This window comes from Metapseudomonas resinovorans DSM 21078, from assembly GCF_000423545.1.
Classification (GTDB): Bacteria; Pseudomonadota; Gammaproteobacteria; order Pseudomonadales; family Pseudomonadaceae; genus Metapseudomonas; species Metapseudomonas resinovorans.
Window position 1 is genome coordinate 170,805 of sequence record NZ_AUIE01000002.1, and the last position, 55,310, is coordinate 226,114.

Annotated in this window: 57 protein-coding genes (2 of these 57 cut by a window edge); 28 read left to right on the forward strand and 29 right to left on the reverse strand. The window is 64.8% G+C overall.

Annotated elements, in window-relative coordinates; all coding sequences use genetic code 11:
* The 5 genes in view from coaBC to G559_RS0103355 are tightly spaced (at most 60 nt apart) and all read left to right on the forward strand, a layout consistent with a single transcriptional unit that may run on beyond the window.
* Positions 1-892: the 3' portion of a bifunctional phosphopantothenoylcysteine decarboxylase/phosphopantothenate--cysteine ligase CoaBC gene (coaBC, locus tag G559_RS0103335; protein WP_028626890.1), read on the forward strand. 317 nt of this gene lie to the left of the window's left edge; the window shows 892 of its 1,209 coding nt (coding positions 318-1,209); its start codon lies off the left edge, out of view; its stop codon occupies positions 890-892.
* A gap of 6 nt (positions 893-898) precedes the next feature.
* Positions 899-1,354: a dUTP diphosphatase gene (gene dut / locus G559_RS0103340; protein WP_028626891.1), complete on the forward strand. Its 456-nt coding sequence runs from the start codon at positions 899-901 to the stop codon at positions 1,352-1,354.
* Between the two features lie 38 nt (positions 1,355-1,392).
* Complete coding sequence (locus tag G559_RS0103345) at positions 1,393-3,987, forward strand: phosphomannomutase/phosphoglucomutase (RefSeq protein ID WP_028626892.1); 2,595 nt, start codon at positions 1,393-1,395, stop codon at positions 3,985-3,987.
* Positions 3,988-4,008: 21 nt separating this feature from the next.
* Positions 4,009-4,914, forward strand: a complete 906-nt coding sequence (argB, locus tag G559_RS0103350; protein ID WP_028626893.1) for an acetylglutamate kinase — start codon at positions 4,009-4,011, stop codon at positions 4,912-4,914.
* A gap of 60 nt (positions 4,915-4,974) precedes the next feature.
* Entirely contained in the window at positions 4,975-5,418 is a 444-nt protein-coding gene (locus G559_RS0103355; protein ID WP_028626894.1) for an acyl-CoA thioesterase, read from the forward strand.
* A gap of 6 nt (positions 5,419-5,424) precedes the next feature.
* Here the strand turns inward: G559_RS0103355 and G559_RS0103360 are convergent, their stop codons facing one another.
* Together G559_RS0103360 and pyrE are read right to left on the reverse strand one after the other, a co-directional pair.
* On the reverse strand, positions 5,425-6,018 hold the full coding sequence (locus tag G559_RS0103360) for a DUF4124 domain-containing protein (RefSeq protein WP_137823058.1): 594 nt from the start codon (positions 6,016-6,018) through the stop codon (positions 5,425-5,427).
* A gap of 22 nt (positions 6,019-6,040) precedes the next feature.
* Positions 6,041-6,682: an orotate phosphoribosyltransferase gene (gene pyrE / locus G559_RS0103365; protein ID WP_028626896.1), complete on the reverse strand. Its 642-nt coding sequence runs from the start codon at positions 6,680-6,682 to the stop codon at positions 6,041-6,043.
* 80 nt (positions 6,683-6,762) lie between these two features.
* Between pyrE and G559_RS0103370 the strand changes: the two genes are divergently transcribed.
* Positions 6,763-7,542, forward strand: a complete 780-nt coding sequence (locus tag G559_RS0103370; RefSeq protein ID WP_028626897.1) for an exodeoxyribonuclease III — start codon at positions 6,763-6,765, stop codon at positions 7,540-7,542.
* A 55-nt stretch (positions 7,543-7,597) separates the two neighbouring features.
* Here G559_RS0103370 and G559_RS0103375 read toward each other — a convergent pair whose 3' ends face one another.
* A complete protein-coding gene (locus tag G559_RS0103375; protein ID WP_028626898.1) occupies positions 7,598-7,963 on the reverse strand; it encodes a DUF4870 domain-containing protein in 366 nt (121 codons plus the stop codon).
* A gap of 28 nt (positions 7,964-7,991) precedes the next feature.
* Positions 7,992-8,711 carry a ribonuclease PH gene (gene rph, locus G559_RS0103380; RefSeq protein WP_028626899.1) on the reverse strand — a complete coding sequence of 240 codons (720 nt, stop codon included), beginning with the start codon at positions 8,709-8,711 and terminating at the stop codon, positions 7,992-7,994.
* 136 nt (positions 8,712-8,847) lie between these two features.
* Between rph and G559_RS0103385 the strand changes: the two genes are divergently transcribed.
* The 6 genes from G559_RS0103385 to G559_RS0103410 all read left to right on the forward strand — a co-directional run bounded on the left by G559_RS0103385 (position 8,848) and on the right by G559_RS0103410 (position 14,150).
* On the forward strand, positions 8,848-9,711 hold the full coding sequence (locus tag G559_RS0103385; RefSeq protein WP_028626900.1) for a YicC/YloC family endoribonuclease: 864 nt from the start codon (positions 8,848-8,850) through the stop codon (positions 9,709-9,711).
* 12 nt (positions 9,712-9,723) lie between these two features.
* Positions 9,724-10,344: a guanylate kinase gene (gene gmk / locus G559_RS0103390; protein ID WP_028626901.1), complete on the forward strand. Its 621-nt coding sequence runs from the start codon at positions 9,724-9,726 to the stop codon at positions 10,342-10,344.
* A 174-nt stretch (positions 10,345-10,518) separates the two neighbouring features.
* The gene (gene rpoZ, locus G559_RS0103395) at positions 10,519-10,782 is read left to right on the forward strand and encodes a DNA-directed RNA polymerase subunit omega (protein ID WP_016495387.1); all 264 of its coding nucleotides are present in this window, start codon (positions 10,519-10,521) and stop codon (positions 10,780-10,782) included.
* 60 nt (positions 10,783-10,842) lie between these two features.
* Positions 10,843-12,951, forward strand: a complete 2,109-nt coding sequence (spoT, locus tag G559_RS0103400; RefSeq protein WP_028626902.1) for a bifunctional GTP diphosphokinase/guanosine-3',5'-bis pyrophosphate 3'-pyrophosphohydrolase — start codon at positions 10,843-10,845, stop codon at positions 12,949-12,951.
* Between the two features lie 28 nt (positions 12,952-12,979).
* On the forward strand, positions 12,980-13,360 hold the full coding sequence (locus G559_RS0103405; protein WP_028626903.1) for a RidA family protein: 381 nt from the start codon (positions 12,980-12,982) through the stop codon (positions 13,358-13,360).
* Between the two features lie 55 nt (positions 13,361-13,415).
* Positions 13,416-14,150 carry a hypothetical protein gene (locus G559_RS0103410; protein ID WP_028626904.1) on the forward strand — a complete coding sequence of 245 codons (735 nt, stop codon included), beginning with the start codon at positions 13,416-13,418 and terminating at the stop codon, positions 14,148-14,150.
* A 48-nt stretch (positions 14,151-14,198) separates the two neighbouring features.
* Here the strand turns inward: G559_RS0103410 and G559_RS0103415 are convergent, their stop codons facing one another.
* The 3 genes from G559_RS0103415 to G559_RS0103425 form a co-directional block, all read right to left on the reverse strand.
* Positions 14,199-14,825 (reverse strand): LysE family translocator, encoded by a 627-nt coding sequence (locus tag G559_RS0103415; RefSeq protein WP_028626905.1) that lies wholly within the window; start codon positions 14,823-14,825, stop codon positions 14,199-14,201.
* A gap of 69 nt (positions 14,826-14,894) precedes the next feature.
* Complete coding sequence (locus G559_RS0103420) at positions 14,895-15,695, reverse strand: helix-turn-helix transcriptional regulator (RefSeq protein ID WP_028626906.1); 801 nt, start codon at positions 15,693-15,695, stop codon at positions 14,895-14,897.
* A gap of 2 nt (positions 15,696-15,697) precedes the next feature.
* Positions 15,698-16,549: an SDR family oxidoreductase gene (locus G559_RS0103425; protein WP_028626907.1), complete on the reverse strand. Its 852-nt coding sequence runs from the start codon at positions 16,547-16,549 to the stop codon at positions 15,698-15,700.
* Between the two features lie 211 nt (positions 16,550-16,760).
* Between G559_RS0103425 and exbB the strand changes: the two genes are divergently transcribed.
* The 6 genes from exbB to G559_RS0103455 all read left to right on the forward strand — a co-directional run bounded on the left by exbB (position 16,761) and on the right by G559_RS0103455 (position 23,550).
* Complete coding sequence (gene exbB, locus G559_RS0103430; protein ID WP_028626908.1) at positions 16,761-17,786, forward strand: tonB-system energizer ExbB; 1,026 nt, start codon at positions 16,761-16,763, stop codon at positions 17,784-17,786.
* 3 nt (positions 17,787-17,789) lie between these two features.
* The gene (gene exbD / locus G559_RS0103435; protein ID WP_028626909.1) at positions 17,790-18,215 is read left to right on the forward strand and encodes a TonB system transport protein ExbD; all 426 of its coding nucleotides are present in this window, start codon (positions 17,790-17,792) and stop codon (positions 18,213-18,215) included.
* Positions 18,212-18,955 (forward strand): energy transducer TonB, encoded by a 744-nt coding sequence (locus G559_RS0103440; RefSeq protein WP_028626910.1) that lies wholly within the window; start codon positions 18,212-18,214, stop codon positions 18,953-18,955. Before exbD ends, G559_RS0103440 begins: the two co-directional genes overlap by 4 nt.
* An 87-nt stretch (positions 18,956-19,042) precedes the next feature.
* Positions 19,043-19,981 carry a hydrogen peroxide-inducible genes activator gene (locus tag G559_RS0103445; RefSeq protein ID WP_028626911.1) on the forward strand — a complete coding sequence of 313 codons (939 nt, stop codon included), beginning with the start codon at positions 19,043-19,045 and terminating at the stop codon, positions 19,979-19,981.
* Positions 19,978-22,053, forward strand: a complete 2,076-nt coding sequence (gene recG, locus G559_RS0103450) for an ATP-dependent DNA helicase RecG (protein WP_028626912.1) — start codon at positions 19,978-19,980, stop codon at positions 22,051-22,053. The genes G559_RS0103445 and recG overlap by 4 nt, the downstream gene beginning before the upstream one ends.
* A gap of 90 nt (positions 22,054-22,143) precedes the next feature.
* Positions 22,144-23,550 carry an HDOD domain-containing protein gene (locus G559_RS0103455; protein WP_028626913.1) on the forward strand — a complete coding sequence of 469 codons (1,407 nt, stop codon included), beginning with the start codon at positions 22,144-22,146 and terminating at the stop codon, positions 23,548-23,550.
* Between the two features lie 111 nt (positions 23,551-23,661).
* Here G559_RS0103455 and G559_RS0103460 read toward each other — a convergent pair whose 3' ends face one another.
* The 5 genes from G559_RS0103460 to G559_RS0103480 all read right to left on the reverse strand — a co-directional run bounded on the left by G559_RS0103460 (position 23,662) and on the right by G559_RS0103480 (position 26,361).
* Positions 23,662-24,054, reverse strand: coding sequence for a hypothetical protein (locus G559_RS0103460; RefSeq protein ID WP_028626914.1), 393 nt, complete (start codon positions 24,052-24,054; stop codon positions 23,662-23,664).
* 136 nt (positions 24,055-24,190) lie between these two features.
* On the reverse strand, positions 24,191-24,463 hold the full coding sequence (locus G559_RS0103465) for an HU family DNA-binding protein (protein WP_016495401.1): 273 nt from the start codon (positions 24,461-24,463) through the stop codon (positions 24,191-24,193).
* 188 nt (positions 24,464-24,651) lie between these two features.
* A complete protein-coding gene (locus tag G559_RS0103470) occupies positions 24,652-25,800 on the reverse strand; it encodes an NAD(P)/FAD-dependent oxidoreductase (protein WP_028626915.1) in 1,149 nt (382 codons plus the stop codon).
* A 71-nt stretch (positions 25,801-25,871) separates the two neighbouring features.
* Positions 25,872-26,039: a rubredoxin gene (locus tag G559_RS0103475; protein ID WP_028626916.1), complete on the reverse strand. Its 168-nt coding sequence runs from the start codon at positions 26,037-26,039 to the stop codon at positions 25,872-25,874.
* Positions 26,040-26,193: 154 nt separating this feature from the next.
* On the reverse strand, positions 26,194-26,361 hold the full coding sequence (locus tag G559_RS0103480; RefSeq protein ID WP_028626917.1) for a rubredoxin: 168 nt from the start codon (positions 26,359-26,361) through the stop codon (positions 26,194-26,196).
* Positions 26,362-26,526: 165 nt separating this feature from the next.
* Here G559_RS0103480 and G559_RS0103485 point away from each other — a divergent pair, with 165 nt between their 5' ends.
* Both G559_RS0103485 and ubiA read left to right on the forward strand, forming a co-directional pair.
* Positions 26,527-27,081, forward strand: a complete 555-nt coding sequence (locus G559_RS0103485) for a chorismate--pyruvate lyase family protein (RefSeq protein ID WP_028626918.1) — start codon at positions 26,527-26,529, stop codon at positions 27,079-27,081.
* 169 nt (positions 27,082-27,250) lie between these two features.
* A complete protein-coding gene (gene ubiA, locus G559_RS0103490) occupies positions 27,251-28,141 on the forward strand; it encodes a 4-hydroxybenzoate octaprenyltransferase (RefSeq protein WP_028626919.1) in 891 nt (296 codons plus the stop codon).
* Between the two features lie 28 nt (positions 28,142-28,169).
* Here the strand turns inward: ubiA and G559_RS0103495 are convergent, their stop codons facing one another.
* Positions 28,170-28,556, reverse strand: coding sequence for a COG4315 family predicted lipoprotein (locus G559_RS0103495; RefSeq protein ID WP_028626920.1), 387 nt, complete (start codon positions 28,554-28,556; stop codon positions 28,170-28,172).
* 320 nt (positions 28,557-28,876) lie between these two features.
* Here G559_RS0103495 and phoB point away from each other — a divergent pair, with 320 nt between their 5' ends.
* The 3 genes from phoB to G559_RS0103510 all read left to right on the forward strand — a co-directional run bounded on the left by phoB (position 28,877) and on the right by G559_RS0103510 (position 32,325).
* A complete protein-coding gene (gene phoB / locus G559_RS0103500; RefSeq protein WP_028626921.1) occupies positions 28,877-29,566 on the forward strand; it encodes a phosphate regulon transcriptional regulator PhoB in 690 nt (229 codons plus the stop codon).
* Between the two features lie 36 nt (positions 29,567-29,602).
* Positions 29,603-30,907, forward strand: coding sequence for a phosphate regulon sensor histidine kinase PhoR (gene phoR, locus G559_RS0103505; protein ID WP_028626922.1), 1,305 nt, complete (start codon positions 29,603-29,605; stop codon positions 30,905-30,907).
* Positions 30,908-30,984: 77 nt separating this feature from the next.
* Positions 30,985-32,325 (forward strand): hemolysin family protein, encoded by a 1,341-nt coding sequence (locus G559_RS0103510; RefSeq protein WP_028626923.1) that lies wholly within the window; start codon positions 30,985-30,987, stop codon positions 32,323-32,325.
* A gap of 171 nt (positions 32,326-32,496) precedes the next feature.
* Here the strand turns inward: G559_RS0103510 and G559_RS0103515 are convergent, their stop codons facing one another.
* From G559_RS0103515 to G559_RS0103550, 7 genes are all read right to left on the reverse strand, one after another.
* Positions 32,497-33,393, reverse strand: a complete 897-nt coding sequence (locus tag G559_RS0103515) for a peptidoglycan DD-metalloendopeptidase family protein (RefSeq protein WP_028626924.1) — start codon at positions 33,391-33,393, stop codon at positions 32,497-32,499.
* A 104-nt stretch (positions 33,394-33,497) separates the two neighbouring features.
* Entirely contained in the window at positions 33,498-34,409 is a 912-nt protein-coding gene (locus G559_RS0103520; RefSeq protein WP_028626925.1) for a response regulator, read from the reverse strand.
* A gap of 168 nt (positions 34,410-34,577) precedes the next feature.
* Positions 34,578-35,321 carry a phosphate signaling complex protein PhoU gene (gene phoU / locus G559_RS0103525; protein ID WP_028626926.1) on the reverse strand — a complete coding sequence of 248 codons (744 nt, stop codon included), beginning with the start codon at positions 35,319-35,321 and terminating at the stop codon, positions 34,578-34,580.
* Between the two features lie 142 nt (positions 35,322-35,463).
* The gene (pstB, locus tag G559_RS0103530; protein WP_028626927.1) at positions 35,464-36,297 is read right to left on the reverse strand and encodes a phosphate ABC transporter ATP-binding protein PstB; all 834 of its coding nucleotides are present in this window, start codon (positions 36,295-36,297) and stop codon (positions 35,464-35,466) included.
* Between the two features lie 69 nt (positions 36,298-36,366).
* A complete protein-coding gene (pstA, locus tag G559_RS0103535) occupies positions 36,367-37,983 on the reverse strand; it encodes a phosphate ABC transporter permease PstA (protein WP_137822311.1) in 1,617 nt (538 codons plus the stop codon).
* A gap of 224 nt (positions 37,984-38,207) precedes the next feature.
* Positions 38,208-40,499, reverse strand: a complete 2,292-nt coding sequence (locus G559_RS0103540; RefSeq protein WP_028626929.1) for an ABC transporter permease subunit — start codon at positions 40,497-40,499, stop codon at positions 38,208-38,210.
* Positions 40,500-40,713: 214 nt separating this feature from the next.
* Positions 40,714-41,685, reverse strand: a complete 972-nt coding sequence (locus G559_RS0103550) for a phosphate ABC transporter substrate-binding protein PstS family protein (RefSeq protein ID WP_028626930.1) — start codon at positions 41,683-41,685, stop codon at positions 40,714-40,716.
* Between the two features lie 159 nt (positions 41,686-41,844).
* On the opposite strand from G559_RS0103550, the gene G559_RS0103555 reads away from it, so the two are divergent.
* A complete protein-coding gene (locus G559_RS0103555) occupies positions 41,845-43,149 on the forward strand; it encodes a PQQ-dependent sugar dehydrogenase (protein ID WP_051246379.1) in 1,305 nt (434 codons plus the stop codon).
* A gap of 95 nt (positions 43,150-43,244) precedes the next feature.
* Here G559_RS0103555 and G559_RS0103560 read toward each other — a convergent pair whose 3' ends face one another.
* Positions 43,245-44,534, reverse strand: a complete 1,290-nt coding sequence (locus tag G559_RS0103560; RefSeq protein ID WP_028626932.1) for an MFS transporter — start codon at positions 44,532-44,534, stop codon at positions 43,245-43,247.
* A gap of 274 nt (positions 44,535-44,808) precedes the next feature.
* On the opposite strand from G559_RS0103560, the gene G559_RS0103565 reads away from it, so the two are divergent.
* Positions 44,809-45,216: an acyl-CoA thioesterase gene (locus G559_RS0103565; RefSeq protein WP_028626933.1), complete on the forward strand. Its 408-nt coding sequence runs from the start codon at positions 44,809-44,811 to the stop codon at positions 45,214-45,216.
* A 73-nt stretch (positions 45,217-45,289) separates the two neighbouring features.
* On the opposite strand, the gene G559_RS0103570 is transcribed toward G559_RS0103565, so the two are convergent.
* From G559_RS0103570 to G559_RS0103590, 5 genes are all read right to left on the reverse strand, one after another.
* Positions 45,290-46,483, reverse strand: a complete 1,194-nt coding sequence (locus tag G559_RS0103570; protein ID WP_028626934.1) for an ABC transporter permease — start codon at positions 46,481-46,483, stop codon at positions 45,290-45,292.
* Positions 46,483-47,694: an ABC transporter permease gene (locus tag G559_RS0103575; RefSeq protein WP_028626935.1), complete on the reverse strand. Its 1,212-nt coding sequence runs from the start codon at positions 47,692-47,694 to the stop codon at positions 46,483-46,485. Before G559_RS0103575 ends, G559_RS0103570 begins: the two co-directional genes overlap by 1 nt.
* A complete protein-coding gene (locus G559_RS0103580) occupies positions 47,694-48,380 on the reverse strand; it encodes an ABC transporter ATP-binding protein (RefSeq protein WP_028626936.1) in 687 nt (228 codons plus the stop codon). Before G559_RS0103580 ends, G559_RS0103575 begins: the two co-directional genes overlap by 1 nt.
* Positions 48,377-49,531, reverse strand: a complete 1,155-nt coding sequence (locus tag G559_RS0103585) for an efflux RND transporter periplasmic adaptor subunit (protein WP_028626937.1) — start codon at positions 49,529-49,531, stop codon at positions 48,377-48,379. The genes G559_RS0103580 and G559_RS0103585 overlap by 4 nt, the downstream gene beginning before the upstream one ends.
* Before the next feature lie 358 nt (positions 49,532-49,889).
* A complete protein-coding gene (locus G559_RS0103590) occupies positions 49,890-50,984 on the reverse strand; it encodes a TRAP transporter substrate-binding protein (protein ID WP_028626938.1) in 1,095 nt (364 codons plus the stop codon).
* Positions 50,985-51,177: 193 nt separating this feature from the next.
* On the opposite strand from G559_RS0103590, the gene G559_RS0103595 reads away from it, so the two are divergent.
* The 3 genes from G559_RS0103595 (at position 51,178) to G559_RS0103605 (ending at position 54,103) form a co-directional block, all read left to right on the forward strand.
* On the forward strand, positions 51,178-51,729 hold the full coding sequence (locus G559_RS0103595; protein ID WP_028626939.1) for a TRAP transporter small permease subunit: 552 nt from the start codon (positions 51,178-51,180) through the stop codon (positions 51,727-51,729).
* Positions 51,722-53,098: a TRAP transporter large permease gene (locus G559_RS0103600; RefSeq protein WP_028626940.1), complete on the forward strand. Its 1,377-nt coding sequence runs from the start codon at positions 51,722-51,724 to the stop codon at positions 53,096-53,098. Before G559_RS0103595 ends, G559_RS0103600 begins: the two co-directional genes overlap by 8 nt.
* Positions 53,099-53,203: 105 nt before the next feature.
* Positions 53,204-54,103, forward strand: coding sequence for a D-hexose-6-phosphate mutarotase (locus G559_RS0103605; protein WP_028626941.1), 900 nt, complete (start codon positions 53,204-53,206; stop codon positions 54,101-54,103).
* A 134-nt stretch (positions 54,104-54,237) separates the two neighbouring features.
* On the opposite strand, the gene G559_RS0103610 is transcribed toward G559_RS0103605, so the two are convergent.
* The 3 genes from G559_RS0103610 to G559_RS0103620 form a co-directional block, all read right to left on the reverse strand.
* On the reverse strand, positions 54,238-54,771 hold the full coding sequence (locus G559_RS0103610; protein WP_028626942.1) for a DUF3299 domain-containing protein: 534 nt from the start codon (positions 54,769-54,771) through the stop codon (positions 54,238-54,240).
* A 92-nt stretch (positions 54,772-54,863) separates the two neighbouring features.
* Complete coding sequence (locus G559_RS0103615) at positions 54,864-55,109, reverse strand: GlsB/YeaQ/YmgE family stress response membrane protein (RefSeq protein WP_028626943.1); 246 nt, start codon at positions 55,107-55,109, stop codon at positions 54,864-54,866.
* A gap of 97 nt (positions 55,110-55,206) precedes the next feature.
* On the reverse strand, positions 55,207-55,310 hold the 3' end of the coding sequence (locus tag G559_RS0103620; RefSeq protein WP_028626944.1) for a 5-(carboxyamino)imidazole ribonucleotide synthase. It continues 982 nt past the right edge of the window; only the last 104 of its 1,086 coding nucleotides appear in the window; the start codon falls outside the window, past its right edge; it ends in the stop codon at positions 55,207-55,209.

Below are 55,310 nucleotides of genomic sequence, written 5' to 3' on the forward strand. Positions count from 1 at the left end.
CCTGTTGACCACCCTGGTGCTGGCCACCGACGCCCCCGTCGCCCTGGCCCCGGCGATGAACCAGGCCATGTGGCGTGACCCGGCGACCCAAGCCAACCTGGAAATCCTCGCCAAGCGTGGATTGCGCCTGTTCGGCCCGGCAGCCGGCAGCCAGGCCTGCGGCGATGTCGGCCTCGGCCGCATGCTGGAAGCCGAGGAACTGGCCCAGCGCGCCGCCGACTGCTTCGAGCACCGCGCCCTCACGGGCCGCCATGTGCTGATCACCGCCGGACCGACCCAGGAAAATATCGACCCGGTGCGCTACATCACCAACCACAGTTCCGGGAAGATGGGTTTCGCCCTCGCCGAAGCCGCAGTGGAAGCCGGCGCCAAGGTGACCCTGATCACCGGCCCGGTGCACCTGCCCACGCCGGACCGGGTCAACCGCATCGACGTGGTCAGCGCCCGCGACATGCTTGCCGCCTGCGAAGCGGCCATGCCCTGCGACCTGCTGATCGCTGCCGCCGCGGTGGCCGACTACCGTCCGGAAGTGGTCGCCCAGCACAAAATGAAAAAAGACCCGACCAGTGGCGAAGGCCTGCTGCTGCAGCTGGTACGTAACCCCGATATCCTCGCGACGCTCGCCGGCCGTCCCGACCGCCCTTTCAGCGTGGGCTTCGCCGCCGAGACCGAGAATCTGCTCGAGTACGCCTCGCGCAAGCTCAAGGACAAGAACCTCGACCTGATCGTCGCCAATGACGTGGCCAACCCCACCATCGGCTTCAACAGCGAGGAGAATGCCATCACCATCATCAACCGCGACCTGGCCCAGACCAGCTTCGCCCAGACCAGCAAGGGCAAGATCGCCCGGCAGCTGATCGCCTTCATCGCCGACCGCCTCAACCAGGCCTGAGACTCCATGCACTCACTGCAAGCCAAGATCCTCGATCCCCGCATCGGCAGCGAATTTCCGCTTCCGCAATACGCCACCCCTGGCTCTGCCGGCCTCGACCTGCGTGCCATGCTCAAGGAAGAAGTCGTCCTCGAGCCCGGCCAGACCCTCCTTATCCCCACGGGCCTCTCGATCCACATCGCCGACCCGGGCCTGGCCGCGCTGATCCTGCCGCGTTCGGGCCTCGGCCATAAGCACGGCGTGGTACTGGGAAACCTGGTGGGCCTGATCGACTCCGACTACCAGGGCGAGCTGATGGTGTCCTGCTGGAACCGCGGTCAGACGGCATTCCGCATCGCCATTGGCGAGCGCATTGCCCAACTGGTGCTGGTACCCGTGGTCCAGGCACACTTCGAGCTGGTTGACGAGTTCCACGAAAGCGAACGTGGTGCCGGTGGTTTCGGTCACTCCGGTAGCCACTGACAGTCCAACATCAGGACGAACCGCCTAGGAGACGTTCAGTGAAACTCTTCAAGCGCAGCAGCAAGGACGCCGCCAGCAACGGATCGGCCAGAGCGTCGGCCGAAGCCAAGCCCGACCATAATGGCTCCGACGACCTGCTTCCAGGCGCGCTGGCCGCCCTCGTGGGTGTGGCCGCCGCTGGCGCACTGCTCTGGTTTGGCGTCCTCAGTCCCGCCGAGCAAGGTCGGGTCGACCAGCTCGGCCAGGCCTGGGGCGGCAGCCAGGCCGCTACCCTGCGCCAGGCGATCGCCCAGTTGCAGGCCGATACCGCCGCCGCCGCCCATGATCCGAGCCTGATCGACGCCCTCAACAGCGGTGACGCCGGTCAGTTGATGGCCGCCGAACGCAGCCTGGGCTATCGCGACGGCGTGATCGATGCTCACCTCAACCTGCCTGGCCAGGCCCAACAGAACAGCCAGCGTGCCGCACCGATGAACTTCGCTGCGCTGGATATGCTGCGTCGCCTGGAAAATGGCCAGCCGCCCAGCCCTGAAGCTTTCAAGGTCGGTGACCGCTGGCTGGTCTACAGTGCCGCGCCGCTACGCCTGAACGAGCAGAGCCCGCCCCAGGGCACCCTGCTGATGGTATTCGAGCTGGACCGGCTGCTGCGCAGCCTGCCATCGCTGCCGGCGGAGGTCGGCCAGCTGCAGCTGACCCAGCAGTTCAGCAACGCCCCTGCCCAGCTCCTTGCCCAGCGTGGGGAGGCCGCCGGTGTTGCGCCTATCGACCTGGACAGTGGCAACCCGAACTGGAGGCTCAGTTTCACGCCTGGTCCGACCCTGACCCAGACCGTCTTCTCCCCGTTGCTGCTGGCCCTGGCCGCCCTGCTCGCCCTGGGCGGCGCACTGCTCGGCCTGAAGCTCAGCCAGGGCGCCCTGCAGCGCAAGCTGCGGGACGACGCGCAGCAGCTCAATCAGCTGTTGCAAGAACTCTCGAACGGCAAGAGCGTCAAAGCCTTCAGTCTGCGCCTGCCGGCGCTGGACAGCCTGGCCCAGGCGCTTGCCCGCCAACCCAGGCGCAAACCCGAGCCGGCGCCGGACAATGGCCTGGCCAAGGTAGCCGCCAGCAACCCTGTTGCCCCGGTACCCCCTCGGCCGGCCGAATTGGCCGACCCGCTATTCCAAGATACCGACATTCTCGATATCGACATCCTCGACGAAGACCAGGACCTCCTGGGATTGGAGCAAGCCCCCGCCATGACCAGCATCGAACAGATCGCTCCCACCCTGCCCGCCAGCATTTTCCGCGCGTATGACATCCGCGGCGTGGTCGGCGATACCCTCACTACCGAGACCGCCTACTGGGTGGGTCGCGCCATCGGCTCGGAAAGCCTGGCCCGCGGCGAGCCCTGCGTCTCGGTCGGCCGCGACGGCCGCCTGTCCGGCCCCGAGCTGGTCCAGGCGCTGATCCAGGGCCTGCTGGACTGCGGCTGCCAGGTCAGCGACGTCGGCATGGTGCCGACCCCAGTGCTCTACTACGCCGCCAACATACTGGCCGGCAAATCCGGCGTGATGCTCACCGGCAGCCACAACCCGCCGGACTACAACGGCTTCAAGATCATGGTCGCCGGCGAAACCCTGGCCAACGAACAAATCACCGCCCTTCATACCCGCATCCAGAACAACGACCTGGCCAGCGGTGCAGGCAGCATTGAGGTGGTCGACGTACTGGACCGTTACTTCCGCGAAATCCGCGATGACATCGCCATGGCCAAGCCCATGAAAGTCGTGGTGGACTGCGGCAATGGCGTCGCTGGCGTGATCGCGCCGCAACTCATCGAAGCCCTCGGCTGCACCGTGATCCCCCTGTACTGCGATGTCGACGGCACCTTCCCCAACCACCATCCGGACCCGGGCAAGCCCGAGAACCTGGAAGACCTGATCGCCAAGGTGAAGGAAGAGAAGGCCGACCTGGGCCTGGCCTTCGACGGCGACGGCGACCGCGTGGGTGTGGTGACCAACGAAGGCACCATCATTTACCCCGACCGCCTGCTGATGCTGTTCGCCAAGGATGTGGTATCCCGCAATCCCGGCGCCGACATCATCTTCGACGTCAAATGCACCCGTCGCCTGACCTCCCTCATCAGCGGCTACGGCGGCCGCCCGGTGATGTGGAAGACGGGCCACTCGCTGATCAAGAAAAAGATGAAGGAAACCGGCGCGCTGCTGGCTGGCGAGATGAGCGGCCACATCTTCTTCAAGGAGCGCTGGTACGGCTTCGACGACGGCATCTACAGCGCCGCGCGCCTGCTGGAAATCCTCAGCCAGGACAAGCGTGACGCCGAACATGTGTTCTCGGCCTTCCCGAAAGACGTCTCCACTCCGGAGATCAACATCACCGTCACCGACGAGAGCAAGTTCCCCCTGATCGAGCGCCTGCAGCGCGAGGCCAATTGGGGCGAAGCGAACCTCACCACCCTCGATGGCGTGCGTGTCGATTATCCGAAGGGCTGGGGCCTGTGCCGCGCCTCCAACACGACTCCCGTGCTGGTGCTGCGCTTCGAGGCCGACACCGAGGAGGAACTGGAGCGCATCAAACAGGTGTTCCGCAGCCAGCTCACCCTCATCGCCCCTGAACTCAACCTGCCGTTCTGATTCGTGTCACTGGAGCCCAGCATGACCCTCAGCCTTGACGCTGCTTCCCACGTCGCCCAGGTCCTGTCCGAAGCGCTGCCCTATATCCGCCGCTTCGTCGGCAAGACCCTGGTGGTCAAGTACGGCGGCAACGCCATGGAAAGCGACGAGCTGAAGGCCAGCTTTGCCCGCGACGTGGTGTTGATGAAGGCTGTCGGCATCAACCCGGTGGTGGTGCATGGCGGCGGCCCACAGATCGGCGACCTGCTCAAGCGCCTCTCCATCGAGAGCCACTTCGTCGACGGCATGCGAGTGACCGACGCGCAGACCATGGATGTGGTGGAGATGGTCCTGGGCGGCCAGGTGAACAAGGACATCGTCAACCTGATCAACCGCCATGGCGGCAGCGCCATTGGCCTGACCGGCAAGGACGCCGAGTTGATCCGGGCGAAGAAGCTCACCGTCACCCGCCAGACCCCCGAGATGACCCAGCCGGAAATCATCGACATCGGCCACGTCGGCGAGGTTGCCAGCGTCAACACCGACCTGCTGAACATGCTGGTGAAGGGCGATTTCATCCCGGTGATCGCGCCGATCGGCGTGGGTGCCAATGGCGAGTCCTACAACATCAACGCCGACCTGGTGGCCGGCAAGGTGGCCGAGGCGCTGAAGGCCGAGAAGCTGATGCTGCTGACCAATATCGCCGGCCTGATGGACAAGCAGGGCCAGGTGCTCACCGGCCTGTCCACCGAGCAGGTCAACGACCTGATCGCCGACGGCACCATCTACGGCGGCATGCTGCCGAAGATCCGCTGCGCCCTGGATGCCGTGCAAGGCGGCGTGAACGCTGCGCACATCATCGACGGTCGCGTGCCCCATGCGGTGCTGCTGGAGATCTTCACCGACAGCGGCGTCGGCACCCTGATCACCAACCGCAAGCGTCACTGAGCGGTGCGACACCCAGACAGGCCGGAGCGATCCGGCCTGTTCTTTTTTGAGGAGCCGGCAATGGCCAAGCTGTCCCGCGATGACTTCAGCTTCTTCCACCCGCTGCGCGTGCGCTGGGCCGAAGTGGACCCGCAAGGCATCGTTTTCAACGGCAACTACCTGACCTACGCTGACGTCGCCATCACCGAGTACTTCCGCGCCCTCGAAGTGGCCTACCCGGCCGATCTCCTGAAGGATGGCGGAGATTTCTTCGCGGTGAAGACCCTGCTGGAATACCTGGCGCCCGCGCGCTTCGACGAACAACTGGACGTGGGCGTGCGGGTCAGCCGGCTGGGCGGCGCCAGCATGGCCTTCGAGCTGGGCATCTGGCGCGAAGACCAGCAGCTGACCTCAGGCGAAGTGGTTTACGTGCATGCCGATGCCGACAACCGCAAGAGCCTGCGGTTGCCGGATTGGCTGAGGGAGAAGGTGCGGGGTTTCGAGCGGGCTGCGCCGACCGACTGAGGCCGGCTAGCGAACACCACCGAGCAACTCGGCCAGTCGCGCACGATCTGCTGCATAGGCCGCCATGGCGGCTTCGCGACTCTTCTCGTAGCGGACGATGTCCTTGTCCAGCCCCCTCTGCTGCTCGCGCAGGTTGTTGATCTGCTCCACCAGGTGGGAGGGGACGTCACGCCCGGCCCGCTCGCTCTCGGCAGCCTGGCTTTGCAGGTTGGCCTGTTGAGCACGCAGCGACTGCTGATTGCCGCGGGCGACGCCGATCAGGCCATCCAGCTCGGCCAGCTTGCGCTCCAGGGCGCGGTCGACGTCTTCGACGCTGGTGTAGAGCCGCAGCAACTGCGCATCGGAGCTGGCGCGGGCCTTTGCGTCCAGCTGGCGCTGCATTTCCTCGCGACTCGGAGCAGGCGGGATCACACGAATGACCCGACCCTGCTCGTTGAGCACCTCGTAACCCTTGCCAATGTATTCCGGCGGCACGCCCTGGCGATCAAGGACGGTCACGCCCTTGTCGTCGACGTAGCGATACAGCTCGGCCGCGCCGGCCAGCGCCGGCAACAGGATAACCAGTGCCAGGCTGTAGCGAAGTGCAGGCAACATCAGCATGAGGAATCCCGGCCCCGAATGGTCAGATACCGAAGTTGGCGCGATAGGCTTCCACGGCTGGCAGGTGCTTCTTCAACTCCGCGTCACCGGCCAGGTATTCCAGTACCTGCTCCAGGGACACGATGCTGACCACCGGGATGCCGAAGTCGCGCTCTACTTCCTGTATAGCTGAGAGTTCACCCTGGCCACGCTCCTGACGGTTCAGCGCGATCAACACACCGGCCGCCTGGGCATTCTGCGCCTGGATGATCTGCATCACCTCGCGAATCGCGGTGCCGGCAGTAATGACGTCATCGATGATCAGCACGCGACCGGCAAGCGGTGCACCGACCAGGGTGCCGCCTTCGCCGTGGTCCTTGGCTTCCTTGCGGTTGAAGCACCACGGGATGTCAATCTGATGATGCTCGGCCAGTGACACGGCAGTCGCCGCCGCCAACGGGATGCCCTTGTAGGCCGGACCGAACAGCACATCGAAAGGAATGCCGCTGTCCACCACGGCGGCCGCATAGAATCGGCCGAGCTGGGCAAGGGCCAGGCCACTGTTGAACAGGCCGGCATTGAAGAAATAGGGGCTGGTACGCCCGGATTTGAGAGTGAACTCACCGAAACGCAGAACTCCGCGCTCGATGGCAAAGCGAATGAAATCGCGCTGGTACGCCTGCATGAAAAGCCTCGGACGGCACGGATTTAGCTAAAAAGAAAGAGCTCGGGTATCATACACGCACGTGTTTTTGGGGGCCATTTATGCGGATCATCAGTGTGAACGTGAATGGTATTCAAGCGGCAGCCGAGCGAGGTCTCCTCAGCTGGCTGCAAGCTCAGAATGCCGACGTGATCTGCCTGCAAGACACACGTGCCTCCGCCTTCGACCTGGACGACCCTGCCTTCCAACTGGATGGTTATTTCCTCTACGCCGGCGATGCCGAAGTGCCTGCCCAAGGTGGCGTGGCGCTCTATTCGCGGTTGCAACCCAAGGCGGTTATCTGGGGACTCGGCTTCGAGTCCTGCGATCGGTACGGACGCTATCTGCAGGCTGATTTCGACAAAGTGAGCATCGCCACCCTGCTGCTGCCTTCCGGGCAAGGCGGGGACGAGAATCTGAACCATAAGTTCAAGTTCATGGACGACCTCACTCATTACCTGAACAAGCAGCGCCGCAAGCGTCGCGAATACATCTACTGCGGCTCGATGTACGTCGCCCACCAGAAGCTGGATGTTAAGAACTGGCGCGATTGCCAGCAGATCCCCGGCTTCCTGGCGCCCGAGCGTGCATGGATGGACGAAGTGTTCGGCAATATGGGTTATGTCGATGCTCTGCGCGAAGTCAGCCGCGAAGGCGACCAGTTCAGCTGGTGGCCGGACAGCGAGCAGGCCGAGATGCTCAACCTCGGCTGGCGCTTCGACTACCAGGTGCTGACGCCGGGTCTGCGCCGCTTCGTGCGTAGCGCCAAGCTGCCGCGCCAACCGCGCTTCTCGCAGCACGCACCGCTGATCGTCGACTACGACTGGTTGCTGAGCGTGTGATCCAGGCAGAAAAAAGCCGGCTTTCGAGCCGGCTTTTTCTTGTCCGCGATTAGGCCTATTTCACCAGGCGCCAGCAGAAGGGGTAGCGATATGCCTGGCCTTCGTTGGCCTTGATCCCGGCGATGATGGTCAGCACCAGGGCACCGATGCTCACCAGGCCAAGCAGCGGAAAGCCGATCACCACCAGCATCAGCAAGAAGCACAGCACCACGGCCAGCGCCACGGTGATCTGGAAGTTCAGCGCTTCCTTGCCCTGGGCGTCGACGAAGGGATCAAGGTCCTTCTTGATTTGCCAGACGATCAGCGGCCCCAACAGGTTGCCGAAGGGGAACACCAGGCCGAGGAAGGCGGAAAAATGGCAGAACATCGCCCATTGCCGCACTTCCCGGTTCGGCTCCTGATACTGAGTAGGTTCGTCCATTCCTACACCTCCTCGTGCGGATGTCGTGTCAGTCGGCCAGGGCGGCGCGCTGCAGTTCGAACAGCTCATTCAGGCCCTTGCGTGCCAGGTCGAGCATGGCGGTCAGTTCTTCCGGCTGGAAGGGTGCGCCCTCGGCGGTACCCTGGACTTCGATGAAGCCACCGGCATCGGTCATGACCACGTTCAGGTCGGTTTCGGCGGCGGCGTCTTCCAGGTAGTCCAGGTCCAGCACCGGCTCACCCTGGTAGATGCCGACAGAGACGGCGGCGACCATCTGCTTCAGCGGTTCGCCTTTCAGCGCGCCACGCTTCTTCAGCACCTTCAGCGCGTCGACCAGGGCCACCATGGCGCCGGTGATGGAGGCGGTACGAGTGCCACCGTCTGCCTGGATCACATCGCAATCCAGATAGATGGTGTTCTCACCCAGCTTGGTCATGTCCAGAGCGGCGCGCAGCGAGCGGCCGATGAGGCGCTGGATCTCCAGCGTACGACCGCCCTGCTTGCCACGGCTGGCTTCACGCTGGTTACGCTCGCCGGTCGCACGCGGCAGCATGCCGTACTCAGCGGTCAGCCAGCCCTGACCCTGTCCCTTGAGGAAGCGTGGCACGCCGGACTCGACGCTGGCCGTGCAGATCACCTTGGTATCCCCGAACTCCACCAGCACCGAACCTTCGGCGTGCTTGGTGTAGTTACGGGTGATGCGGATCGGACGCAGCTGTTCGGCCGCGCGGCCACTAGGACGTTTCATTGGGGCTTACCTGTTCGGGAGAAATCTGCCGGCCATTATAGAGGCCCTGCGGCACGGGGGACATCGCCGCGTTGGGAGGCGCGGTCCGCCTGGGCTACAATCCCCTCCTTTGATCGCCAAACCCAGAGGACACCCCATGGTGCACAGCATGACCGCCTTCGCCCGCGTAGAACGGGCTGGCCCCCACGGCACCCTGAGCTGGGAACTCCGCTCGGTCAATCACCGCTATCTCGAACCCCACCTGCGCCTGCCGGAAGCCTTCCGCGACCTCGAAGGCCCGGTGCGCGACGCCCTGCGCCAGGGGCTCTCCCGCGGCAAGGTGGAATGTACGCTGCGCCTCGCCGAAGAAAGTGCCGGCAAGCCGCTGCAGGTGGACCGCGAGCGCGCCAGCCAGCTGATCCAGGCGGCCGAAAGCGTTGCCGCACTGATCCAGCAACCGGCCCCGCTCAACCCGCTGGAAGTCCTCGCCTGGCCGGGCGTACTGGTGGCCGACGCCGCCGACCCGCAAGCACTGAACGCCGCCGCCATGGAGGCCTTCGCCCAGGCCCTCAACGAACTGAAGAACGGCCGCTCCCGCGAAGGCACCGAACTGGCCCGCCTGCTCAATGACCGCCTCGACGCCATGCAGGAAGAAGTCACCGCCCTGCGCGCTCTGGTTCCACAGATGCTCACTGCCCAGCGGCAGAAAATTCTCGACCGTTTCAATGAGATGAAAGCCGAGCTGGAGCCGCAGCGCCTGGAGCAGGAAATGGTCCTGCTGGCGCAGAAGAGCGACGTGGCCGAAGAACTCGACCGCCTCGTCACCCATATCGGCGAAGTCCGCCGCGTGCTCAAGGCTGGCGGCGCCGCCGGTCGCCGCCTCGACTTCCTGATGCAGGAACTCAACCGCGAAGCCAATACCCTGGGCTCCAAGGCGTTCGATCCGCGCAGCACCCAGGCTGCGGTCACCCTCAAGGTGTTGATCGAGCAGATGCGCGAACAAGTCCAGAATATCGAGTAAGAGACTGCCCCCATGACCGCCACCCCCGGCACCCTGTACATCGTTTCCGCCCCCTCCGGCGCCGGCAAGACCAGCCTGGTCAAAGCACTGATCGACGCCGAACCGAACATCCGCGTTTCGGTGTCCCACACCACCCGAGGCATGCGCCCGGGCGAAGTGGACAGCGTCAACTACAACTTCGTGACCCGCGAAGAGTTCGTGCAGATGCTTGAACACGGTGATTTCCTGGAGCATGCCGAAGTCTTCGGCAATCTCTACGGCACTTCCCAGCGCTGGGTGCAACAGACCCTGGCCGAGGGCCATGACCTGATCCTCGAAATCGACTGGCAGGGTGCCCAGCAGGTCCGCCACCTGATGCCTCGGGCCAAGTCCATCTTCATCCTGCCACCGAGCCAGCACGCCCTGCGCCAACGTCTGGACAACCGCGGCCAGGACAGCGAAGAGATCATCGAGCGCCGCATGCGCGAGGCCGTCAGCGAGATGAGCCACTACGTCGAGTACGACTACCTGGTGATCAACGACGACTTCGCCACCGCGCTGGAAGACCTCAAGGCCATCTTTCGCGCCAACCAGCTGCGTCACGACGCGCAACAGGTCCGCCACGGCGCCCTGCTGGCCCACCTGCTCGACTGACCACACCCTCTATCGAGGCGATAGCTGGCCTCTCGGCCGGCCTTGGGCCAGACTCCACCCTGGAAGCGCTGAAAATCGGCGCTTCCCTAATTGCTGGCGATTTTTTAGACTATCCAGTCCGCTCGCCCATTCGGGCACCGTATCAGCCATTCATTTCGTGCTACGAGGAACACCATGGCCCGCGTTACCGTTGAAGATTGCCTGGACAACGTTGATAACCGCTTCGAGCTGGTCATGCTCGCCACCAAGCGTTCCCGTCAGCTGGCCACCGGCGGCAAAGAGCCGAAGGTAGCCTGGGAAAATGACAAGCCGACCGTAGTCGCCCTGCGCGAAATCGCTGCCGGCCTGGTCGATTACGACGTCATCGCCCAGGAAGACATCGTTGAAGAAGAGCCGCTGTTTGCCGCATTCGAGGACGAGGCCAACGAGGCCCTCTGAATCCATGCCCGGTCGACGTCGCACGGCACAGGGTAGAGAAGGTCGGCAAGGAGAAGAATCTTGCCGAGCATAGACGCCCTTGCCGAACGACTTTCGACCTATCTCGGCGCCGACCAGGTCAACCTGGTGCGCCGAGCCTACTTCTATGCCGAGCAGGCCCATGATGGCCAGCGCCGGCGCAGCGGCGAAGCGTACGTTACTCACCCGCTTGCCGTAGCCAGCATCCTCGCCGACATGCACATGGACCATCAGAGCCTGATGGCCGCGATGCTGCATGACGTGATCGAGGACACCGGTATCGCCAAGGAAGCCCTCAGCGGGCAGTTCGGCGAGACCGTTGCCGAGTTGGTGGACGGGGTCAGCAAGCTGACCCAGATGAACTTCGAGTCCAAGGCCGAAGCCCAGGCCGAAAACTTCCAGAAGATGGCCATGGCCATGGCCCGCGATATCCGCGTGATCCTGGTCAAGCTGGCCGACCGCCTGCACAACATGCGCACCCTGGAAGTGCTGTCCGGCGAGAAACGCCGGCGCATCGCCAAGGAAACCCTGGAAATCTACGCCCCCATCGCCAACCGGCTGGGCATGCACAGCATGCGCGTGGAGTTCGAGGACCTTGGCTTCAAGGCCATGCACCCGATGCGCTCCGAGCGTATTCGCACTGCTGTCCGCCGCGCCCGCGGCAACCGCAAGGAAATCGTCAACAAGATCGAGGAATCGCTGACCAACTGCCTGCGCCGCGAAGGCATGGAAGGCGAGGTCATCGGCCGCGAGAAGCACCTCTACAGCATCTACAAGAAGATGCGCGGCAAGCGCCGGGCGTTCAATGAAATCATGGACGTCTACGCCTTCCGCATCATTGTCGACAAGGTCGACACCTGCTACCGCGTGCTCGGCGCCGTGCACAACCTGTACAAACCGCTGCCCGGTCGCTTCAAGGACTACATCGCGATTCCCAAGGCCAATGGCTACCAGTCGCTGCACACCACGCTGTTCGGCATGCACGGCGTGCCCATCGAGATCCAGATCCGCACTCGCGAAATGGAAGAGATGGCCAACAACGGCATCGCCGCCCACTGGCTGTACAAGTCCGCCGAGGACGACCAGCCCAAGGGCACCCACGCCCGCGCCCGCCAGTGGGTCAAAGGCATCCTGGAGCTGCAGCAACGTGCCGGCAACTCCCTGGAATTCATCGAGAGCGTGAAGATCGACCTCTTCCCCGACGAGGTCTACGTGTTCACGCCCAAGGGCCGCATCATGGAGCTGCCGAAAGGCTCCACCGCGGTCGACTTCGCCTACGCGGTGCATACCGACGTCGGCAACACCTGCATTGCCTGTCGCATCAACCGCCGCCTGGCGCCGCTGTCCGAACCGCTGCAGAGCGGCGAGACCGTGGAGATCGTCACTGCGCCGGGCGCCAGGCCTAACCCGGCCTGGCTCAATTTCGTGGTCACCGGCAAGGCACGCACCCATATCCGCCACGCCCTCAAGCAGCAGCGCCGCTCCGAGTCCATCAACCTCGGCGAACGACTGCTGAACAAGGCCCTGGCCGGCTTCGAGAGCCACCTGGACAAGATCAGCCCCGAGCGTATCCAGGCCGTTCTCGGCGAATACCGCCTGGACGTGATCGAAGACCTGCTGGAAGACGTCGGCCTTGGCAATCGCATGGCCTACGTCGTCGCCCGCCGCCTGCTGGCCAGTGATGGCGAACAGTTGCCGAGCCCCGAGGGTCCGCTGGCGATCCGCGGCACCGAGGGCCTGGTGCTGAGCTACGCCAAGTGCTGCACGCCGATCCCCGGCGACCCCATCGTCGGCCATCTTTCTGCCGGCAAGGGCATGGTGGTGCACCTGGAAAGTTGCAAGAACATCGGCGAAATCCGGCACAACCCGGAGAAATGCATCCAGCTGTCGTGGGCCAAGGACGTCGCAGGCGAATTCAACGTCGAACTGCGCGTCGAGCTGGAACACCAGCGCGGCCTGATCGCCCTGCTGGCCAGCAGCGTCAACGCCGCCGACGGCAATATCGAGAAAATCAGCATGGACGAGCGCGATGGCCGCATCAGCGTGGTCCAACTGGTGGTCAGCGTACATGACCGTGTACACCTGGCCCGCGTGATCAAGAAGCTGCGTGCGCTCAAGGGGGTGATCCGCATCACCCGCGTGCGGGCGTAGCCGATCCCAAGAAACCCAAGGAGTTCTCATGAGCAAGACCGTCATCAGCAGCGACAAGGCCCCCGCCGCCATCGGCACTTACTCCCAGGCCATCAAGGCCGGCAACACCGTCTACCTGTCCGGCCAGATCCCGCTGGACCCGAAGACCATGGAACTGGTTGAAGGCTTCGAAGAGCAGACCGTGCAGGTGTTCGAGAACCTGAAGGCCGTGGCCGAAGCCGCGGGCGGCTCCTTCAAGGACATCGTCAAGCTGAATATCTTCCTCACTGACCTGTCCCACTTCGCCAAGGTCAACGAAGTCATGGGCCGCTACTTCGAGCAGCCCTACCCGGCTCGTGCCGCCATCGGCGTTGCCGCCCTGCCGCGCGGCTCCCAGGTGGAAATGGACGCCATCCTGGTCCTCGAATAAGCGCCTCTCGCCACGGGCCGTCCAGCCCGTGGCATCGTTCCGGAAGGACTCCGTCATGCGTCACACCCTCCCCTTGCTGCTCTGCGCGGCCATTCTCGGCGGCTGCTCAAGCGCGCCCTCTGACCCCAGTGGCATCTGGATCAACCAGGCGGCGATCAACGCCGCGGCCAAAGAGGGCAAGCTGCGCGAGTCCCTGCTCGCTTATGGCCCGAACCTGGAGTGGCAGATCGACCAGAAAACCGGCGAAGCCCACTACAGCAACGGCTTCGAGCTGGGCGAAGGGCGCCTCGCCGCCCAGGAAGATGGCAACTGGCGGGTGGACTTCTATGGCGACTTCCACGAAACGCTGGAAGTGGACGGCAACCAACTGGTCCAGCAGGCCAGCGAGAACCTCCCCGAGCAGCGCTTCGTCCACCCGGAAAAGACTCCCACCGAGGGCGCCCCACCGGGCAGCGCCTTTGAACACGCGCTCTACACCGCCTACCTCGGCGGCAGCTGGAAGATCGTCGAAGGCCAGGGGCAGGGCGGCCTCGTCAAGTTCAACCCCGACGGCAGCCTCGAAGGCCTGCCGGGTGCTGATCGTTACGCGCTGTGCCTGGCCGGTGACTGCGCAGCCATGAGTGGCGAGAACGACAGTATCTGGCTGCAACAGGGCAATCAGGGCGCGGCCTGGATCTTCGTCCACGATGGCGATGAACTGGAAATCCTCGAAGCCCGCAATCGCGCGCAAATCGACGAGATGCCCGAGTACTTCCCCGGCAAACGCGCCTGGCTGCTGGAGCGCGACTGAATCTCAGCGAACCCTGGATGGGCAGTTCGGCGTGGGCTGAAGCCCACCCTACAAGCCGAGGATTACCCCTGCGGCCAGCCATCCCCCTAGCGCCAGCAGCAGCGCGCCGCAGAGCCGATCCAGCGCCCTCACCCGCATCTGCAGCCAGCCGCGCCAGCGCGGATGGCCCAGCAAACGCACCAGCGCCATATCCCAGAACAGCACCACCGCTGTCATCCAGCCCATGCTCATGACCAGCCCCCAGCCGGGCATGGCCGCATTGCGCAGCACGCCGAACAGCCCGGCATAGAAGATCGGCAGCTTGGGATTGAGGCTGCTGGCGAGCAGTCCCTCGTAAAACCCGAGCCGCCACGAACCACGCTCGCCCGCCTCAGCCTGCGGCAGCTCCAGCTCGCGGGTCGCCAGCAGCGCCTGGACGCCGATCCAGATGAAGTAGCCGCCTCCCGCCAACTGCAGCAGTTTCCACCCAGGCCCCTCCAACGCGGGCAACAGGCTCAGGGCAAGCAGCACCAGCACCATGCTCAGCAAATTGGCCAGCGCGATGCCGGCCGCAACACCGTCGGCATGGCGCAATCCTCTGACCAGCCCGGCACGCAGCAGCAGGAAAAAATCCGGACCTGGCGACAGCAAGGCAGCGAAATGAGTGCTGGCGACCAGCAAGAACAGCGCAAGCATGACGACGCACCTCCGTTGGACACGGCGGCCAGTGTCGAAGCCCGATGGCTTGGCGGTCTTGGAGAAAACTCAGGTGCGTGCGGCGCGGCGGAACTGCCCAGGCGTCACGCCAGTGAAACGCTTGAAGGTCCCGGAAAAATGCGCCTGGTCGTAGAAGCCCAGGGACAGCGCCACCTCCAGCGGCGGCTGATCACCCAGCAGCATGCGCTTGGCTTCACGTACCCGGCGCTGCAACAGGTAGGTGTGCGGCGGCACGCCGTAGGCGCGGCGGAATGCTTCGATCAGATGGCGCGGATGGCGCTGCACCAGAGCGGCCAATTGCTCCAGGCTGACCGCCTCGACGTAATGGGCCTCCAGGTAGTCGCGCAGAAACGCCGTCACCCCGCCGTCCCGCATGGCGGGTGCCGCCACGCGCAAACCGCCGTGACGCACGAACACCCGCTCCAGCACCTCCAGCAGTTCGCTTTCCAGGGCCAGCGCATCGCCCCGCTCGAACTCCGCCGCCAGGCGCGCCAAGCCCGCCGCCACCAGACCGTCATCGGCCGGGTTCAGCTCGCGGAAACCGCTGGGCAGGCGCTTGCGTCCGAGCAATGTCGGCAGGCGCGACTCCTCCACATAGAGCATGCGATAGACCAGTCGCTCGGACTCGGCATGGCCGGTGTGGGGCTCCTCGGGGTTCATCAGCGACAGGGTGCCGGCTGGCAAAGCATGGCGCGCGCCCCGGCACTGGTAGCCGCCCACGCCCTGGAGAATGGCGCCAATGGCAAAGGCATCATGGCTGTGGCGGCCGAAGGGCTGCCCGGAGAAATCCGCGTGGAACAGCTCCACCCCCGGCAACCAGGGGCGCGCCAGCATGCGGTTGGCATCCACGCTCAGGGCTCGCCCAGGATGGCGGCGTAACCTTCGCGGAAGCTGGCGTAGCGCGGTGCCCAGCCCAGTGCGCGAGCGCGAGCGTTGCTGCAGCGTTTGCTGCCCGAGCGGCGCACGGTGGACTCCTCGGCCCACTCGGTCACCCCCATCCGCTCACGCAGCCACCCCACCACTTCGTGCAGCGGAGCCGGGGCATCGTCGACGCCTATATAGCAATCCTCCAGTGCTACACCATCGGCATCAGCCTTGAGCAGGTGGGCCAGCAGCCCGGCGCAATCGTCCACATGAATACGATTGGCGTAGAGCGGGGGTTCACTGACCACGCGGTAGCCCATGCGGACCTGCTTGAGCAGCCATTCGCGACCCGGACCGTAGATACCGGTCAGGCGTACAAGGGTCGAAGGAATGCCGCTGTCCATGGCCAGCCGCTCCGCTTCCCGCATCACCCGGCCGGAATAGCCCTCGGCCTCGGCGGGAGAGGTTTCATCGATCCATTCACCGTCGCGCTGGGCATAGACGCCGCTGCTGGAGACGAACAGCAGGCGCCGCGGCATCTGCCCACGTTCGGCTAGCCAGGCGAGCACATGGCGCAGGCCGTCGACATAAGCGGCGCGGTAGCCGGCTTCGTCGTGCTGAGAGGCCGCCACGCAATAGACCAGGTAGTCCAGCGGCCCCTTTGGCCAATCCGCCGGGCACGCGGCCTGCTCCAGGTCGCCTGCCACCGGCAGCACGCCGGGCGGCAGCGCTGCGACCTGGCGACGCAGGCCATGGACGATCCAGCCGACCTGCAGCATTTGCTGGGCCAGACGGCTGCCAACATCGCCGCAGCCGGCGATCAGGAGGGAAGCGGGCATCAGGGAAGCTCCGAAAAAGTCCTCAGGATAGGCGCACGGGCGGCCATCGCCAATCGCTCAGGCAAGGGGCGAGTCGTCGGGCGAGGGCACAATTGTTATATAGTCACTTTTATAAACAAGAATTACTTGCAATAATGCCACCCCTTCGGTCCCGGCCGACGCTTGCGCGCCGATGGACGAAACCGCTTCCTTTCCTTCAGGTCCGGCCAGCATGAATTCCTACGCCCGCAACGCCCAGCCCCACACCGTCGCCCGCCCGCCACGCCTGCTGGCAGCCTTGTTGATCAGCCTGATGCTGGCGCCCGGCAGCTCTTTCGCTGAAGAGCCGACCGCCCAGTCCGTACCGGCTGCCGCCACTCAGGCAGCCGCTCCGGCGCCCACCGCTGACGCCGCCAACGCGCCTGCCGGTGCTCCGGTAGCAACCGGCGCTCCGACTGCCGAAGGCACTGTCGCGCCTGTCGATGCCGCCGCCCAGGACCCGAACGCCCTGCCGACCGACCCGCTGGCCGCCGAGCTCGAAGGCGAGCAGATGCTGGCCCACGACCTGTCGCCCTGGGGCATGTATCAGAACGCCGACATCGTGGTGAAGGCCGTGATGATCGGCCTGGCCTTGGCCTCCGTCCTGACCTGGACCGTGTGGATCGCCAAGGGTTTTGAACTGGTCGCAGCCAAGCGCCGCCTGCGCCGTGAGCTGCTGACCCTGAAAGGCGCCCGCACCCTGGGCGAGGCTGGCGAGCAAGTCAGCAATGGCAGCTGCGTCTCCCGCCTGCTGGTGCAGGACGCCCAGGAAGAGGTGAAACTGTCCACCAACACCCGCGAGAAGGAAGGCATCAAGGAGCGCGTCAGCTTCCGCCTCGAGCGCCTCGTGGCCGCCAGCGGCCGGCAGATGAGCCAGGGCACCGGCGTACTCGCCACCATCGGCTCCACCGCACCCTTCGTCGGTCTGTTCGGTACCGTCTGGGGCATCATGAACAGCTTCATCGGCATCGCCAAATCCCAGACCACAAACCTCGCCGTGGTCGCCCCTGGTATCGCCGAAGCCCTGCTGGCCACGGCCCTTGGCCTGGTAGCAGCGATCCCCGCCGTGGTCATCTACAACGTTTTCGCCCGCTCCATTGCCGGCTACAAGGCCCAGGTGTCCGACGCTTCCGCCCAGGTGCTGCTGCTGGTCAGCCGCGACCTCGACCACCAACCGGCCGAACGTGGCCAGTCTCCGCAAATGGCGAAAGTGGGCTGACCCATGGGAATCCATCTGAACGAAGGTGGCGATGATCTCCAGGAAACCCACGAGATCAACGTCACCCCTTTCATCGACGTGATGCTGGTGCTGCTGATCATCTTCATGGTTGCAGCGCCCCTGGCAACGGTCGATATCAAGGTCGACCTGCCCGCGTCCACCGCCAAGCCCGCGCCCAGGCCGGACAAGCCGATCTACCTGAGCATCAAGGAAGACAAGAGCCTGTACCTGGACAACGAGCACGTCACCGAGGAGCAGTTGGGCAGCGTGCTGGACAAGCTGACCAACGCCGACAAGGAGAAGACCATCTTCGTCCGCGGCGACAAGGTCGTGGAGTACGGTCGTCTGATGGAAGTCATGGACACCCTGCGCGGCGCCGGCTACCTCAAGATCGGCCTGGTCGGACTCGAGACGGTCGGGACTAAATGAGCCAAGGCAAACGCAAGCTGTCGCAATGGGGCGTCAGCCTGGTCGTCGTGCTCGGCCTGCACATCGGCCTCGGCCTCTGGGCGCTGTACTGGCGTCCGCACGCCAAGCCGATCGAGCTGCCGCCGGCGGCCATGATAGTGGAGCTGGAGCCGCTTCCAGCCCCCGCGCCCAAACCAGCACCGCCGCCGCCTCCCCAGGTCGAGCCCGAACCCGAGCCGCTGCCCAAGCTGGTGGAAGCGCCCAAGCCGAAGATCGCCATCGCGCCCAAGCCGAAACCCAAGCCCAAGCCCAAGCCGCCGAAACCCAAGCCGCCTGAGCCCAAGCCCGAGAAGCCGCGGGAAACCGAAAGCGTGAAGGAAAGCGTTGCCGCGCCGACCACCCCGGCCCCGAGCGACACCAAGCCAGCCGCCCAGCAGCAGGCCGCCGCCAGCGCACCGTCGGACGCCAAGCCAACCTGGCAGAGCAAGCTGCTCAGCCACCTGGCCCGCTACAAGCGCTACCCGGACGATGCCCGCCGTCGCGGCTTCGAAGGGGTCAACCGCCTGCGCTTCGTGGTCGACGCTGAAGGCAAGGTGATCTCCTATTCCCTGGTCGGCAAGTCCGGTAGTGCCTCGCTGGATCGCGCCACCCTGGAGATGATCCGCCGCGCCCAACCGCTGCCGCCTCCCCCGCCGGAGCTGCTGAACAACGGCTCGTTGGAAGTGGTCGCGCCCTTCGTCTACTCGCTGGACCGCCGCTGACTCCCAAGCGCCTGCGCCACCCCGCGCAGGCGCTTGGTTCCATTGACTCCAGCCGCTATGCTTGCCGGACCTCAATGGAAAAATGCTATGACCCTCACTGAACTGCGCTACATCGTCACCCTCGCCCAGGAACAGCACTTCGGCCGTGCCGCCGAGCGTTGCCATGTGAGCCAGCCGACCCTGTCGGTCGGGGTGAAAAAGCTGGAAGACGAGCTCGGCGTGCTTATCTTCGAGCGCAGCAAGAGCGCAGTACGCCTGACGCCCGTTGGTGAGGGCATCGTTACCCAGGCACAGAAGGTCCTGGAACAGGCACAGGGCATCCGTGAGATGGCCCAGGCCGGCAAGAACCAGTTGGCCGCGCCGCTCAAGGTGGGCGCCATCTACACCGTCGGCCCCTACCTCTTCCCACACCTTATTCCGCAGCTGCACCGGGTCGCCCCGCAGATGCCGCTGTACATCGAAGAAAACTTCACCCACATCCTGCGCGACAAGCTGCGCACCGGCGAACTGGACGCGATCATCATCGCCCTGCCCTTCGCCGAAGCCGACGTGCTGACCAAGCCGCTCTACGACGAACCCTTCTACGTGCTGCTGCCATTCGGGCACCCCTGGACCGAACGCGAGTCCATCGACAGCGAGATGCTCAACGACAAGAGCCTGCTGCTGCTGGGCGAAGGCCACTGCTTCCGCGACCAGGTGCTGGAAGCCTGCCCGAGCCTGCGCAAGGGCGGCGAAGACAGCGCGAAGCACACCACGGTGGAGTCCAGCTCCCTGGAAACCATCCGGCACATGGTCGCCTCCGGTCTCGGCGTGTCGATCCTGCCCTTCTCCGCAGTGGACAGCCACCACTACGCCCCTGGCGTGATCGAGATTCGTCCGCTGACCCCGCCGGTGCCCTTCCGCACCGTGGCCATCGCCTGGCGTGCCAGCTTCCCGCGTCCGCGCGCCATTGAAGTGCTGGCAGACTCCATCCGCCTCTGCTCGGTGGCCCACCCGAAAACCCAGGGCGAACCGCAGCCGGCATGACCGAGCTGGCCCAAGTCTCCGTTACCGCGCTCAAGGGCGTGGGGGCTGCCTTGGCTGAGAAGCTCGCCAAGGTCGGCCTGGAGAACCTGCAGGACATCCTCTTCCACCTGCCCACCCGCTACCAGGATCGCACCCGCATCACCCCTATCGGCGAGCTGCGCCCGGGGCAGGATGCGGTGGTCGAAGGCATAGTCGGCGGCGCCGATGTGGTCATGGGTCGCCGGCGCAGTCTGCTGGTACGCCTGCAGGACGGGACCGGCACCCTCAGCCTGCGCTTCTTCCACTTCAGCCAGGCGCAGAAGGAAGGGCTCAAACGCGGCACCCAGTTGCGCTGCTACGGCGAAGTTCGCCCTGGCGCCACCGGACTGGAGATCTACCACCCGGAATACCGCTCCCTGTCGGGCGATGAGGCGCCGCCGGTCGAACAGACCCTGACGCCGATCTACCCCACCACCGAGGGCCTTACCCAGCAGCGCCTGCGCAACCTCAGCCAGCTTGCCCTGGCCCGTCTCGGCCCGCACAGCCTGCCGGACTGGCTGCCCAAGGAACTGGCCCGCGACTATCACCTGGGTTCCCTCGACGATGCCATCCGTTACCTGCACCGGCCGCCGCCGGATGCCGACCTGGAAGAGCTCGCCGAAGGCCAGCACTGGGCGCAGCAACGCCTCGCCTTCGAGGAACTGCTGACCCACCAACTGTCGCTGCAGCGCCTGCGCGAAAGCCTGCGCGCCCAGCACGCACCGCAGTTGCCGCCAGCACGCAAGCTGCCCGCCCAGTACCTGGCCAACCTCGGCTTCAAGCCCACGGGTGCCCAGCAGCGCGTCGGCGCTGAGATCGCCTACGACCTGGCCCAGCAGGAACCCATGCTGCGCCTGGTGCAAGGCGACGTCGGCGCTGGAAAAACGGTGGTCGCCGCCCTTGCCGCGCTGCAGGCACTGGAGGCCGGCTACCAGGTGGCACTGATGGCACCCACCGAAATCCTCGCCGAGCAGCACTTCGTCAACTTCAGCAAATGGCTGCAGCCGCTGGGCATCGAAGTCGCCTGGCTCGCCGGCAAGCTCAAGGGCAAGGCCCGCGCCGCCGCGCTGGAGCAGATCGCCGGCGGTACGCCAATGGTGGTCGGCACCCACGCGCTATTCCAGGACGAAGTGAAGTTCAAGCGCCTGGCCCTGGTGATCATCGACGAGCAGCACCGTTTCGGCGTCCAGCAACGCCTGGCCCTGCGCCAGAAAGGCGTGGACGGTCGCCTCTGCCCGCACCAGCTGATCATGACCGCTACCCCCATTCCGCGGACACTGGCCATGAGCGCCTATGCCGACCTGGACACCTCCATCCTCGACGAACTCCCCCCGGGCCGCACCCCGGTGAACACCGTGCTGGTGGCCGACAGCCGCCGCATCGAGGTGATTGAGCGGGTCCGTGCGGCCTGTTTCGAAGGCCGCCAGGCCTATTGGGTTTGCACCCTGATCGAAGAATCCGAGGAGCTGACCTGCCAGGCGGCGGAGACGACTTTCGAAGAGCTTTCCTCGGCCCTGGGCGAGCTGCGTGTCGGCCTGATCCATGGGCGCATGAAGCCCGCCGAAAAGGCTGCGGTGATGGCCGAGTTCAAGGCTGGCGCGCTGCAATTGCTGGTGGCCACCACTGTGATCGAGGTGGGCGTAGACGTGCCAAACGCCAGCCTGATGATCATCGAGAACCCCGAGCGTCTGGGCCTGGCCCAGTTGCACCAACTGCGCGGCCGCGTTGGCCGGGGCAGTGCCGCCAGCCACTGCGTGCTGCTCTACCACGCGCCGCTGTCGCAACTCGGCCGCGAGCGCTTGGCGATCATGCGCGAAACCTGCGACGGCTTCGTCATCGCCGAGAAGGACCTGGAACTGCGCGGCCCCGGCGAAATGCTCGGCACCCGCCAGACCGGTCTGCTGCAATTCAAGGTGGCCGACCTGATGCGCGACGCCGACCTGTTGCCGGCTGTTCGCGACGCCGCACAGGCCCTGCTGGCCCATTGGCCACAGCATGTCAGTCCACTATTGGAGCGCTGGTTGCGTCACGGCCAACAGTACGGCCAAGTGTGATGCAGTTCACAGCTCAACCGTCGCCTCGCGCCGATCTCTTACGACCTGCTCGTTATACTCCGGGCAGAAAAATCAAAGCTGGATGCTGCCATGACCGAAGTCGCCCTCGTCCCGGATTCCTCGCCACAACCGCCCGAAGTGATAGTGCAGCTACTCGAGAAGCTCGGCCTGGCGTTCCAGGTGCGCCTGGAGCAGCCGGGCCTGCCCGCTGCGCAGCGGGTCCAGTCGGTGTTGCTGGAAGACGCCGTCGGCGCCCTCCTGGTGCTTTTCCCGCGCAGCCAGTTGCTCGACCTCAATCGCCTTGCCGAACTCACTGGCCGCAAGCTGGTGGCGGTCAAGCCCGAGCGCCTCGAGCGCATGCTCGGCAAGCACCAACTGGGCGCCCTGCCCGGCCTGCCACCGCTGACCAGCTCGCCTTGCCTGTATGACGAGCGCCTCCTGAAGGAGCCGCGCCTGCTGGTGGAGTCAGGTCAACCCGGCGTACTGCTGGAGCTGGCCAGCGAGGACTACCGTGGACTGCTGAGCAAAGCCAGCGCCGCACGCTTCGGTGAGCCGGTGGCGGCGATCCGCCCGAACCTCGATCGCCCGGCCGACGACCGCGCCGAGATCACCCAGGCTGTGCAGGCGTTCACCGCCCGCCGTATCCAGCAACGCCTGGAAGAGACCATCGAAATTCCTCCGCTGGCCGAATCCGCGCAGAAAATCATCAAGCTGCGGGTCGACCCCAACGCCACCGTGGAAGACATCACCGGCGTGGTGGAAACCGACCCGGCCCTGGCTGCCCAGGTGGTCAGTTGGGCCGCCTCGCCCTACTACGCCGCTCCCGGCAAGATCCGCTCGGTAGAAGACGCCATCGTCCGTGTGCTGGGCTTCGACCTGGTGATCAACCTCGCCCTCGGCCTGGCCCTCGGCAAATCCCTGAGCCTGCCCAAGGACCAGCCGCAGCAGGCCACGCCCTACTGGCAACAGGCGATCTATACGGCCGCGGTGATCGAAGGCCTGACTCGCGCCATGCCGCGCGCCCAGCGCCCGGAAACCGGACTGACCTACCTTGCCGGCCTGCTGCACAACTTCGGCTACCTGGTGCTGGCCCATGTCTTCCCGCCGCATTTCTCGCTGATCTGCCGGCACCTGGAAGTCAACCCGCACCTGCCCCACAGCTACGTCGAGCAGCACCTGCTGGGCATTACCCGCGAGCAGATCGGCAGTTGGTTGATGCGCTTCTGGGATATGCCGGAAGAGCTCTACACCGCCCTGCGCTTCCAGCACGACCCGGACTACCAGAGCGACAATGCCGCCTACCCGAACCTGGTGTGCCTAGCGGTCAGCCTGCTGCGTAACCGCGGCATCGGCTCCGGCCCGGAAGTGGTGATTCCCGACGATCTCTTCGAGGCCTTGGGCATAACCCGCGAGAAGGCCGAAGAAGCAGTGAGCAAAGTGCTACAGGCCGAAGCGGCGCTGCGTGAGCTGGCCTCCCAGTTCAATACGCCGCACTGATCGGCAGGCATGAAAAAGGGACGCCAGTGGCGCCCCTTTTTCATGCCCTTGTCCCGTCAGGAACTTCCGTGGGCAGGGCTTCAGCCCTGCATCGGGAGGAGAAGGAAAGCGTCAGGCCGCTTTCTTGTCGGCAACCTTCTTCTTCGGCACCAAGTGCTTGGTCAGACCCTGGAACCAGATCACCAGCGCCGGGTTGCCCTGGATCTGGATGTCCTTGTTCTGGATACCCTGCATGAAGGCCAGCTGCTTGTTCTTCGCGCTCATGGTGGCAAACCCGTAGGCGCCGTCCTTGAAGCCGATGGCGAAGGCAGGCGCGCTGGCGGTGCCGCGTTTGCTGACCACTCGCTGGTCCTTGACGATGAAGTGACGGGCAATCTTGCCGTCCAGGGTGTGCAGCTGGAACACCAGGTCCTTGCCCGCCAGCTGCTGCTGGAACTCGGCATTGTCACGGCTCGCCTTGGTCATCAGGCGGCCCAGCATCCAGAGAAGAAAGCGGAATTTCATGCGCGCACGGCCTCAAAGGGTTGAGAAAGCGGCGCATTGTAGCGGTTTGCCGGCGGGACTACAGCCAGCCAAAGGAGGGCGCAGCGAAAGGACGGGTGAACTGCCCGGAACCTCCCCGGCTCCGGGCAGAAGAAGCTTAGTTCACAGCTTCTTTCAGCGATTTGCCCGGCTTGAAGGCAACGGTGTTGCTGGCCTTGATCTTCACCGGCTGCCCCGTCTGCGGGTTCTTGCCAGTGCGGGCACCACGGTGACGTTGCAGGAAGGTGCCGAAGCCCACCAGCGTTACGCTGTCCTTGCGGTTCAGCGCGTTGGTGATTTCTTCGAGCACCGCATTGAGTACGCGATTGGCCTGATCCTTGGTTAGATCGGCCTTTTCGGCGATAGCGGCGGCGAGTTCCGGTTTACGCATAGATGCCTCTTTGACGGTTTGTTGTTTTTGTGTCCGTGCTGTCCTTCCAGAACAGCGCCCAAGGCGCCGCAACGGCTCTGCGCCGCGGCAAACCACGGGGAGGATGGCACGCCAATTGGCACTGCGCCAGTGTCCTCAGCGGGAATTCCGAAAGAACAGAAGGACTAATCCGACAGAAGGGCTGACATTTATGCCAGAAGCGGCGGCAGCTCACGGTTCAGGGCCAATTTCTCCTGCACGGCAGCCCCCGTCAGGGCATACCCGAGCAGGCCGCCGGCGGCATCACGGCAGAGCGCCTTGATGTCCGCCCCAGAGCCTTCCACGGTCCAGCTGCCATCCGTGCCACGGGGCGGCGGCGACACCACCAGCGGGCACACCGGGGTTTTCACCGTCACCGGCATCGGGCCGTAAGCCACCGCAGTGGGGTTGCCCGCCAAGGTCTGCGCCAGCGCCCGGGCACAGGCCATCAGCGGCATCACATAGAGAAGGTTGAGGCCATCCACTTCGGCGCAATCACCCAGGGCGTAGATGTTGCTGTGGGACGTGCGCAGCTGGCGGTCCACCACCACGCCACGGTTCACGGCCAAACCCGCGGCAGCAGCCAGCTCGGTACGTGGGCGCAGGCCAACGGCGGACACCACCAGGTCGCAGGCAATGCGAGTGCCGTCAGAAAGCAGCGCGTCCAGTCCGACGTCACTGCGGTCCAGGCGCGCCAATACCGGCCCCAGGTGGAAGCGTGCCCCCAGGCTTTCGAGCCCAGCCTGCACCGCCGCGGCAGCAGCCGGATGCAGTAGGCCCGGCATCACCTGCTCACAGGGCGCCACCAACTCCACCTCCAGACCACCCAGGCTGAGGTCGTTGGCGAATTCGCAGCCGATCAGGCCGGCACCCAGGATCAGCACCCGGCGCTTGCCGGCGGCGGCAATGCGAAAGCGCGCGTAGTCCTCCAAGTCATTGATCGGGAAGACCGCATCCTGGGCGTCACCCTCCACCGGCACGCGGATGGTGTCTGCGCCCCAGGCCAGCACCAGGTCGCGATAAGGCACGGCCTCCTCACCGATCCACAGACGCTGGTGACCCGGGTCGATGCCGGTGATACGGGTGTGGGTACGGACTTCCGCCTTAAGCTGCTCGGCCATGGCACCGGCCTCGGCCATGGCCAGGCCATCGGCATCCTTGTCCTTGCCAAAACCGGTGGAGAGCATGGGCTTGGAGTATGAGCGACCGTCGTCGGCGCTGATCAACAACAGCGGGGTTTCGCTATCCAGCTTGCGAAACTCCTTGGCCAGGTTGTAACCGGCCAGGCCGGTGCCGACTATCACCACGGGTGCACTCATTGCTCACTCCTGCTCATGAAACGACGCGGCGGCCCATGGGCCGCCGCTTGAATGGGGTTGGATAACGGATATCAGGCGATTTCGATCATCTCGAAATCGATCTTGCCGACGCCGCAATCGGGGCAGACCCAGTCCGGCGGAATGTCTTCCCAGCGCGTACCGGGGGCGATGCCCTCTTCGGGTAGCCCCTCCGCCTCGTCATAGATGAATCCGCAGACGATGCACTGCCACTTACGCATGACCACCTCCGCCGGCGCGGATAACCGTACTGAACCTACTCCAATCGACCGGCGACCGCCAAGCGCCACCGGACCAGTCCAGACAGAGGATAGGCCTATCCTGCGGACACGAAAAAGCCGACACGGAGTCGGCTTGTTCGGGGCTGAGACAGGATCAGTTGATTTCGATCATCTCGAAATCCAGCTTGCCCACGCCGCAGTCGGGGCAGATCCAGTCTGCCGGGACGTCTTCCCAGCGGGTGCCAGCGGCGATGCCGTCATCCGGCCAGCCCTGGGACTCGTCGTAGACCAGGCCACACACCACACATTGCCATTTCTTCATCATTCTTTTCTCCACGATCTGGCGTTCTCGAACCGTCGCCTCTCGTGGGCGTTCCGGTCACCTCAGGGGCGCTTTGTACTGGTTTATCCCGCCAACGGGCAAGAGGCAGCCGACGGGCAAAGGCCGTGCTAATCTGCGCCGTCTTCCATCGCCCAAGCCCCGCCCGTGCCCCACGCCGCCCTCGTCCATCCGCCCCGTTGGCTCACTGCCGCCCAGCTCCACCCCGCTCCGGCCGCCGGCGTCCGCGACTGGCTGTTCGACCAGGGATCGCTGACCCGCCGACTGACTGCCCTCTCGGACAACGCCTTCAGTGTCACGCCGCTGGAAGAGGGCTGGCAGACCCTGCGCGCCGACGAATGCGCGGCACTCGGCATCCCCGCCGGCGGCCAGGGCTGGGTACGCGAGGTCTACCTGCGCGGCCACGGCGAGGCCTGGGTGTTCGCCCGCAGCGTGGCGGCACGTGCCGCCCTGGAAGGCTCCGGGCTGGACCTGCACCAACTCGGTAGCCGCTCCCTCGGCGAACTGCTGTTCAGCGACCGCGCCTTCGACCGTGGCGCCATCGAAGTCACCCGTTATCCGGCCGCCCTGCTGCCGATGGCCGTGCGCGCCGATCGCCTGTGGGGACGGCGCTCGTGCTTCTCGCGGGGTGAACTGGGGGTCCTGGTGGCGGAGATCTTCCTCCCTGCGCTGTGGCGCCAGGCGGGCATCGAGGCCGTATAATCCGGCGCCGAGCCTGTTTACGATCTCGCGAGCTAGAGAAGAACAAGGCGGGAATGGCTGAAGGCGCGGAGTTTACGAGCTGTAAATGAGCAAGCCTGAAGCCATTCCCAACGCCGTTATTCCGACGCGCAGCAGATCAGATTCAGGCTCTTTCAAGGGAGAGCCGCCTGTGTACCTGACCCTGTTGCAATCGCTGAACCGCCTGCACCCGCGCGCCATGGACTTCATCCAGCTGACGCGCCTGGACAAGCCCATCGGCATCTACCTGCTGCTCTGGCCCACGCTCTGGGCCTTGTGGATCGCCGGTGAAGGCGGCCCCAGCCTGGCAAACCTGGTGATCTTCGTGCTTGGCGTGAACCTGATGCGCGCCGCCGGCTGCGTGATCAACGACTACGCCGACCGCAATTTCGACGGCCACGTCAGCCGCACCCGCGCGCGGCCCCTGGCCAGCGGTCGGGTCACCCCGCGTGAGGCGCTGGTGTTCTTCGTCATCCTGGTGGCCATCAGCTTCGTGCTGGTGCTCTTCACCAACGCCACCACCATCTGGCTGTCCTTCGGCGGCCTGGCACTGGCCGCCTGTTACCCCTTCATGAAGCGCTACACCTTCTACCCGCAGGTGGTGCTGGGCGCGGCTTTCTCCTGGGGCATGCCCATGGCCTTCACCGCCGAGACCGGCGAGCTGCCGGCGGCGGCCTGGCTGCTGTACATCGCCAACCTCCTGTGGACGGTGGCCTATGACACCTACTACGCCATGACCGACCGCGAGGACGACCTGAAGATCGGGGTCAAATCCACCGCCATCCTCTTCGGCGACGCCGATCGCCTGATCATCGCCACGCTGCAGGGCCTGGCACTGTTCTGCCTGGTGCTGGCAGGGAACCGCTTCGAACTGGGGCTGTGTTTCTACCTGGGCCTGCTGGCAGCGGCCGCGTGCTTCGCCTGGGAGTTCTACAGCACCCGCACGCGCGATCCGCAGGCCTGCTTCAAGGCCTTCCTGCACAACCACTGGGCGGGTCTGGCAATCTTTACCGGTATCGTCGCCGACTACGCGCTGCGCTAGGGCGCAGCGCGCCCTCTCTCCTGGTCGGCTAGTAAGCTTCGGGCTTGACGATGTGCCAAACCCCCATCTTTCCGTCTCCGGTCACGTCACCGGCCTTCTTGTCCATGACGAAGGTGTACACCGGCTTGCCGTCATAGGCCCACTGCATGGAGCCATCGTCGCGCTTGATGACGCTCCACTCACCCTCGGCCTTGGCTGCCGCGTCGGCCATCAGCGGCGGCCAGTTCTGTGCGCACTGGCCGTTGCAGGCGGACTTGCCGTCAGCGTCCTTGTCGTAGGTGTAGAGCGTCATGCCGTTTTGATCCACCAGCATGCCGTTCTTCTCCATCGCCGGCTCGGCCGTCAGGCCCAACAATGGCCAACCCAGCAAGGCACCCGCCAGCAGCGGAACGAATCGGGGGGCAATTCTTCTCATTTTCTAACCTCTCCTCGGAATGAACAGCGACAGCCTGGCGGCAGCTGGATCACGGCTTGAGGTCACAGCAATACAGGACGGAAGGAGCCACGAACGCCCATCGTGCCGATGGGGTCCTGTGCCAGACTCCAGGCAGCCCCGCAATGGCGGCGGCCTCAATCAGCTTAGACGAGGCAGGTAGCGGAATCGTTCGGTGCGCTGTCGTGGCCGCAACGAAACCTCAGGGGGTGCCTAACGCTCCCGTGTCACATCCCTGCAATAATTCCGTTATCTAATGCGGCGCAATCAGTCATACACGCGACCTTTCCTGAGGCTTGAACATGGTTGGCAAGAACATCCTGATAGTCGACGACGAAGCGCCGATCCGCGAGATGATCGCCGTCGCCCTCGAGATGGCCGGCTACGACTGTCTGGAAGCTGAGAACACCCAGCAGGCCCACGCCATCATCGTCGACCGCAAACCCGATCTGATCCTCCTTGACTGGATGCTACCCGGCACCTCCGGCATCGAGCTGGCCCGCCGCCTGAAGCGCGACGACCTGACCAGCGATATCCCGATCATCATGCTCACCGCCAAGGGTGAAGAGGACAACAAGATCCAGGGCCTGGAAGTTGGCGCCGACGACTACATCACCAAGCCCTTCTCCCCCCGTGAACTGGTGGCGCGCCTGAAGGCCGTATTGCGCCGTGCCGGTCCGAGCGACAGTGAAGCGCCCATCGCCATCGGCGGCCTGCTGCTAGACCCCATCAGCCACCGCGTGACCATCGACGGCAAACCCGCCGAGATGGGTCCCACCGAATACCGCCTGCTGCAGTTCTTCATGACTCACCAGGAGCGCGCCTACACCCGTGGTCAACTGCTGGACCAGGTCTGGGGCGGCAACGTCTATGTCGAGGAGCGCACCGTCGACGTGCACATCCGCCGCCTGCGCAAGGCCCTCGGCGAGGTATACGAAAATCTGGTTCAGACCGTTCGCGGCACCGGCTATCGTTTCTCCACCAAAAGCTGACCCGGGCCCGATGGGCCGACCACAAGGACGCGATAGGTGAATCAAGACTGGCGCGGCGTAGTCATCCGCCGCCTGCTGCTGCTGATCGGCGCCTGCCTGCTGGCGGGCCTGGTCACGGGCTATTACGCCTGGGCCCTGGTAATCGGCCTCGGCGCCTACCTGGGCTGGACCCTTGCGCAGCTGCTGCGCCTGTACAAATGGCTCAAAGAGCATCACCCGGACGAACCTCCACCGGACGGTTACGGCCTCTGGGGCGAAGTGTTCGACAGCATTTACCACCTCCAGCGCCGCGATCAGCGCGTGCGCGGCCGTCTGCAAGCAGTGATCGACCGCGTGCAGGAATCCACTGCCGCCCTGAAGGACGCCGTGGTGATGCTCGACAGCGACGGCAACCTCGACTGGTGGAACCGTGCCGCGGAAACCCTGCTGGGTCTGAAGACCCCCCAGGACAGTGGCCAGCCAGTGACCAACCTGATCCGCCATCCGCGCTTCAAGGAATACTTCGAGCAGGGCAAATACAACGAACCCCTGGACCTCCCCTCGCCGGTCAATGATCGCCTGCGCCTGCAGTTCCACATCACCCAGTACGGCAACAGCGAGCACTTGATGCTGGTACGCGATGTCACGCGCCTCCACCAGCTGGAGCAGATGCGCAAGGACTTCGTCGCCAACGTCTCCCACGAACTGCGCACGCCGCTGACGGTGATCGCCGGCTACCTGGAGACCCTGCTGGACAACGTCGAGGACGTGAACCCGCGCTGGACCCGCGCCTTGCAGCAGATGAGCCAGCAGGGCAAGCGCATGCAGAACCTGCTCAACGACCTGCTGCTGCTGGCCAAGCTGGAAGCCACCGACTACCCCTCGGACAACCAGCCAGTGGCGGTCGACCTGCTGCTGTTGCAGATCAAGGCGGACGCAATCGCCCTCTCCGGCAATCGCCACCACCGCATCAGCCTGGAAGCCGATCACAACTTCAGGTTGCGTGGCAGCGAGGCGGAACTGCGCAGCGCCTTCTCCAACCTGGTGTTCAACGCGGTGAAGTACACCCCGGACGAAGGCGAGATCCACATCCGCTGGTGGGGCGACGAAACCGCGGCGCACCTCAGCGTGCAGGACAGCGGCATCGGCATCGAGGCCAAGCACCTGCCGCGCCTGACCGAGCGCTTCTACCGGGTCGACTCCAGCCGCAACAGCAGCACCGGCGGCACCGGCCTGGGCCTGGCCATCGTCAAGCACGTGCTGATCCGCCATCGCGGCCGTCTCGACATCAGCTCCGTGCTCAACCACGGCAGCACATTCACCTGCCACTTCCCGGCCACCCAGGTGGTTCGCCGGACCTGATCGCCCGCGCACCCCGACTTGCAAACTCGGGGTGCAGCCTTCAACCTTAGCCGGTCATCCGTCAGCAAAAACCATCCATGGACCCTTCCCCTAGTTCCAACTTCTTCACGTACTTCGCCGATTTCGGCCTGATTCTCTTCGCCCTCTTCCTCGTGCTGCTCAACGGCTTCTTCGTGGCCGCCGAGTTCGCCATGGTCAAGCTGCGCTCCACTCGCGTCGAATCCATCGCCGGCAAGCACGGCTGGCGCGGCCGCATCCTGCGCACCGTACACAACCAGCTGGACGCCTACCTGTCGGCCTGTCAACTGGGCATCACCCTGGCCTCCCTGGGCCTCGGCTGGGTCGGTGAGCCGGCCTTCGCCCACCTGCTCGGCCCGGTGCTGAGCGCCGTCGGCATCGAGTCGGAGAAGTTGGTCCACGGCATCGCCTTCTTCACCGCCTTCTTCATCATTTCCTACCTGCACATCGTGGTCGGCGAGTTGGCGCCCAAATCCTGGGCCATCCGCAAGCCGGAGCTGCTGTCCCTCTGGACCGCCGCACCGCTCTATCTCTTCTACTGGCTGATGTACCCGGCCATCTGGCTGCTCAACGCCAGCGCCAACGCCATCCTGCGCATCGCAGGGCAAGGCGAGCCTGGCCCGCACCACGAACACCACTACAGCCGCGACGAGCTGAAGCTGATCCTGCACTCCAGCCGCGCCCGCGACCCCAGCGACCAGGACATGCGCGTGCTGGCCTCGGCCGTGGAAATGGGTGAACTGGAAGTGGTGGATTGGGCCAACTCACGGGAAGACCTGATCTTCCTCGAACACGACGCGCCCCTGAGCGACATCCTCAGCGTGATTCGCCGCCACAAATACAGCCGCTACCCGGTGCATGACGACCAAAAGGGCGAGTTCATCGGGGTGCTGCACATCAAGGACCTGCTGCTGGCGCTGTCGGCCCTGGACAGCCTGCCGGAGTCCTTCGACCTCGCCGAGCTCACCCACCCGCTGGAGCGCGTGACCAAGCACATGCCGCTGTCGCGCCTGCTGGAGCAGTTCCGCCAGGGCGGTTCGCACTTTGCCGTAGTCGAGGAAGCCGACGGCAAGGTCGTGGGCTTCCTGACCATGGAAGACGTGCTGGAAGTCCTGGTGGGCGATATCCAGGACGAACACCGCAAGACCGAACGCGGCGTGCTCGCCTACCAGCCGGGCAAGCTGCTGGTGCGCGGCGACACTCCGCTGTTCAAGGTGGAACGCCTGCTCGGCATCGACCTCGACCACGTCGAAGCCGACACCCTCGCCGGCCTGATCTACGAAACCCTGAACCGGGTGCCGGAAGAGGAAGAAGTGTTGGAAACCGACGGCCTGCGCATCATCGTGAAGAAGATGAAAGGCCCGAAGATTATCCTGGCCAAGGTGCTCAAGCTGGACTGAATCCCCTTGCGCCCGTACCCGTATCTGATGGGTTTCGCGGGCTCGTAGAACGTCGCCCGCCCCATCCTACCGGTGCCTCACCTCCTCAGCCCCGTAGGATGGGTAGAGGAACGAAACCCATCAGGCCTTGCACAGCAAGCACGGATTCGCTCTACAGGGGAGATACAGCCTCTACTCCCCGCCCACCGCGAAATTCGGCAGGGTGTCCACCGGTTGGGCGAAGTCGAAGGGAATGGACTCCAGCGCCAGACCCATGTTGCGCTGGATGACGAAGTGCAGGTGCGGGCCGGTGCTGTTGCCGGTATTGCCGGAGCGGGCGATGCGCTCGCCGACGACCACCTGCTGGCCCTCGCGCACCTGTACCGAGCCGCGCATCAGGTGCAGGTAGACGCCCATGGTGCCGTCGTCATGCAGGATGCGTACAAAGTTGCCGGAAGGGTTGTTGCCCCGGCCGCTCTGGTCGTTCTCGATCTTGATCACCATGCCGGGCCGCGCAGCCACGATGGGCGTGCCCTCGGGCATGGCGATATCCAGGGCATAGCGCCCCTTGGGAGTGAAGTGACTGTAGCGGCCATTGGCGCCCTGGGTCAGGCGGAAGGGGCCACCGCGCCAGGGCAGCGGATAGCGATAGAGCACCGGCTGCAGGCGCGGGTCACCCATCGCGTAGCGCAGCTTGGGCTTGTAGCGCATTGGCCGGCTCGGGTCGGCCGGCGCCAGGGTGGCCATGCGCATGCTGCTGCGCGGGGCCAGCACCCAGCGAATCGGCTGGTCCGGGACGCCGGACACATTCTCCGCCTGGTCGATGCGCAGCTCCACCTCCACCGGCGCGAACAGCTCATTGCGCAGCAGCAGGGTTTCGCCGGCGTCGTGCTTCTTGGTTTCCAGCTTCACCGACAGGTCCAGGCGCTCCACCATGCGGTCGCGGAAGACGAACACCTGGGCACCGGACACGGCCTTGTCGGTGTAGGTCACCACACCATTGGCGTCGGTGTACTTGTAGATGGTCAATGCAGCCGCCGGCAGGCTCGCGCCAAGCAACAGCAGCAGAGAAATGAATCGCCCCAGCATGTCGGCCCGTTGTTCTTCTGTGCTCCGTGTTGCCGAAGACTAGCAGCGCGAGTAGCGCGCGGCGAGATGTCGCCCGTCGGGCTGTGACGGGGTTGGCTGGACGGTCAGGCGCCGGGGACGAAATGCTTCTGCGCGGTACCGCGGGCGATCAGCCGGGACAGGTAATCAAGCTTCTGCGGATCACGGTCGACGAAGCGGAAGGTCAGCTGCAGCCACTCGCTATCCGGTTTGGGCTCCAGGGCCGCGACCGCATGCAGGTAGCCATTGAGCCGCGCCACTTCGCCACCTTCGCCCTGCTCCAGGTCGAGCACCGCGCTTTCCAGCACCTGCGGCAGGGGCTCGCCACGGCGCACCACCAGTTGCGCGTCCTTCAGGCTCAGGGCCTTGATCACACAGGCCAGCACGCCGGCCGGTAGACGCAGCTGGGCCTGGCCACGGCCACCGGGGGCCTGGGACGCGGACTTGGCCGACGCCGTCGGCGCGGCGGGCTTTGCTGCGGGCGCCGCCGGTGCCGGTGCCGCAGCGGGACGGACCACCTCGGCCTTGCCGCCGGTGAGCGCCGCCAGGGAGTCGTTGGCAAAGCCACCGGCGTTGGGCAGCCTGACCGGCGCACTGGTCATCAGCGCTTCGAGCTTGCCGGTACGCGCCAGCGCCTTCTTCACCTTGGTGACCAGTTGATCGTTGGAGAAGGGTTTACCGATGTAGTCGGAAACGCCGGCCTGGATGGCCTGGATGACGTTCTCCTTGTCGCCGCGACTGGTGACCATGATGAAGGGCACGGTCTTGAGGTTGTCCTGTTCGCGGCACCAGGTGAGCAGCTCCAGGCCGGACATCTCGGGCATTTCCCAGTCGCAGAGGATCAGGTCGATAGCGGCGCGGGCGAGCAGTTGCTGGGCTTTGCGCCCATTGATCGCTTCCTCGATCTGGATGCCGGGGAAGTTGTCGCGCAGCCCCTTCTTCAGCATGTCGCGAATAAAGGACGCATCATCCACCACCAGCACATTGACCTTGCCCATCGGCTACTCCTTGGAAAACGGAGCTAAGAATAGCCTTGGCTGATAGCCAATTGCCAAGCCTGTTTGCGACGCCCGGGCTGCCTGCGACCGACGGGTCATGCGCACCGCTCTTATCCACAAAGCAGAACGCCCGGCATGGGCCGGGCGTTCTGGGAACAAGCAGCGGAATCAGGCCCGTGGGGCTTCGTCGCTACCGTTGCCTTTCACTTCCTCAGCCATGCGCGCCAGGCCCAGGTGGCGGACGTCGGTGCCACGCACGAGGTAGATCACCAGCTCGGAGATGTTGCGCGCGTGATCGCCGATGCGCTCCAGGGAACGCAGGGCCCAAATGACGTTGAGCACGCGGCTGATGGCGCGCGGGTCTTCCATCATGTAGGTGACCAGTTCGCGCAGGGCGGTCTTGTACTCGCGGTCGATGGTCTTGTCGTACTGGGCCACGGACAGGGCCAGGTCGGCGTCGAAACGGGCGAAGGCGTCCAGGGCTTCCTGGACCATCTTGCGCACCTGGTCGCCGATGTGGCGCACCTCGACGTAGCCGCGCGGGGCGACACCTTCCTCGCAAAGCTGGATAGCGCGACGGGCGATCTTCGAGGCTTCATCGCCAATGCGCTCCAGGTCGATCACCGACTTGGAGATGCTGATGATCAGGCGCAGGTCGGAGGCCGCCGGCTGGCGACGGGCGAGAATGCGCACGCATTCTTCGTCGATGTTGCGCTCCATCTGGTTGATCTGGTCGTCGATCTCGCGCACCTGCTGGGCGAGCCCCGAGTCGGCGTCGATCAGCGCGGTGACGGCGTCGTTGACCTGCTTCTCGACCAGGCCGCCCATCGCCAGGAGGTGGCTGCGCACTTCCTCCAGTTCGGCGTTGAACTGCTGGGAGATGTGATGGGTGAGGCTGTCTTTGTCGATCATTTTCTAACCCTTGTTTAACCGAATATTTTCCCAGGTTTCAGTGGCCTTCGACCAATCGTGCTGGGCAAGGAGGCTAAGCGCAGACAGTACGAGTAGTACGGCAAGCGTCGCCGACACAGTCCAGCGCGATTGGGGATGACCACTAGCCGTAGCGGCCGGTGATGTAGTCTTCGGTCTGCTTCTTGGCCGGGTTGGTGAACAGGGTATCGGTGTCGCCGAACTCGATCAGCTTGCCCATGTACATGAAGGCGGTGTAGTCGGAAACGCGCGCCGCCTGCTGCATGTTGTGGGTCACGATGACGATGGTGTACTTGCTCTTGAGCTCGTAGATCAGCTCTTCCACCTTCAGGGTGGAGATCGGGTCCAGCGCCGAGCAGGGCTCGTCGAGCAACAGTACTTCCGGCTCCACGGCGATGGTACGGGCGATCACCAGACGCTGCTGCTGGCCACCGGAGAGGCCGAGGGCGGATTCGTGCAGGCGGTCCTTCACTTCTTCCCACAGGGCGGCGCCCTTCAGCGCCCACTCCACGGCTTCGTCCAGTACACGCTTCTTGTTGATGCCCTGGATGCGCAGGCCGTACACCACGTTCTCGTAGATGCTCTTGGGGAACGGGTTCGGCTTCTGGAACACCATGCCCACGCGGCGGCGCAGTTCGGCGACTTCCTCGCCCTTGCGGTAGATGTTCTTGCCGTCGAGGAGGATCTCGCCGTCGACGCGGCAGCCGTCCACCAGGTCGTTCATGCGGTTGAAGCAGCGCAGCAGGGTCGACTTGCCGCAACCGGACGGCCCGATGAAGGCGGTCACGCGCTGTTTCGGGATGTTCATGCTGACGTTGTGCAGGGCCTGCTTCTCACCATAGAACAGAGAGAGGCCGGGCACTTCGAGGGCAACGGTTTCCTCGGCCAGGCGCAGGTTCTGCTTGTCGCGGCCGAGAGCGGCAATGTTGACGCCGTGGCTGTGGGTTTCGTGTTGCATGTCTTCACTCCGTTCGTAGCTTCGAGCTACAAGCTGTAAGCCTCAGGCAATTCGGTCGGCGGTGGACGATCAGCTGTCCAGCGCCTTGTATTTCTCGCGCAGGTGGTTCCGGATGGCGACGGCCGAGAAGTTCAGCAGGGCGATCACCAGCACCAGCAGCAACGCGGTGGCGTACACCAGCGGACGCGCGGCCTCGACGTTCGGGCTCTGGAAGCCGACGTCATAGATGTGGAAGCCCAGGTGCATGATCTTCTGGTCCAGGTGCAGGTACGGGTAGTTGCCATCCACCGGCAGGCTCGGTGCCAGCTTCACCACACCCACCAGCATCAGCGGTGCCACTTCGCCAGCGGCGCGGGCCACGGCGAGGATCAGGCCCGTCATCATGGCCGGGCTGGCCATCGGCAGGACCACCTTCCAAAGGGTTTCGGCCTTGGTTGCGCCGAGGGCCAGCGAGCCTTCACGCACGGCACGGGGAATACGCGCCAGGCCTTCCTCGGTGGCCACGATCACCACCGGTACCGCCAGGATCGCCAGGGTCAGGGAAGCCCAGAGCAGGCCCGGGGTGCCGAAGGTCGGCGCCGGGGCGGACTCGGGGAAGAACAGGCGGTCCAGCGAGCCACCCAGCACGTAGACGAAGAAGCCCAGGCCGAACACGCCGTAAACGATCGCCGGTACACCCGCCAGGTTGTTCACCGCGATACGGATGACGCGGGTCAGCACGCCCTGCTTGGCGTATTCGCGCAGGTAGATGGCAGCAATCACACCGAAGGGGGTGACGATTACAGCCATGATCAGGGTCATCATCACGGTGCCGAAGATGGCCGGGAAGATACCGCCCTCGGTGTTGGCCTCACGCGGGTCGTCCGCGAGGAACTCCCAAAGCTTGGCGAAGTAGAAACCGAGCTTGTCGAACAGACCCATGGCGTTCGGCTGGTAGGCGTGGACCACCTTGCCGAGGCTGATTTCCTGTTCCTTGCCGCCGGCTTCGCGGACGACCACGCTGTCGCGGTTGAACTCCTGGTGCAGGCTCATCAGCTGCGCTTCAAGGCCCTTGTAGCGCGTGTCCAGCTCGGCGCGCTCGGCGGCGATGTCAGCCTGGGCCTCGGGGGTCAGGGCGTCGTTCAGCTCCAGCTTGCGGGTCTGCAGGCGCAGGCGTTCGAGGCCATGGTTGATGGCACCGATGTCCTTTTTCTCCAGCTGGTAGAGCTTGGCGTAGAGGCCATTCACACGCTCCAGGCGCTTCTGCAGCTCGGCCATCACGGCATCGCCTTCAGCCACGACCTGGCCGTTTTCCTTCACCGCCACCAGGCGGCCGTAGAAGTTGCCCCACTCGCGACGCTCCAGCGCCACCAGTTCGGTCGGATACTTCTGCTCCTTCAGCCACTCGCCCACCACCCAGGTGAAGTCGCTGCCATAGACGTCGCGGTTGCCCACCTTGAGCAGTTCACGGGTCATGAACTCCGGGCCCTCGTCCGGCACCGGCAGACCGGCACCTTTCAGGCGCGCACGGGACACTTCCTCGATCTGCACCGCTTCGCCGATCACTGGCTTGGCCGCCTGGCCGGGGACGGCGTACTGCGCCTCGACCAGGTCGGCCGGCCAGAAGTGGGCCAGGCCGCGCACGGCAATCACCGAGAGCAGGCCGATGGTCATGATGACAGCGATGGAAACCGCACCGCCGCTCATCCAGACGCCCGGTGCGCCGCTCTTGAACCAGTATTTCAGGGAAACCTTTTTCACGGATTTCTCCACCGCTTGAGTCTTTCGGTTCCTCCCGCCAGGTGGCCGGAGGATTCATATTTCTGGGGGGAGCGGTTTCGGCACTCGGCCAACCATCCCTCACCCGGTCCTTCGGACCACCCTCTCCCGGAGGGAGAGGGTGGTCGGTTGCAACGCCCGGGGCGTCGCTCTTACAGAGATGCGTATTTCTTGCGCAGACGCTGTCGGATCAGCTCGGCCAGGGTGTTCATGATGAAGGTGAACGTCAGCAGCACCAGCGCCGAAAGGAACAGCACACGGTAGTGGGTACCACCGACCTCGGATTCCGGCATTTCCACGGCCACGTTGGCGGCCAGGGTGCGCATGCCTTCGAAGATGTTCGCTTCCATTACCGGGGTGTTGCCGGTGGCCATCAGCACGATCATGGTTTCGCCCACGGCGCGGCCGAGGCCGATCATCAGGGCCGAGAAGATGCCCGGGCTGGCGGTCAGCAGAACGACGCGGGTCATGGTCTGCCAGGGCGTGGCACCCAGGGCCAGCGAACCGTAAGTGAGGCTGCGCGGCACGCTGAACACGGCGTCTTCGGCGATGGAGAAGATGTTCGGGATCACCGCAAAGCCCATGGCCAGGCCGACGATCAGGGCGTTGCGCTGGTCGTAGGTGATGCCGAGGTCATTGCTGATCCACAGGCGCATGTCACCACCGAAGAACCAGTTCTCCATCAGCGGACTCATGCCCAACGCGATCCAGGCGGTAAGACCCACCACCGGAATCAGGATGGCCGCTTCCCAGCCGTCCGGCACGCGCAGGCGGATCGACTCCGGCAGGCGGCTCCAGATGAAACCGGCCAGCAGAATGCCAATCGGGGTCAGCAACAACAGGCTGAAGATGCCCGGCAGGTGGCCTTCCACATAAGGCGCCAGGAACAGACCGGCGAAGAAGCCCAGGATCACGGTGGGCAGGGCTTCCATCAGCTCGATCACCGGCTTGACCTTGCGGCGCATGGCCGGGGCCATGAAGTAGGCGGTGTAGATGGCTGCCGCGATGGCCAGAGGAGCGGCCAGCAGCATGGCGTAGAAGGCGGCCTTCAAAGTACCGAAGGTCAACGGTGCCAGGCTCAGTTTGGGTTCGAAGTCGGTGTTGGCGGCGGTGGACTGCCAGACGTACTTGGGCTCTTCATAGCTCTCGTACCAGACCTTGCCCCACAGCGCGCTCCAGGAAACTTCCGGGTGCGGGTTGGCGAGGCGGAACGGCAGCAACTGGTTGCCTTCCTCGACCACAACGCGGTTAGCGCGCGGCGACAGGGCCAGCGCACCGGCGCCATCGGTAACCTGCTCCACCAGCAGAGTGCGGTTGGCGGTACTGTGGAACACGCCGAGCTTGCCGGAGGAATCCAGGGCAACGAAGCCCTTGCGGCGCTCTTCGGCGGTAATTTGCACCACCGGCGCAGTGCCCATCTGGAAGCCACGGATGTGCTTCAGGCGCAAGGAACCGTCCGGATCGCGGGCCATGAACCACTGGGCGATGCCGCCCTTGGAATCCCCCAGTATCAGGGAGATGCCACCCAGCAACATGCCGCTGGCGGTGATTTCGCTCTCGCCGTCTTCGAGCAGTTTGTAGCGGCCGTTCAGGGCCTTTTCGCGAAGGCTGAAGACGTCGGCCTGGGCGCGACCATTGAGGACATAGAGCCACTGGTGACGCGGATCGATGTAGATCGCCTTGATCGGCTCGACCATCTGCGGCAGCTCGATGCTGCTCTGCTCCTGAGTGGTTTCGCCGGTCAGCATGTTCTCTTCGCTGACCACCTGCTGCACGTGCAGCTGATTGCCGCTGGAGCCAGCCAGCACCAGGGTCTCATCATTGCTGCTGAGGGCGATGTGTTCGATGGCTCGACCCTGGGCATCCAGCACCATGGGAGCCTCGCCGTAGGGATAGCTGACCTGCGGCGCGATGGTCTTCTTGTTATCCGGGTAGGTGACCTTGTAGCTGTGCTTGAAGATCAACGCCTGGCCGTTGGACAGACCGAGCACCACCAGCGGGCTGCCGGGTTGGTCCTGACCGATGGACACCACACTGGCGTCCGCCGGCAGCGGCAATTGCTGGCGCTGCAGCAGGCCGCCGTCCTTAGTCGAGAAGAACTGCACCTCGCCCTTGTCGGCGACGCGCATGCCCACCATGTTCTGTTCTTCCAGGGTCAACAGCAGCGGCTTGCCAGCGTCCTGCTGTTGCAACCAGGCCGGGCTCTGGGCCTTTCTGGCGGTCAGCTCGGCGCCTTTGAACAGCGGCAGCACCACGTAGGCCAGGTAGAAGAAGATCAGGGTAATGGCGCCAAGGACGGCAAGGCCACCCACCAGCACGTACCAATGGGTCAGTCGATCCTTCAGCGCGCGAATCTTCCGCTTGCGCTGCAGCGCCGGCGTATTGAAGTCGATGCGCTCGGGAGGGTTCTTCGAAGTAGTCAGGGAGTTGGCCAGGTCAGTCATGGATTCGGGCTCTTGCCACAGTCAGCGCGCATAGGCTTTTACGATGGGGGCACAGACTACGGGCTTCGTGTGACAGAAAGATTACAGCGAGTTGACGTGGCGAAGCCCGCCCGGAGGTGGCCTCGGGCGGGCTTCTGCGACAGGGGTCTCCCGTCGCCCTTGCGTCCTTGCGGAGCGGCGCGCACCAGGCCGCCGCTCCCTTATCCGGCCTGGGTTACAGGCCCAGTTCCTTCAGGGTCTTCTCGGCGACTTTGGCCGGGAGCGGGATGTAGCCGTCCTTGACGACAACTTCCTGGCCCTGCTTGGACAGCACCATCTTCACGAACTCGGCTTCCAAGGGAGCCAGCGGCTTGTTCGGCGCCTTGTTGATGTAGACGAACAGGAAGCGGGACAGCGGGTAGCTGCCGTTCAGGGCGTTCTGCTCGTTGTCTTCAACGAACTCGCCGCCTTCCTTCTTGGCCAGGGGAACAGTCTTCACGCTGGAAGTCTTGTAGCCGATGCCGGAGTAGCCGATGCCGTTGACGGACTGGCTGATGGACTGAACAACGGAGGCGGAACCCGGCTGCTCGTTCACGTTGGCCTTGAAGTCGCCTTTGCACAGGGCTTCTTCCTTGAAGTAGCCATAGGTGCCGGACACGGAGTTACGACCGAACAGCTGAACCGGCTTGGAAGCCAGGTCGCCGGTCACGCCCAGGTCGCCCCAGGTCTTGACGTCGCTCTTGCCACCGCACAGGCGGTTGGCGGAGAAGATCGCGTCAACCTGCTGCATGGTCAGGCCCTTGATGGGGTTGTCCTTGTGCACGAAAACGGCCAGGGCATCGACGGCAACCGGAATGGCGGTCGGCTTGTAGCCATACTTCTCTTCGAAGGCCTGCAGCTCGACGTCCTTCATCTTGCGGCTCATCGGGCCCAGGTTAGCGGTGCCTTCGGTCAGAGCCGGCGGCGCGGTGGAAGAACCGGCAGCCTGGATCTGGATGTTCACGTTCGGGTATTCGCGCTTGTACGCCTCGGCCCACAGGGTCATCAGGTTGGCGAGGGTGTCCGAGCCAACGCTGGAGAGGTTGCCGGAGACGCCAGTGGTTTTCTGGTAGGCCGGAATGGCCGGATCGACAGCAGCGACCGCGCTGGCGGTAGCGACGCCGGCGGCGACGAAGGTCAGGGCCGCCATCAAACGCTTCAGTTTCATGCCTTGCTCCTAAGCAGGACGAGGGGGTTGAATGCAACGGGGGCCAGTATCGGGAGGCCGTATGACCACTCTATGAACTGATTGTGACAATTGGATGAATGGCCATCATCGCTTGTCCAAGGAGGGATTTCGCTCGTATCACCACCTGGAGACAGCCCCATGACGCGTCATCCCTTGCTGCCCGCCGCGCTGCTGGCGATCTGCACCGCGTGCAGCGAACAAGCCACCCTGCAGGTCGAGGACGGCACCGGCCCCAACCCGCAACTGCCGGCCCCCAACACGACCTTCATCCCCACCGTCAACATCGCGCCGGCCACAGGTTGGGCGCCAGGTACCACGCCCGTGGCCGCGCCTGGAGCCAGGGTCAACGCCTTTGCCGAAGGCCTGCAACACCCGCGCTGGCTCTATGTACTGCCCAACGGTGACGTCCTGGTGGCGGAAAGCGCCGCGCCGAACGCCGACAAGCCAGCGGGCATCAAGAGCTGGGTGGCTGACTGGTACATGAAGCGCGCCGGCGCCCAGGTGCCGAGCGCCAATCGCATATCCCTGCTGCGCGACATCAACGGCGATGGTGTGGCCGACCTGCGCAGCACCTTCCTCAGCGGCCTCAACTCGCCTTTCGGCATGGTGCTGGTGGGCAAGGACCTCTACGTCGCCAATGCCGATGCGCTGCTGCGCTTCCCCTATGTGAAGGGCGCCACCGAAATCAGCGAGCCGGGCAACAAGGTCACCGACCTTCCCGCCGGGCTCAATTATCACTGGACCAAGAACGTCATCGCCAGCCGCGACGGCCGCAAGCTCTATATAACGGTGGGCTCCAACAGCAACGTGGGCGAGAACGGCCTGGAGGCCGAAGAAGGCCGTGCGGCGATCTGGGTACTGGACCGCGACAGCGGCAGCAAGCGCCTCTATGCCACCGGCCTGCGCAACCCGGTGGGCCTGGCCTGGGAACCACAGACCGGCAAGCTGTGGACAGCGGTGAACGAGCGAGACGAACTGGGAAGCGACCTGGTGCCGGACTACATCACCTCGGTGAAGGACGGTGGCTTCTATGGCTGGCCCTGGAGCTACTTCGGCCAGCATGTGGACGCGCGGGTCCAGCCGCAACGTCCGGATCTGGTGGCCAAGGCCCTGGTGCCCGACTACGCCCTCGGCCCGCACACCGCCTCCCTGGGCATCGCCTTCGCCAAAGGCAGCAAACTGCCGGAATTCCAGAATGGCCTCTTCGTCGGCCAGCATGGCTCGTGGAACCGCAAGCCCCACAGTGGCTACAAGGTGATCTACGTGCCGTTCAAGGGCGGCAAGCCGCACGGCCAGCCGATCGACGTACTCACCGGCTTCCTCGACGCCAAGGGCAACGCCCAGGGCCGCCCGGTGGATGTGAAGCTCGACAGCAAGGGCGCGCTGCTGGTGACCGACGACGTGGGCAATAAAGTGTGGCGGGTGAGTGCGGCGAAGAAGTGAAGCCCTCGTAGGATGGCGTAGAGCGGAGCGAAACCCATCATCGCGAATCGATGGGTTTCGCAGGCTCTACCCCTCCTACGGACTGAGCGGGACGATCAGCGATTCTTCGCGATCAGGAACAGGCCGATCAGCATCGCCACACCGCACAGGGCCGCGACGTAGTAAGCCGGCCCCAGGCTGTCCCACTTCATCAGCAGCGATACCACCATCGGGGTCAAGCCGCCGAAGATGGCGTAGGCCAGGTTGTAGGAGAACGACAGGCCGGAGAAGCGCACCACCGGTGGGAAAGCCTTGACCATCACATAGGGCACCGCACCGATGGTGCCAACGAACAGGCCGGTAATCGCGTAGAGCGGGAACAGCCAGTCCGGATGAGCCTGGAGGCTGGTGTAGAAGGTCCAGGAGCTGATCGCCAGCAGCAGGCCACCCACCAGGAAGGTGCGTCCGGCGCCGATGCGGTCGGCAATCGCCCCGGAAGCCACGCAACCGATGGACAGCAGCACGATGGCCAGGCTGTTGGCCTTGAGCGCCGTCGCGGCGTCGAAACCGTAGACGGTCTGCAGCAGGGTCGGGGTCATCAGGATCACGACCACGATGCCGGCCGACAGCACCCAGGTCAGCAGCATGGACAGCACGATGGCGCCGCGATGCTCGCGCAGCACCGTCTTCAGCGGCACTTCGTCGGCCAACGCCTTGCGCTGCTGCATCTCCGCGAATACCGGGGTTTCGTGCAGCCAGCGGCGCAGATACACGGCAAACAGCCCGAACACACCGCCGATCAGGAACGGCAGGCGCCAGGCCCAGTCCAGCACTTCTGCCGGGGTGTAGAGGCTGTTGATCAGGGTCGCCATCAGCGAGCCCAGCAGGATGCCCGCGGTCAGGCCTGACGTCAGCGTGCCGCAGGCATAGCCGATGTAGCGCGACGGTACGTGCTCGGACACGAAGACCCAGGCGCCCGGCACTTCACCGCCGATGGCCGCGCCCTGAATCACGCGCATCGCCAGCAGCGCCAGGGGTGCCCAGATGCCGATCTGCTCGTAGGTGGGCAACAGGCCCATCACCAGGGTCGGCACCGCCATCAGGAAGATGCTCAGGGTGAACATGCGCTTGCGGCCCAGGAGATCGCCGAAGTGCGCCATGACGATACCGCCCAACGGGCGCGCCAGATAGCCGGCGGCGAAGATGCCGAAGGTCTGCAACTGGCGCAGCCATTCCGGCATTTCGGCGGGGAAGAACAGCTTGCCCACCACGGCGGCGAAGAACACGAAAATGATGAAGTCGTAGAACTCCAGGGCCCCGCCGAGCGCAGAAAGCGACAGGGTCTTGTAGTCGCTGCGGGTCAGCGGACGCGAGGCAGGCGCCTCGGGGGCGAGCACGGAAGACATGTGGGGGGTTCTCGTCTGGGGGTGCAGTGCGTTTACCGCTGCTTTGGCGGCAAATCGCCAGGCAACATATCAAAAAGCGTCACATGTACACAGTCTCAGCCACAAAACCGCCGCTGATGCGCCACAACGGTCGTCTGGTGCCCTGCCGTACCTATATACTGCCCGCAGTTCAGCGCAGGTCGGCATGCAGTGGGTCGGCTGGCGCACAGGGAAGGAAGGGGCACCGCCCCTTTCCAGGCATTGGCGCCGCACACACGAAACAGGCAGTCCCGGCATGATCGAGATCGAAGAAGACGAGAACCTCACCCCGCAAGGCGATCTCGCCCTGCAGATCACCGCGCTCCCGCGGGAAACCAACGGCTTCGGCGACATCTATGGCGGCTGGCTGGTCTCCCAGATGGACCTGGCCGGCACCGCTATGGCCAGCAAGGTCGCCGCGGGCCGCGTGGCCACAGTGGCCATCGACCGCATGGCATTCCTGGTGCCCGTGGCCGTGGGCGCTCAGCTCTCTTTCTATACCCAGACCCTGGAGATCGGCCGCAGCTCCATCCAGATGCTCGTGGAAGTCTGGAGCGACGATCCGCTGTCCAGCGAATGGCGCAAGGTCACCGAAGCGGTGTTCGTCTTCGTCGCCATCGACGGCAGTGGCCGCACCCGCCCAGTCCCGCCGCGTCGGGGCTGACCGGCCATCGCAGAAGGGGTCGCGCAAGCGGCCCTTTTTCGTTTCCAGGGATCACGCCGACATCCGAGTAACCCTACAGGCGCAATGCATCCACCGGATGCAGCTTTGCCGCGCGTCGGGCCGGCGCCAGGCCCGCCGCAATGCCCACCACGGCCGACAGCAGCAGTGCCAGCAGCACCATCGGCGGGCTCAAGTTCAGCGGTAGTCCGGGCACCATCCAGTGCAGCGCCGCCAGCAACAGCCCCACCATCGCCAGCCCCAGCACACCTCCCAGCACCGAGAGAAGCGTCGCCTCGGCGAGGAACAGCGCCAGCACCTGGCGGGGTGCTGCGCCCACGGCGCGGAGCAGGCCGATTTCGGCGGTCCTTTCACCGACTGTGGTGGTCATGATGGTGAGAATGCCCACCGCACCCACCAGCAGAGAAATCCCGCCCAGCGCCGCAACACCCAGGGTGATGGTGGCGAGGATGCGATTGAGGCTGCCCAGCAGGTCGCTCTGCGACGTCATGCGAAAGTCTTCGCGGCCATGGCGCTCCACCAACAGCCGGCGCACGCTGTCGGCGAAGGGTTCAGCCGGCGTGCGCTCGTCGAACAGTACATGGATCTTTACCAGCCCTTCGCGGTTGAACAGGTTCTCTGCCCAGTCCACCGGGATGTAGGCGATGTCGTCAAGGTCGAACCCCAGCAGGTTGCCCTTGCGCTCCATCACGCCGCTTACCCGGAAGCTCATACCGCCCACCCGCACTCGCTGACCCACCGGGTTGGCGCTGCCGAAAAGCTCCGTGCCCAGCTTTGCGCCCAGCACCACATAAGACGGGGTGCGACCATTGCGTGACGGCGGCAGGAACTGCCCCTGGGCCATGCGCACGCGCCAGGCGGACGCCAGCTGGGAGCCGGTGCCAAGAATGTCCACCCGCCGTTGCCGCCCACCCGCCTGGATGTCGCCGTTGCCCTGGATGATCGGCACCACGGCTTCGGCATGGGGCAGTCGCCCCAGGGCGTCGGCGTCAGCGATGGTCAACGGCCGCGCGCTGGCGAGAATCCCACCGATGCCGCCGGTGGGCAGGGTTCCGGGGCGCACCGTGACCACTCGCGTGCCGAACTGGGCGAAGCTGTCCAGCACGCGGTCGCGCAGCCCCTCCCCCATCGCCGTGAGCAGCGCCACGGCGGCGATACCGATGGCCACTCCGAGCAGGGTCAACAGGCTGCGCAGTGGCTGGCTGGACAAGGCCGAGCCACACAGGCCGAAGCCGTCGCGCCAGCGCATCAGAGGCTGCCTTGCGGGCGCAAGGCCTGCACCGGCACCTGAGCCGCGGCGTGGTTCGCCGGCAGCCAGGCGAACAGCAGCGCCGCCGCCAGGGCCAGGGACGGCGCACCCAGCCGCGCCCACCAGGGCGCATACAGCGGCAGGTCGCTGGCCATCCGTGCCACCCAGAGCAGCAGCTCACCCAGTGCCATCCCGCTGCCTGCTCCCAACAATGCCAATAGCGCCGCCTCACCCAGGAACAGCAGGCGCACCTGGGCCGAGCTGGCCCCGACGGCCTTGAGCAGGCCGATCTCGGCGGTGCGTTGCAGGACTGCGATCCAGGTGACGTTCATGATCAGGATGCCGGCCACCAGCAGGCTGATGGCCGCGATGCCCGCCAGCGCCAGGGTCAGACCACTGAGGATGCCGTCGAAGGCGGCGAGCATGGAGTCCTGGCTGAGCAGCGTGACATCTTCCTCTCCCTGGTGACGCTCGGTCAGGGTCGCCAGCACCTGGCGCCGCGCGCTGTCCAGGTAGCTGGGGCCGCGGGCCTCGACGAAGACGCGGTACAACCCTTCGCGGTTGAACAGTCCCTCGGCATTGGACACTGGGACGATCAACGCCTCGGAGAAATCCATCCCCAGAGACTCGCCGCGCTCGTCCAGCACGCCGATCACCCGGAAGCGCCGATCACCGGCGCGCAGCCACTGGCCCAGCGCCGGAGAGCTGCCGAACAGCGCCTGGCGCAGACGACTGCCGATCACACAGACGTCCTCCGCCTGGCCCGGCTCCAGTTCCGGCAGCGGTTGGCCCTGGGCGAGACGCAGCTGGCGAATGGCGAAGAAGGCGCGAGTGGTGCCCAGGGTCAGGGCTTCGCGATTGCGGTTGTCACGGCTGACTTCCAATTGCCCGGCATGCAGGGGCGCCACCCGGCGCACCGCTGGCAAGCGGCCGAGGGCGGCAGCATCCGCCTGGGTCAGGGACCGCGGGGCCATGCCGGTGATGGGCGGCATACCGCCGGCGGTTTCATTGCGGCCGGGCAGGACGATAAGAATGTCGCGCCCGAGCAGCGAGAACTCCCCCAACATGTACGTCCGCACACCCTCCCCGAGACCGCCCAGCAGGGTCACGAAGAACACGCCCACGGCCATTGCCAGCAACAACATGACGCTGCGCGAGCCGTGCCCTCGCAGGGCGCCGAGCCAGAAACGGCAGGCGTCCAGCGGGTCCATCAGGCAAGCGCTCCGTGGCAGCGGTCGCTGAGGATACAGCCGTCACGCATCTGTATCTGACGATGGGCGCGGGCGGCGTGCTGGGCGTCGTGGGTCACCAGGATCAGGGTGAGACCCTCGGCATTCAGCTCTTCCAGCAGGGCCACCACCTCGGCGCCGGACTGGCTGTCGAGATTGCCGGTGGGCTCGTCGGCCAACAGCAGGCGCGGCCGCATCACCATCGCGCGGGCAATGGCCACCCGCTGACGCTGGCCACCGGAGAGCTCGGCCGGGTGATGCTGCAACCGCTCGGCCAAGCCCAGGCGCTCGGCCAGGTGCAGGCTGCGACGGCGACGCTCGGCGGGCTCGACGCCGGCCAGCAGCATGGGCAGCTCGATATTCTCCAGCGCAGTCAAACGCGGGATCAGGTGAAAGGACTGGAAGACAAAGCCGATCAGACGGCTACGCAGGCACGCGCGACGCTCTTCCCCCAGGCGGGCGGTGGGTTCCTCGTCCAGCCAGAACTCGCCACTGTCCGGTGCGTCCAGCAGGCCGAGGATATTCAGCAAGGTGGACTTGCCCGAACCGGAGGCTCCGGTGATGGCCAGGTACTCGCCGTCTGCCACGTCCAGGTCGAGGTGGTCGAGACCACGCACCCGCTGCTCGCCCAGCTGGAAGCAGCGACTGACTTGATGCATGAGGATCACGGCGTCGCCTCCTCGGCCTCGCCACTGGGGCTGACCACGCTGCCATCGGCCAGGCCGTCATGCTGCAGGCTGGGCAGGATACGGTCTCCGGCGTCCAGCCCATCCTTCACCTCGCTCCAGCGCCAGTTGGTCAGGCCGATCTCCACCCGCTGCTCACGCAAATGGCCATTGCTCGGGTCGTAGCGCAGCACCTTGCCGCCTTCCAGCAGGCTTTCCGTCGGCACCCGCAGGGTCTGCTCGCGTTGCGCCAGGAGGATTTCCACGTCGGCGCTGTAGCCGCTGAGCAGGAGCAGGTCCGGCGGCACCCCCTCGAACTTCACCTCAACGTCCACAGTGCGCGCCTGTTTTTCCAGCTCACGGACAAAGGGCGCGATGCGGCTCACCCGCCCCTCGAAACTGCGTCCACGGAAAGCATCCAGGGTGATGCGCACGGGCATGCCGGGACGCACCAGGGCAGCATCCACCTCGTCTATGGGCGCCTCGACAAAGAGGCACTGGTCATCGATCAAGTCCACTGCCGGCGGGGTCGGGATGCCCGGTGGCGACGGCGTCACCACTTCGCCCAGCTCTCCGTTGATTTCGGCGACTATGCCGGCAAAGGGCGCCCGCAAGGTGGCCTGGTCCAACAGCGCCAGCTGCAGGTCAAGGCTGGCCACGGCTTCGCGGATCTTCGCATCGCCGCCACTGCACAGCAGTTGCGACAGCCGCGCGCGAGTGGTGCTCTGGTCCAGCAGGTCCTGGGAGGCCAGATTGCGCTCGGCCAGACGTTCGAGGCGCTGCTGGTCCCGCTGGTCCTGGCTGGCCTGGCGGCAACTCTGCTCACGCAGGTTGCGTTGGGCATCGAGCCGTGCGCGGGCTTCCTCCACTCGCGCCAGCAAGTCATCCTGGCGCAGGCGCATCAACACATCGCCGGCCTGCACCCGCTGACCGGCATGGATCAGCAATTCGCTGACCTGCCCTCCCGTCTTGAACGACAAATGTGCGCGTCGACACGCTTTCACCGTGCCCGCCCGGGTATTGGCGACCAGTGATTCCACCTCGCCCTTGGCCACCTCCACCAGTTGAACCGGTACCGGCTCGGGACGCGCCCAGAAACCGACTACCATCGCCAGGGAAGCGAAAATAGGAATAATTATCAATAGCTTGCGCATGGCCGTAACTCCACTTGCCAGCAGGTCATGCAGAGTCTAGGTCGGGATGGAGGAGCCTCTTTTCGGGAGCCGGGGGGCACCATGCCCCGAAGGCGGGGAAAAAACCCAGCCGATTCAAGGCGTGAGGAAAGCCGCGATGTCGGAGGTGGGTCGAAAGGCCACACTGGGCGTGCGACTACCCGTTGAAAAAAGCCGATGAAAGGGCCCGGGAACAGTCTTTTGAAGGGAAAGATTCGCCGAAGAAAATCCAGCGTTTTCAGGAAATACGCGATACCGATTCCGGAGTGGCCGGCCTGCGTCGTAAAAATGACGCACCACTAAAAGCAGGGCCGGCAGCCAATGGCCACCGGCCCGGACATCAGCCGCGGATGTTGTAGATCAGCTTCTCGTTCTCCTCGGCATAGACGCGCATGCGCGCCAGGTAGGCCTTCTGCTGCTGCCACACCTTGCTCGCCGCCGGATCAGCCGCGGCACTGGCCTCGACCACCTCGGCGGCCACTTCCTTGAGCCTGGCCAACACCGGCTCCGGCAGGCGACGAACCTCGACGCCCTCGGCCTTGAATTTCTCCATGGCCTCCATGTTGCGTGCGTTGTAGTCGTCCAGCATGTCGCCATTCACATCGCGGGCGGCTGCGCGGACGATGGCCTTGAGGTCCGCCGGCAGGGTTTCCCAGGCCTTGAGGTTGACGTCCAGTTCGAAGGTCACGTTGGGCTCCTGCCAACCCGGGGTGTAGTAGTACTTGGCGGCCTTGTGCAGGCCCAGGGCCAGATCGTTGTAAGGGCCAATCCACTCGGTAGCGTCGATGGCGCCGGTCTGCAGCGCGGTGAAGATCTCGCCCGCCGGCAGGTTGACCACGGTGCCGCCCATCTTCGTCAGCACTTCGCCCCCCAGGCCCGGGGTACGCATCTTCAAGCCGTTGAAGTCCTCGACGCTGTTGATTTCCTTGTTGAACCAGCCGGCGGTCTGCACGCCGGTGGCGCCGCAGGCCATGGGCAACACGCCGAAGGGTTTGTACACCTCTTCCCAGAGTTCGATGCCACCGCCCTTGTGCAGCCAGGCATTCATCTCCTGGGCGTTGGGGCCGAAGGGCAGCGCGCAGAAGAACTGCGCGGCGGGTACCTTGCCCTTCCAGTAGTAGGGGGCGCCATGCCCCATCTCCGCGGTACCGCGGGATACCGCATCGAACACTTCCAGGGCCGGAACCAGTTCACCGGCGGCGTAAACCTTGATCTTCAGCCGGCCGTTGCTCATTTCCTCCACCAGCTTGGCGAAGTGCTCGGCACCCACGCCCACGCCAGGGAAGTTCTTCGGCCAGGAGGTGACCATCTTCCAGTTGAAGGTCTGCGCTTCAGCCTGCGGTCCGCCAGCGGCCTGCTCCTTCTTGTCACAACCGGCCAAAGCTGCGGCCGCAAGGCCCACCCCGGCCGCGGCGATGATTTCACGACGTTTCATGCTGTTTCTCCTTGTTCTTGTTGTGGTCGTTGCGGGTCGCGCATGACGCCCGACAGATTGCCTGAAGACAAGCGCCAGATCAGCAACCAGCCTAGCCTGCTGGACTAAAGTTGTAGCGTCCTGTGCAAGCTTTTGCCGACCTGCTAGAACATTCAGCGTCTCGTCCCTCTTCCAATAACGACAAGGACCTGCAATGACCGCAAAGACACCCGCCTTGCTGGGCGTAGCGCACTCTCTAGACGCGCTCAACGCCCGATTCGGCCAGGCCTGCGCCTGGCTCACGCTCTTTCTCGTGCTCGGTACCGCAATTGTGGTAGTGCTGCGCTACGGCTTCGGCATCGGCGCCATCGCCCTGCAGGAATCGGTGATGTACGCCCACGCCCTGGTGTTCATGGGGGCCGCGGCCTGGACGCTGCACCGCAACGCCCATGTCCGCGTCGACATCTTCTACCAGAAGTTCTCCGGCCGCCGCCGCGCCGTCGTGGACATGCTGGGCACCCTGTTCTTCCTGATCCCGGTTTGCCTCTACCTCGGCTGGAACAGCTGGGACTACGTCAGCGCCTCCTGGTCGACCCTGGAGCGCTCCAGCGAGTCCGGCGGCCTGCCTCTGGTGTACCTGCAGAAGAGCATCATCCTCGTGATGGTGGTGAGCCTGCTGCTGCAGGGGCTGTCCATCCTGATCAAGTGCGGCTACCTGGCCAGCGGGCGGATCATCGACGAAGACGGGGAGGTGAAGCATGGCTGAGGTCATGGCAATCCTCCTCTTCGTCAGCATTTGCATCGCGCTGATGGCCGGCTACCCGGTCGCTTTCACCCTGGGCGGAATGGCGCTGATCTTCTCCGGCATCGGCGTACTCACCGGCACCTTCGATCCCAGCTTTCTCCATGCCCTGCCGAATCGCACCTTCGGCATCATGAACAACCAGACCCTGCTCGCCGTGCCGCTGTTCGTGTTCATGGGCGTCATGCTGGAGAAAAGCCGCGTCGCGGAGGACCTGCTGGAATCCATGTCGCGATTGTTCGGCACCCTGCGCGGCGGCCTGGCGATTTCCGTCTGCGTAGTGGGCACCCTGCTCGCCGCCAGCACCGGCATCGTCGGCGCCACGGTGGTGACCATGGGCCTGCTGGCGCTGCCCACCATGCTGCGGCGCAACTACGACCCGGCCATCGCCACCGGCACCCTGGCCGCCACCGGCACCCTGGGTCAGATCATCCCGCCCTCCATCATCCTGGTGCTGCTGGGCGACGTGATGTCCAGCGCCTACCAGCAGGCGCAGCTGAAAATGGGCATCTACTCGCCCAAGACCGTCTCGGTGGGCGACCTCTTCGTCGGTGCGCTGATCCCCGGCCTCGTGCTGGTGGGGATGTACATCCTCTACCTGATAGCCGTGGCCATCCTGCAGCCGAAGAAGCTGCCGGCACTGCCCAAGGAGGAACTGGGCCCGATCGAGTGGGGCAAACTGGCCAAGGCCCTGATCCCGCCACTGGCGCTGATCGCCGCGGTGCTCGGTTCGATCCTGGCCGGTCTCGCCACCCCCACCGAGGCCGCCGCACTGGGCGCTGTGGGCGCCATGCTGCTGTCCCTGGCCAAGGGCAAGCTCAGCCTGCCGCAACTGCGCGAAGTGGCCTTTGGCACCACCGAGATCACCTCCATGGTGTTCCTGATCCTGATCGGCGCCTCGCTGTTCTCGTTGGTGTTCCGCGGCTTCGGCGGCGAAGTGCTGATCGAGGACATGTTCGCGATGTTGCCCGGCGGCGTGCTTGGCGCGTTCTTCGTGGTGATGCTGGTGATCTTCCTGCTGGGCTTCATCCTCGACTTCATCGAGATCATCTTCGTGGTGGTGCCCATCGTCGGCCCGGTGCTGCTGGCCATGGGCCTGGACCCGGTATGGCTCGGGGTGATGATCGCCCTCAACCTGCAAACCTCCTTCCTCACCCCGCCCTTCGGCTTCTCGCTGTTCTACCTGCGCGGAGTGACACCCCCCTCGGTGCCCACCAGCACCATGTACCGTGGTGTGGTGCCCTTCATCTTCATCCAGGTGCTGATGCTAGTGATCGCCTACCTGTTCCCGCAGTTGATCACCTGGTTGCCCGAGCAGCTCTACGGCAGTTGATGCCCCTACCAGACGCCCGTCCCTGACGGGCGTCTCGCTTTCGGCTCTTGGAAAAACCGCCCTGGCGCGCTCCAATGGAGCCAATGCCCCACGGAGGAATTCCAGATGTCCAGTCCCCTGGTTGAACGCATCGAACTCGACGAACTCACCTGCTGGCGGGTACGCACCGAAGACGCCGAATTGCAGGTGGCGCAGCAGGGCGCCCAGATCCTTGGCTACCAGCGCGACGGCGAGCCGCCGCTGATTTGGCTCAGCAACCAGGCGGCCTATCAGAAAGGCAAGGCCGTGCGCGGCGGCGTGCCAGTGTGCTGGCCCTGGTTCGGCGACCTGCGACGCAACCCGGCCGAAGTTCAAGGCATGCACGAAGGTGGTCCGCTCTGCCCCGCCCACGGCCTGGTGCGTGAACTGGACTGGGAGCTGCTGAACATCGACACCAACGGCACGACCGTCCACATGGCCTTTGCCGTCGACAGCCGCAGTCCGTTGCTCCCCGGCTGGCCCCACGCCGCAAAGCTACGCCTGGACATCCGGCTCGGCGAAGCCCTGCAGGTGAGCCTCACCAGCCACAACCTCGGCGATACCCCGCTGGCCATCAGCCAGGCACTGCACAGCTACTTCGCCATCAGCGATATTCGCGAGGTGGAAGTGGAAGGCCTGGACGGCTGCCCCTACATCGAGACCCTGGAAGACTGGCAACTGCGCAAGCAGCAGGGAAATATCACTTTCTCCGGCGAAACAGACCGCATCTACCTTAAAACGCCCAGCCGCATGAGCATCGTCGACCGCGCCTGGAAGCGCCGGATCCAGCTCGATGTCGAAGGTTCTGCCTCGGCGGTGGTGTGGAATCCCTGGGTCGACAAAGCCAGGCGTCTGTCCCAGTTCGCCGAAGACGCCTGGCAGGGCATGCTCTGTATCGAGACGGCCCGGGTGATGGACGACATCCTGGTGCTCAAACCCGGCGAAGAGCAGCGCATGGTGCTCAACATCGCCAGCAAGCCGCTCTGATCCTATAGGGCGAATTCAGTCGCCTGGGCTCAAGGCAGATATTTCGTAGGATGGGTAGAGCCCGCGAAACCCATCTACCGGGGTCCGCACGAGTTTCGTTCCTCGACCCATCCCACGAATTTCGCCTCGTCGACCTACAGGTCGCTCTCTTCCACCAGCCGCACGCTGCCGGCATCCATGGCATAGGCGGCATCGGCCAGGTCGTTGCTGACCTGCTCGACCTTCAGGATGCCGTCCACCCAGATGGGCGCGTAGATATCGTCGAGCTGGATGCCCTTGGGGTAGCGCACCAGCACGATCTGGTTCGGCGGCGGCGGCGGGACATGGATGCAGGCGCCGGGGTAAGGCACCAGGAAGAACAGCGTGCTGCGCCCCTGGGCATCGCTTTCCAGCGGCACCGGGTAGCCGCCGATATGGATCTGCTTGCCATTCAGGGCAGCCACCGTCTTGGCCGAATACATCACCGCCGGCAGGTCCTTCTGCTGCTTGAGGCCGCCCTTCTGGCCGAATGTGCCATCGCCCTCGGGGCTGTCGTGGCTGATCTCCGGCATCTCCTCCAGGGCCTTGCGGTCCTCGGGCGGCATCAGCTCCAACCAGTCGGTTTCGGGGAGTTCGGCACGGGCAAGGGTGCAGCAGAACAGCAGGAGCAGACAGGCGAGACGGCGCATGGGTGGACTCGTGAAAGCGTGGGGCGGGAACATCAGGCGCTAAGACTAACCGCGCGGCCTGGCGGTTCCCAGCCCCACCGACAACCTGCGCACTAACTCTTCTTGACGATGCCGTAGATCACCAGCAGCACCACCGCGCCCACCACCGCGCCGATGAAGCCCGCGACCTGTCCGGCCTGGTAAATGCCCACTGCCTGACCGCCATAGGTGGCCAGCAGCGAACCGCCAACACCGATCAGGATCGTCATGATCCAGCCCATGCTGTCGTCGCCGGGTTTGATGAAGCGTGCGATCAGACCAACGATCAGTCCGATGATGATGGTGCCGATGATGCCCATGCCATGCCCTCCGAAGGTAGTTGAGGCATGCCTGAGCCTAGATGGACGGCTGCTTTCGCGCCATCGACCGCCCCATTGCGGGGCGGTCGTGGGTGCATCAGGCCTGGTCGATCAGCGCTTCGACGGCCGCGATCTGGCGATCGAGGGTGGCACGATCGGCGCAACGCAGGGTCGCGTGACCCACCTTGCGCCCTGCCTTGA

What these genes read in the sequence shown, in the direction of transcription:
- dut (WP_028626891.1), top strand. Translation starts at nt 899, where the DNA reads ATGCACTCACTGCAAGCCAAGATCCTCGATCCCCGCATCGGCAGCGAA.
- argB (WP_028626893.1), top strand. Translation starts at nt 4,009, where the DNA reads ATGACCCTCAGCCTTGACGCTGCTTCCCACGTCGCCCAGGTCCTGTCC.
- G559_RS0103355 (WP_028626894.1), top strand. Translation starts at nt 4,975, where the DNA reads ATGGCCAAGCTGTCCCGCGATGACTTCAGCTTCTTCCACCCGCTGCGC.
- G559_RS0103360 (WP_137823058.1), bottom strand. Translation starts at nt 6,018, where the DNA reads ATGCTGATGTTGCCTGCACTTCGCTACAGCCTGGCACTGGTTATCCTG.
- pyrE (WP_028626896.1), bottom strand. Translation starts at nt 6,682, where the DNA reads ATGCAGGCGTACCAGCGCGATTTCATTCGCTTTGCCATCGAGCGCGGA.
- G559_RS0103370 (WP_028626897.1), top strand. Translation starts at nt 6,763, where the DNA reads ATGCGGATCATCAGTGTGAACGTGAATGGTATTCAAGCGGCAGCCGAG.
- G559_RS0103375 (WP_028626898.1), bottom strand. Translation starts at nt 7,963, where the DNA reads ATGGACGAACCTACTCAGTATCAGGAGCCGAACCGGGAAGTGCGGCAA.
- rph (WP_028626899.1), bottom strand. Translation starts at nt 8,711, where the DNA reads ATGAAACGTCCTAGTGGCCGCGCGGCCGAACAGCTGCGTCCGATCCGC.
- G559_RS0103385 (WP_028626900.1), top strand. Translation starts at nt 8,848, where the DNA reads ATGGTGCACAGCATGACCGCCTTCGCCCGCGTAGAACGGGCTGGCCCC.
- gmk (WP_028626901.1), top strand. Translation starts at nt 9,724, where the DNA reads ATGACCGCCACCCCCGGCACCCTGTACATCGTTTCCGCCCCCTCCGGC.
- rpoZ (WP_016495387.1), top strand. Translation starts at nt 10,519, where the DNA reads ATGGCCCGCGTTACCGTTGAAGATTGCCTGGACAACGTTGATAACCGC.
- G559_RS0103405 (WP_028626903.1), top strand. Translation starts at nt 12,980, where the DNA reads ATGAGCAAGACCGTCATCAGCAGCGACAAGGCCCCCGCCGCCATCGGC.
- G559_RS0103410 (WP_028626904.1), top strand. Translation starts at nt 13,416, where the DNA reads ATGCGTCACACCCTCCCCTTGCTGCTCTGCGCGGCCATTCTCGGCGGC.
- G559_RS0103415 (WP_028626905.1), bottom strand. Translation starts at nt 14,825, where the DNA reads ATGCTTGCGCTGTTCTTGCTGGTCGCCAGCACTCATTTCGCTGCCTTG.
- G559_RS0103425 (WP_028626907.1), bottom strand. Translation starts at nt 16,549, where the DNA reads ATGCCCGCTTCCCTCCTGATCGCCGGCTGCGGCGATGTTGGCAGCCGT.
- exbB (WP_028626908.1), top strand. Translation starts at nt 16,761, where the DNA reads ATGAATTCCTACGCCCGCAACGCCCAGCCCCACACCGTCGCCCGCCCG.
- exbD (WP_028626909.1), top strand. Translation starts at nt 17,790, where the DNA reads ATGGGAATCCATCTGAACGAAGGTGGCGATGATCTCCAGGAAACCCAC.
- G559_RS0103440 (WP_028626910.1), top strand. Translation starts at nt 18,212, where the DNA reads ATGAGCCAAGGCAAACGCAAGCTGTCGCAATGGGGCGTCAGCCTGGTC.
- G559_RS0103445 (WP_028626911.1), top strand. Translation starts at nt 19,043, where the DNA reads ATGACCCTCACTGAACTGCGCTACATCGTCACCCTCGCCCAGGAACAG.
- recG (WP_028626912.1), top strand. Translation starts at nt 19,978, where the DNA reads ATGACCGAGCTGGCCCAAGTCTCCGTTACCGCGCTCAAGGGCGTGGGG.
- G559_RS0103455 (WP_028626913.1), top strand. Translation starts at nt 22,144, where the DNA reads ATGACCGAAGTCGCCCTCGTCCCGGATTCCTCGCCACAACCGCCCGAA.
- G559_RS0103460 (WP_028626914.1), bottom strand. Translation starts at nt 24,054, where the DNA reads ATGAAATTCCGCTTTCTTCTCTGGATGCTGGGCCGCCTGATGACCAAG.
- G559_RS0103465 (WP_016495401.1), bottom strand. Translation starts at nt 24,463, where the DNA reads ATGCGTAAACCGGAACTCGCCGCCGCTATCGCCGAAAAGGCCGATCTA.
- G559_RS0103470 (WP_028626915.1), bottom strand. Translation starts at nt 25,800, where the DNA reads ATGAGTGCACCCGTGGTGATAGTCGGCACCGGCCTGGCCGGTTACAAC.
- G559_RS0103475 (WP_028626916.1), bottom strand. Translation starts at nt 26,039, where the DNA reads ATGCGTAAGTGGCAGTGCATCGTCTGCGGATTCATCTATGACGAGGCG.
- G559_RS0103480 (WP_028626917.1), bottom strand. Translation starts at nt 26,361, where the DNA reads ATGAAGAAATGGCAATGTGTGGTGTGTGGCCTGGTCTACGACGAGTCC.
- G559_RS0103495 (WP_028626920.1), bottom strand. Translation starts at nt 28,556, where the DNA reads ATGAGAAGAATTGCCCCCCGATTCGTTCCGCTGCTGGCGGGTGCCTTG.
- phoB (WP_028626921.1), top strand. Translation starts at nt 28,877, where the DNA reads ATGGTTGGCAAGAACATCCTGATAGTCGACGACGAAGCGCCGATCCGC.
- G559_RS0103510 (WP_028626923.1), top strand. Translation starts at nt 30,985, where the DNA reads ATGGACCCTTCCCCTAGTTCCAACTTCTTCACGTACTTCGCCGATTTC.
- G559_RS0103515 (WP_028626924.1), bottom strand. Translation starts at nt 33,393, where the DNA reads ATGCTGGGGCGATTCATTTCTCTGCTGCTGTTGCTTGGCGCGAGCCTG.
- G559_RS0103520 (WP_028626925.1), bottom strand. Translation starts at nt 34,409, where the DNA reads ATGGGCAAGGTCAATGTGCTGGTGGTGGATGATGCGTCCTTTATTCGC.
- phoU (WP_028626926.1), bottom strand. Translation starts at nt 35,321, where the DNA reads ATGATCGACAAAGACAGCCTCACCCATCACATCTCCCAGCAGTTCAAC.
- pstB (WP_028626927.1), bottom strand. Translation starts at nt 36,297, where the DNA reads ATGCAACACGAAACCCACAGCCACGGCGTCAACATTGCCGCTCTCGGC.
- pstA (WP_137822311.1), bottom strand. Translation starts at nt 37,983, where the DNA reads ATGAGCGGCGGTGCGGTTTCCATCGCTGTCATCATGACCATCGGCCTG.
- G559_RS0103540 (WP_028626929.1), bottom strand. Translation starts at nt 40,499, where the DNA reads ATGACTGACCTGGCCAACTCCCTGACTACTTCGAAGAACCCTCCCGAG.
- G559_RS0103550 (WP_028626930.1), bottom strand. Translation starts at nt 41,685, where the DNA reads ATGAAACTGAAGCGTTTGATGGCGGCCCTGACCTTCGTCGCCGCCGGC.
- G559_RS0103555 (WP_051246379.1), top strand. Translation starts at nt 41,845, where the DNA reads ATGACGCGTCATCCCTTGCTGCCCGCCGCGCTGCTGGCGATCTGCACC.
- G559_RS0103560 (WP_028626932.1), bottom strand. Translation starts at nt 44,534, where the DNA reads ATGTCTTCCGTGCTCGCCCCCGAGGCGCCTGCCTCGCGTCCGCTGACC.
- G559_RS0103565 (WP_028626933.1), top strand. Translation starts at nt 44,809, where the DNA reads ATGATCGAGATCGAAGAAGACGAGAACCTCACCCCGCAAGGCGATCTC.
- G559_RS0103570 (WP_028626934.1), bottom strand. Translation starts at nt 46,483, where the DNA reads ATGCGCTGGCGCGACGGCTTCGGCCTGTGTGGCTCGGCCTTGTCCAGC.
- G559_RS0103575 (WP_028626935.1), bottom strand. Translation starts at nt 47,694, where the DNA reads ATGGACCCGCTGGACGCCTGCCGTTTCTGGCTCGGCGCCCTGCGAGGG.
- G559_RS0103585 (WP_028626937.1), bottom strand. Translation starts at nt 49,531, where the DNA reads ATGCGCAAGCTATTGATAATTATTCCTATTTTCGCTTCCCTGGCGATG.
- G559_RS0103590 (WP_028626938.1), bottom strand. Translation starts at nt 50,984, where the DNA reads ATGAAACGTCGTGAAATCATCGCCGCGGCCGGGGTGGGCCTTGCGGCC.
- G559_RS0103595 (WP_028626939.1), top strand. Translation starts at nt 51,178, where the DNA reads ATGACCGCAAAGACACCCGCCTTGCTGGGCGTAGCGCACTCTCTAGAC.
- G559_RS0103600 (WP_028626940.1), top strand. Translation starts at nt 51,722, where the DNA reads ATGGCTGAGGTCATGGCAATCCTCCTCTTCGTCAGCATTTGCATCGCG.
- G559_RS0103605 (WP_028626941.1), top strand. Translation starts at nt 53,204, where the DNA reads ATGTCCAGTCCCCTGGTTGAACGCATCGAACTCGACGAACTCACCTGC.
- G559_RS0103610 (WP_028626942.1), bottom strand. Translation starts at nt 54,771, where the DNA reads ATGCGCCGTCTCGCCTGTCTGCTCCTGCTGTTCTGCTGCACCCTTGCC.
- G559_RS0103615 (WP_028626943.1), bottom strand. Translation starts at nt 55,109, where the DNA reads ATGGGCATCATCGGCACCATCATCATCGGACTGATCGTTGGTCTGATC.